The sequence below is a fragment of the Streptomyces sp. NPDC015139 genome (genome assembly GCF_043079785.1).
GTDB lineage: Bacteria > Actinomycetota > Actinomycetes > Streptomycetales > Streptomycetaceae > Streptomyces > Streptomyces albidocamelliae.
The window spans coordinates 54,819-110,653 of sequence record NZ_JBIBUW010000016.1 but is presented as its reverse complement, the minus strand read 5'-3'; the positions used below and the strand labels follow the sequence as shown (position 1 = coordinate 110,653).

Below are 55,835 nucleotides of genomic sequence, written 5' to 3'. Positions count from 1 at the left end.
AGCGCGGCCAACTGGTCCGCGGCGTCCTTGTCGAGTCCCTCCGCTGCCTTCACCAGCCCGTCCGAGGACAGCAACAACGCGCTTCGGGTGTGCGGCACCCGGTTCACCAGACCCGTCAACAGCCAGGAAAGGTCTTCGCTCGCCACGATCGTGTACTCCTGTTCGGCAGAAGGAAACGTTTCGCTGTACGGACCCTGGTCCTTCAGGGCGGCTGCGGCCATCAGGGCGTCTCCGCTTCCTCGGCTCTGCGCAGTCCGGTCTGGAATGCGGCCATGAGGCCGGGGTCGTGTTCGATGTCCTCGGCAGCACCGGCGCCGCCGACCGGTTGCGGCACTTCGGCGGCGTGGTCCTGGCGGCGGCGCTGAGGCAGCCGCGGGCGGTCGTCCGCGCCGTCGGAGGGGGCCGGGGCGGGCCCGGGTGCGGAATCTGACACGCTCGGATCCGCGACGACGGTCGTCTCCGTCGCCGGGAGGTCCACCGCCTCGGTCTCCGTCCGGTCGTGCGGCTCCGCCTCGGGGGCCGGGACGGTGTGGGGCGCCGGCGCGGAAGCTGTCGGCTGCGGACCGAGCAGTGCCTCGGGCAGCACCATGACGGCCTGTGTGCCGCCGTAGACGTTGCTCTGCAACTGCACGGCGATGTCGTGTCGCTTGGCCAGGACGGAGACCACGTACAGGCCGATCCGGCCGTCTTGCAGCAGTTCGCCGAGCGCAACCTTGTCGGGTGCGCTCAAGACGGTGTTCATCTGACCGCGCTCGGCCGGGGACATGCCCAGGCCCCGGTCCTCGACCTCGATCGCCACCCCCGCGGCGACGGGCTCCACCCGTACGTGCACGGTGGTCTGGGGCGGTGAGAAGACCGTCGCGTTCTCCAGCAGCTCGGCCAGCAGATGGACGACGTCTACCACGGCATGGCCGCTGACCGACCCCTCGACGGGCGGGACCAGCTTGACCCGGGCGTACTGGTCGATCTCGGCGACGGCGGAACGCAGTACGTCGGTCAGGCTGACGGGGCGGGTCCACTGGCGGTGGGTGTTCGCGCCGCCGAGCACGGCCAGGTTCTCGGCGTAGCGGCGGATCCGGGTGGACAGGTGGTCCACCCGGAACAGCCCCTTGAGCAGGTCAGGGTCCTCGACCTCGTTCTCCAGGTCGTCCAGCAGGCCGATCTCGCGGTGCACCAGGGACTCCAGACGGCGCGCCAGGTTGGCGAACACCTCAAACTGCACCAGCCGGGAGTGGTGTTCCGCGCCGATCGCGGAGGCGGCGGTCTCCTGCAGGGCTGCCTCCGCCTCGTGCCGGGCCACGGCGATCTCGAATCCGAGGCGGGAGAGTTCGTCCGGGCCGGTCTGCGGCGGGAGTTCCGGCCGGCCCCGCCCAGGGCGCTCCCCGGCCCGCAGCCGGCGGCACAGCGACTCCAGTTCGGCTCTGCCCTCGGCTGTGGCACGGGTCAACTCGGTCAGCTCGGCACGGTTTCGGTCGGCTGCGCGGGACAGCTCCGCCCATTGCTCGGTGACTGCTCGTGCTTCCACCGAAGCCCGCATGCCCGCGATCGCGGCCGCCATGGTCCCGATGAGCACAACGCCGCCGAACACAGCGCCCTGATACGCCTGGTCCAGTTGGCCATCGCCGACCAGCGCGGTGGCCACCGCGCCCGTCACGGCGACCACGCTCGGCGGCAGCACGGACGACAGCACCAGACGCCGCCTCAAGGACCCGGGCGGCGACTCGGCCGTCACACGGGGCCTCACAGGCGACGCCGGCCGGTCGTCCGGCGACATGGAAGGATCAGGCATAACTATTCCCGGACAGTACGATGATCAGGCCGAGCGCGCACGTTATCGCGCAGCAGGACCCCGGTGTCAGCCCCTGGCGCGTACAGAAATCGAACCGTTGTACTTTGAACGTTTTACGAAGCGCCCGTCCCGGACCTGCGCTGGCCCTCGTCGGGGTTTGGGTTTCTCGTCGTCGCCTACGGGAGGATGCCGAGGACGAGCTCGAGCATCCACTGCTGGGCGCCAGTGAGTTTGTCCCAGCCGAGGCGTTGTGCCCGTACCCACCGGCCGAGGTCCTCGCCCTGATGACTCTGCTGGCCGCGCCGGGGGGTGAGGTGGCGCTGACCGCGTCGCAGGCGGCGGCGAACGCCGGATCGTCTCCCCGCCATGCCCCGGCACCGCTGATACCGAGGATCAGCTCCGCCCGGCCCGGGGAGAGGCCGAGGGCCAGGAGGCGAAGGTAGTCGGCGCGCAGGGTGCGGCCGCGTTCCTCGAGGACGTCGGGATCCCGGCCCGCGAGAGCGATCGCCAGCCGCGTGTCGGTACGGGCCCTGGCCCACACCGCGCAGATCGACGCCGAGTTCCGTGGCCGCAACATCCAGGTCCCGGCCGTGCCGGAGCACGGTGACGAGCCGGTCGGCCTGGCGGCCGGTGCGCGGGACGGGTCGGTCACGCCCGCACCCTACGGGCGCGACGTGCCGGCTTTAGCCCCAGGGCCGACGGGTGGTCGAGAAGCCCCGGGCCACTCAGGGTTGCTGCCAAACGAGCGTATAACGCCAGAACAGCCGCCGTCGCAGCCGTGCGCCGGGGAGGAGAGTCCCGGTTTCACGGACGGTGTCGTCAAAGGCCATGTCTGCCGAGCGAGTAGGGGCCGTCATGGATGCCGGGCGCGGTGAGGAGCGGCCTTTGTTCTTCAGCCAGCCCATAGCGGCGTTGGATGGAATGGCGAGGGCTCCGAGTAAATAGTCCACAGGGGTCTGGGCGCGGGACAAGCCGACGATCACCAAGTTCCCTCCCGGCGCCAGATGACTTCGGAAACAGGCGAGTGCCCGGGCGAACGGCAGATGACGGACCGTGGCGACACACGTGATGACGTCGTAGGAGCCGGCAGGGAACTCGGCTACTGCATCCGCGACGGTGAAGGTTACAGGAAGCGATGGAGCAGTCAGCTTCTGAGCCTGGGCCGTGATCACCGGATCGGCATCGACTGCCGTCACGGCAACGGCGCGTCGGGCCAGGAGCCTTGCAAGGTCACCGCTGCCGGAGCCGATGTCGACAGCGCGAACGAAGCGTTTCGGCAGCTGCCGCAAGATCCAGCGGTGGTAGTGGGCGTTGTGATCCCAGGGATAGGCGGCATTGAATCGCTCAAGAGTCCGCAGGATACGAGGCGACAGGATCTTCGTCCGCTCAGTCCATCAAGTCCTGGTTCCTGGTTTGCCCGTGTGCGATGCGAAAACAGCCAATCGTGCGGGCGACTTGCCGACGCCTTGACGATCCGTTTCCTGAGCGTTCAACTGACTGTCTGTGTACGCGTTGTGTGTGCTCCCTAAGGTTCCTGAGCGTTGCGGAAGAAGGGACTCATGGACGCACTCCTAGCGGTCCGGGCGCGCGGGATCACCAAGTGCTTCGGCGAAGTCGTCGCACTCGACGGCGTCGACCTGGATGTCGGACAGGGCCGGATCCACGGTCTCGCCGGGCCCAACGGCGCCGGCAAGACGACCCTGTTGGGCCTCCTGCTGGGTCTGGCCGTCGCCGACGGCGGCCGTCTCGACATCCTCGGCACCACGGTCGGCCGGGCGCTCTCGGCCCCGGAGAGTGTCGCCGGCTTCGTGGACGGGCCAGGCCTCTACCCTTCGCTCACCGCCAGGCAGAACCTCGTGGCGCTGGCCGCCCTCCACGGCCGTGACACGCGGACGGGCATCGACGCCGCGCTCGAACAGGTCGGCCTCACCGATGTCGCCGACGACCGCACCCGTGGCTTCTCGCTCGGCATGCGCCAACGGCTCGGCCTGGCCGCCGCCCTGCTCACCAGGCCCCGGCTGCTCGTGCTTGACGAGCCCTCCAACGGCCTCGACCCGGCCGGCAAGAAGCAGGTGCACGGCGTCCTCGGCCGGCTGGCCGAGGACGGAACCGCCGTCGTGCTGTCGAGCCACCGCATGGACGACCTCGAGGCGCTGTGCTCGGACGTCACCATCCTCGCCACCGGCCGGGTCGTCTTCTCGGGTCCGCTGGGCAAGCTGGCCGCCGAGAACGGCGAACTCGACTACCGGATCCGCACGTCCGACCCGCGGACCGCACGCCGACTGGCCGCCGACGCGCCGGGGGTCGTCGTCGACGAGACCGGGACGCGGCCCGGCGACGAGGCCCTCGTCGTCCGCGCGCTGGTGCCCGCCCTCGACGAACTGGTGGCGCGGCTCGTGCGGGCGGGAGTCGCCGTGCGGGAGCTCGCCCCCGTGGTGTCGCCGCTGGAAGCCGCGTTCCTCGCCCTCACCGAGCAGCAGGAGGCCGACCGATGAACGCGACCGCCGTGGAGGACGACGTCGCACCCGCCCGCCGCGTCCCGGTTTCCCGCGGCTACCGCTTCGAACTGACCAAACTGGTCGCCCAGTGGCGGATCCGTCTGCTGGTCCTCGCCTGCTGGATCGCACCGGCGCTCTTCGTCGCCGGGGTGAGCCAACAGGGCACCCTCCCCTCCGACACCCTCTTCGGCCGCTGGATGCACGCCACGGGATGGGCCGGACCGCTGGTGGTGCTCGGTTTCGCGGGTACCTGGGCGCTTCCGCTGCTGACTTCGGTGGTCGCCGGGGACGTCTTCGCCTCCGAGGACCGGCTCGGCACCTGGCGCCATCTGCTCGTCGCGGTCCGCTCACCGCGGCGGATCTTCGTGGCGAAGGCACTCGCCAGCCTCACCGTCATCCTGCTTCTCGTGACCGGGCTGGCGTGTTCCAGCGTGGCCGGCGGGATCGCGGCGGTCGGCAACCAGCCCCTGGTCGGCCTCGACGGCCACCTGCTGGCACCGGGGGAGGCCGCGGGGAAGGTGCTCCTCGCCTGGGTCTGCGTGATCGCCCCCACCCTGGCCCTCGCCGCGATCGGTCTGCTCGGGTCGGTCACGCTGGGACGGTCCCCGATGGGCCTGCTGCTGCCCGCGCTCGTCGCGTTCGTCATGCAGCTCGCCCAGATGCTGCCGCTGCCCGTCGCCGTACGGATCGCACTGCCCAGTTACGCCTTCATCGCCTGGAACGGTCTGTTCACCGACCCGGCACAGCTCGGTCCGCTGCTGATCGGCGTCTCGGTCAGTCTGGTCTGGGCCGTGCTCGCGACCGTACTGGCCCATCTGCTCTTCCTGCGGCGCGACTTCACCAACCCGGGCTACGACGGCTCCGGGCGCCGTGCGGTGACCGCGGGCGTCCTGCCCCTCGCTGGGCTGACGGCCGTGACGGTCGCGGTCGTCTCCGTGACGACCGGGGCGGAGGGGTCCGGCATCGAGCAGGACAAGGTGCAGCGCTCGGTCGCCACGGCGTTCGCGCACCTCTACCGGCTGCAGACCGACGAGCTCAACCGCCCGGACGTCGCCGAAGCGCAGCTGAAGGCCACGGCGACGTGCGACAAGGGCAGTGTCAGGGTCGCCGCCGAGGGACCGGGCAACGACTGGCGGTGCGTCGTCTCCTGGCACCTCCCCGGTGTCGAGGCCGTGGGGTCGGCCATCTACCAGCTGGACGTCACCCCGGACGGTCGTTTCATGGCCGACGGCGACGGACCGAAGGAAGTGAACGGCTACTTCCTGGTCCGCACCCCGACCGGGGACGCACCCAACCCGCTGTGGCAGTTCGACGGCAACGTCGAGCTGCTCGCCACGTCGAAGGGATAACTCCATGCAGGTAACACGCCGTCGCCGGCGTGTCGGGAAGGACGACCTGCCCGGCCTTCTCGGTAGACGCATCGGTCGCCGGATACCTCTGGTGACAGCAGGCACCACGGCTCTCGCCCTCGTGGCGGCCGGTGTCGCCTTCGCCCAGACCCACCAATTCGGTACCGACCATGTCGGCCAGACGACCGACCGCGGTCAGGTCGTCTCCAGCGACCAGTACATCGCCCCCTACGGCGACCGCCTCGTGGTCGACAACGGCAAGATCATGTCGTCCTCGGTCAGCCCGGACGGCAGCCACCTCGCCGCCTCGGTCACCGACGGCGGCAGCGCGCTCGCCGTCGTCGACCTGAAGGACTGGAAGGTGCAGCAGCTCGTCGGCACCTCCGCGGCGTCGACCCCGCGACTGAGCAGCAACTCCGTCGGTCAGGAAGGCCCCACCTACTCGCCCGACGGCTCGCAGCTGTGGCTGGGCCAGACCGACGGCTACACCAGGTTCACCGTGAACCCGGACGGCAGCGTCGCCGACCCCAAGGCCGTGAGCATCCCGGCGGACGGCGCCAAGCACGCGCTGGTCGGCGAGGCCGTGTTCTCGCCCGACGGGTCCACCGTGTACTCCGCGGTCAACGGCCAGAACCGGGTGGTCGCCATCGACGCGGCGACCGGCGCCGTCGAACAGACCTGGGCCGTCGGCAACGCCCCGCGCGACATGGCCCTCGTCGGCTCCAAGCTGTACGTCGGCAACGAGGGCGGGCGCCCGGCGAAGCCCGGCGACACCACCATCAACTCGTACGGCACCCAGGTGCCCGCCGACCCGAAGACCGCCGCGACCACCACCGGCACGGTCAGTGTCATCGACGTGGCGCATCCGTCGGCCTCCGTCGAGAGTATCGACGTAGGACTGCACCCGACCGCCCTGTACGCCAAGAAGGGCGCGCTGTTCGTCACGAACACCGCCACCAACGACGTGTCGGTCGTCGACACCGCCACCGACGAGGTCGTACAGACCATCGCCACCCAGCCGTGGCCCGAGGCGTCGGTGGGCTACGAGCCCGACGGGGTCACCCTCACCGACGACGGCCATCTGCTGGTGACGCTCGGCCGCGCCAACGCGGTCGCCGTCTACCGGTACAAGTCCCCGCAGGAGCCCGTGAGTTATGTCGGGCTGCTCCCGACGGACTACTTCCCCGCGGAGATCGCCACCGTCGGCGACCAGGTGGTGGTCTCCAACACCCGCGGTGTCGACGCCCGCCGCCCCACCACCAGCGGTGGCCACGGCACGCACGACACCACGTCGAGCGTGCAGCGGTTCACGCTGCCGCGCGACAGCGTCGTCCGGTCCCAGACGGCCAAGGTCTTCCGGCAGAACGGCTGGACCCCGGGCTCGGTCAAGCTCACCAAGGGCCACAGCAAGGCCCGGCCGGTGCCGGTCCCGGCACGGCTCGGCGAGCCCTCGACGATCAAGCACGTCTTCCTGCTCGTCAAGGAGAACCGGACCTACGACCAGGTCTTCGGCGACGTCCCGGAGGGCAACGGCGACCCGTCGCTGGCGCAGTTCGGTGCGAACGTCACACCGAACCAGCACGCGCTGGCCGAGCAGTTCGGCCTGTACGACAACACCTACGACATCGGCACGAACTCGGCCGAGGGCCACAACTGGCTGATGCAGGCCGACGACCCGGAGTACACCGAGTCCTCCGCGGGCGAGTACGCGCGCAGCTACGACACCGAGGACGACGCCCTGGGCCACCAGCGGACCGGGTTCATCTGGACCGGTGCGCAGGCGGCCGGCAGGTCCGTGCGCGACTTCGGCGAGTTCCAGCAGTTCCTGACCAAGCCGTCGGGCGCGAGCTGGCAGAACCTGTACTGCGACGCCAAGAACATGGCGTCCACCGGGCAGGACACCGCCTACCCGCTGAACTCCTCCTCGCCGATCCCCTCCCTCAACGACGTGTCCGTGCACGGGTTCCCGAAGTTCGACACCAGTGTCCCGGACGTCTACCGGACCGAGATCTGGAAGCGCGACTTCGAGCGGAACGGGCCCGCGAACCTCAACATGTTCTGGCTCTCCAGCGACCACACCGGCGGTCCCGCGGGTGCGGCCGCCCAGGTCGCGGACAACGACCTGGCGGTCGGCCGGATCGTGGACGAGATCACGCACAGCGAGTACTGGAAGGACTCCGCGATCTTCGTCGTCGAGGACGACTCCCAGGCCGGCCTCGACCACGTCGACGGCCACCGCGCCCCGATCCAGATCATCAGCCCCTGGGCGCGGCACGGCGGTGTCGACAGCCGCTACTACACCCAGATCACCATGATCCGGACCATCGAGCAGATCCTCGGGATCCACCCGATGAACCAGAAGGACAGCGCGGCCAGCCCGATGCGCGGGGCGTTCACCCGGCACCCGGACTACACGCCGTTCGAGGCGCTGCCCAACCGGACCTCCCTGACCGACGGCCTGAAGACCCCGCCGTCCTGTGGCCTGGACACCCCGGCACCGCAGGACCCGCACGCGGCGGCCGTACCGTCGGCGAAGGTGCCGGCGGACAAGCAGGCTCTCGCGGCGAAGTGGGACAAGTGGAAGGCGAAGCAGCGGCTGACCGGACCCCACGCGGTGCCCGACTTCGCCAACCCCGCTCAGATGAATCACCTCACCTGGTACGAGACGCACGAGTGGAAGAAGCCGTACCCGGGCGAGCACAGGATCTACGCGCCGGACGACGTACCGGGCGCCTACCTCCCCTCGGCGGAGTCCGACGGCTGACCCCGTCCGACCGCCCCGGGGCCCCTGTCCGCCGTCACGGCCGGGCAGGGGTCCCGCCCGTTCCCGTTCCCGTCCCGGCGGCTCCGGCATACCCCTCCTGCGCCACCTGACCGAAAGACTGTTCCCTTTGGCGGGGTGTGCCAGGTAGGGTCGTGCTCTGAGCGATCTTGTACGGAGGTGCCCCGGATGCACGACAACACACGCACTCGCCGGGGCAGGCCACCTGGGAGCCGCGCGCCGGAGGGTGAACTCACCGTCCGCCAGCAGCAGATCGTCCGGTTCATCGCCGGTGCCGTCCGGAGCCAGGGCTATCCACCGTCCATGCGGGAGATCGGCGAGGCCGTACAGCTCGCCAGCACCTCCTCGGTCGCCCATCAGCTGATGGCCCTCGAACGCAAGGGCGTCCTCTACCGCGACCCGCACCGGCCCCGCGCCTACCGTGTACGGCCCTCCTGGGCCCCCGATCTCGACGCCCGGGGCCAGACGCCGGTCGACGTACCGCTCGTCGGCCGCATCGCCGCCGGCGCGCCCCTGCTCGCCGAGGAGATGGTGGAGGACGTCTACAGCATGCCCCGCCAGGTGGTGGGCGAGGGCGAGCTGTTCGCCCTGACGGTCTCCGGTGACTCCATGATCGAGGCCGCGATCTGCGACGGCGACATCGTGACCGTGCGACGGCAGGACAGCGCGGATCACGGGGACATCGTCGCCGCACTCCTGGACGACGAGGCCACGGTGAAGCAGCTGCGGCGCCGGGACGGGCGGGTGTGGCTCATGCCGCGCAATCCGGCGTACGAGCCGATCCCCGGCGACCAGGCACAGATCCTCGGCAAGGTCGTGGGCGTCCTGCGCGTGCTCTGAGGCCGGCCCCCGGGTCCGGACGTGACCCGGGGCGGCCGACCGCTGTCAGCCCGCGGTCGCGGCGAGGCGGGAGGCGAGGTCCCGGCCCGCGGCCTTGCAGGCGGGCGGGAAGGTGAGTTTCCGACCCTGCTCCTCCCCGTGCACGCCGAGCACGGTCTGCAGTCCGAGCCCCAGCAGCGCCTTCTTCAGCGGTGACCCTCATGAACACCCGGCGCAGGCAGCAACTGCTCCGGTCCGTCACCCCCCCCTGCTCGTCGAGGGCGAGCAGGTCGAGGCCACCTCCCTCACCGAGGTCGGCTCGGTAGCCGTGCAACGCCGCGTGCTGACCAGCGCGCCGCAGGGAGCGCGGCCGCGACCGGCTCGTCGGGTGACGGTTCGACAGCCGGTCGCCGAGCGACGGCCCTTGCCGGTTCCCCGGCCGAGGGAGCCTGTACTCCCTGGTAACTTCTGGTCATGATCATTTCGCTCCGCTTAGCCCGGCCCGCCTGCGCCGCGGTGACCTCCGCCCTCGCCCTGGCCGTGCTGCCCGCCGCGCCCGCCACCGCGGCCGACCCGGCGACTCCGCATCTCGACGCGGTGGAACGCACGCTGCGCGACGTCTCGCCCGGCCTCGAAGGAGACGTGTGGGAGCGGACGAGCGGCAACCGGCTCGACGCCCCGGACGACGACCGGACCGGATGGCTGCTCCAGACTCCCGGCTGCTGGGGCGACGACGCCTGCGAGAACCGCACCGGCACCGAGCGCCTGCTGGCCAGGATGACCCGGAACATCGCGCGGGCCACGCGGACCGTCGACATCTCCACCCTCGCGCCCTTCCCGGACGGCGCGTTCCAGGACGCCGTCGTCGCGGGCCTGAGGTCCGCCGTCGCGTCCGGCCACCACCTCAAGGTCCGGGTCCTCGTCGGTGCCGCGCCCGTCTACCACATGAACGTGCTGCCCTCGAAGTACCGGGACGACCTGCGCGGCAAGCTCGGCCCGGCCGCCGACGCCGTCACGCTCAACGTCGCGTCGATGACGACGTCCAAGACGGCCTTCTCGTGGAACCACTCCAAACTCCTGGTCGTCGACGGCCGGTCCGCCATCACCGGCGGCATCAACGACTGGAAGGGCGACTACCTCGACACCGATCATCCGGTCACCGACGTGGACCTCGCCCTGACCGGCCCCGGCGCCGGTACGGCCGGCCGCTACCTGGACCGGCTCTGGAAGTGGACCTGCGACAACAGGGGCAACGTCGCCGCCGTCTGGTACGCCGCCTCGGCCGACGCGGACTGCATGGCCGGCATGGAGCAGGACACCAACCCCCGTGCCGTCGGCCCCACGGGTGACGTACCGGTGATCGCCGTAGGCGGTCTCGGCGTCGGCATCCAGGACGCCGACCCAGCCTCCACCTGGCGTCCGGCCCTGCCGGGCGCGTCCGGCACCCGCTGCGGGATCGGTCTGCACGACAACACCAACGCCGACCGTGACTACGACACGGTCAACCCCGAGGAGAGCGCCCTGCGTTCGCTGATCTCCAGCGCGACCGACCACATAGAGATCTCGCAACAGGACCTCAACGCGACCTGCCCCCCGCTGCCCCGCTACGACACCCGTGTCTACGACGCCCTCGCCGCCAAGCTCGCGGCCGGCGTCAAGGTACGCATCGTCGTCAGCGACCCCGCCAACCGCGGCGCCGTGGGAAGCGGTGGCTATTCGCAGATCAAGTCCCTGTCCGAGATCAGTGACGTGCTGCGCGACCGGCTCGCCCGGGTCACCGGCGACGGCCGCAGCGCCACGGCGGCACTCTGCTCGAACCTCCAGCTCGCCTCCTTCCGCGGCTCGGCGAGCGCGAAGTGGGCGGACGGCCACCCGTACGCCCAGCACCACAAGCTCGTCTCGGTCGACGGCTCCGCGTTCTACATCGGCTCGAAGAACCTCTATGCGGCGTGGCTGCAGGACTTCGGCTACATCGTGGAGAGCCCCGATGCCGCCCGGCAGCTCGACTCCGAACTGCTGACCCCGCAGTGGACCCACTCCAAGGAGGCCGCCACCGTCGACTACGAACGGGGTCTGTGCCACCTCTGACCCGTCCGGCCGGGCGGCCGGCTTCTCCGGCGCGCGGTGGCTTCGCGGTCACCGCGTCGTCGGCCGCCGCGACGGCGCTCCCGAGCCCACCGAGAAGCGGCCCGTCTCCAGACCGGCGGCCAGCTCGGCGGTCGTCTGCTCCACGGTCTGGGCGGTGGAATCGAGCACGTGGCGTTCGAGTGCGCCGATGCCTTCGAACGCCTTGTGGAGGCCGGTGATCGGCTCCATCTCCTTCAAGTGGCGTCCCTCGCGCCGCGTGGCTCGGGAGAGCGTCACCTCCAGGCTCGGACGCAGGACGACATAGGACAGGTCGAGGCCCCGGCGGTCCGTTCGCGCACGGAAGGCATCGAGCATCCACGGCCCCAAGATGCCGTCGAGGACGACGTCGTAGCCTCCGTCCGCATAGGCGCATGCTGCGTCGAGCATGACCTTCTGCACGACATCGTTCTGCGATTCGGCCTCCGGGAGATAGGGCGGTACGAATCCGGAACGGATCCAGACGAAGAAGGTGTCGGTGTGCATATGGACGGTGGGGCGCCCCGCCGTGCCGGCCAAAGCCTCGGCCACGGTCGACTTTCCGGCTCCGGGCGGCCCACCGAGCAGGACGAGCCCACCGGTCGGGGAATCTCCACATGCGTCCTGCTTCGACAATTCGAGGCTCCTGGTGGCGTGTTGGGGATGCCGGGGGAGCCTAAGCGGAAGAAGTCGCGGAAATCCAAGCGGCGGCGCAAAGAATCTGCGTCAAGGAGCGGGTTGGGTGAGATGGGCCACGGCAGACCTAGGGCCGGGCCATGCGGCTTTGGGGAGGGCGTGTCCGGACGCGCGCGATCCGGCCCGCGGGATGTAGTTGAACGTGTTCAAAATTCCTGTCACCATGCGGTCTGTGGGCCGGACACTGGCGAGAGGACCCCGACATGACGAGTTCGCTTCTCACCCCGCGAGGCCGTGTGCGCACGCCTGCGGCGGACGGAGCCGTGGCCGCGGGGAGCACGGCCGCGACGCGGATCCTCGACTGGCGGCATCCGGAGGTCTCCGCGCTGCTTCGGAAGATCGACGTGCCGGGGGCCCCGGATCCCGCCCACCGGATCACGGCTCTGCGCCGGGCTCACCGATGGATCGCGGCGGCGGTGCGGCCGGTGTACTCGGTTCGGGACGAGCTGCCCGTGTCGGAGGTGCTGCGCCGCCGCCGGGGTTCGTGCAGCCAGCGGCTGGCGGTGCTGGAGTCCGTGGCGCGTGCGTCGGGAGTGTCCACGCGGGTGCGTGGTCTGCTGGTCGACGGGCGGTTCTGGTATCCGCGCTTTCCCCGGTTCCACCGGTTGGTTCCGGACCAAGTGGTCCTCGCGTGGCCGGAGTTCCGGCTGGACGGACCGTCGCGGGCCGGCCGTCGCGGCGCGCCCTGGCTGACGGTCTCGGAACTCTTCGGTGACCTGGACGAGTTGGGCGTCGCGGGGGGTGGCGGCTTCACCAACGCCGGTGCGGAGACGCTCTTCGAGGCGTTGTCCAGGACGGCCGTCGACTGGGACGGCACCACCGTCTGCCCGGCCGGCGGCGACGGGTGCGACCTCTCGGGGTACGTCCTGGCCGACCTCGGTCGCTTCGACTCCCGTGACGAGCTCTTCACCCGTCACGGGCAGACCCTCTGCGGGATGGCGAGGCTGTGCGCCGAGCCCGTCATGAGCCGCCGCTCCGCGGGCGCCTAGTGCGGCGTCGCGTACGGCCCACACCGGCTCTCGCGGGGGTGCGGCCGTGTGAACGGCCGGGGCGCGACGGTTCGCGCGCGGAAGGGTCTGGGCCGGCGCTCTGCCGGTACGCTGCTGGTCGTTCGAACGAACGGAAGTCGTTGCTTGACAGGTACGCGACAGCAGGGGGTGGCGCGGTGCCGAACGACCAGGGAGCCGACAGATACGCGGCACGGGAAATCGGCGGGCCGTCGAGCCACCGGGTGCACCGCCGTGACGTGCTGCGCCTGGGCACACTGCTCTCCGCCGGCGGCCTCGCGGCCATGCTGCCCGCGGGGGTGGCCAGGGCCGACACCCAGGCGGACGGCGCCAAGGTGACCAAGACCTACCAGGGCCACTCCCCGATGGGCTTCGACCAATGGGCGTACCTCGACATCGACGTCCCGGCCGGCGTGAACCGCATCTCGGTCACCTCGGCCTTCGAACCCTTCGTCCTCGTCCCGGGCGTCCTGTCCAACGTCCTCGACCTGGGGATCTTCGGCCCGTCGGGATTCCGCGGCTGGTCCGGCGGAGCCAGGCGGGACTTCACCCTCTCGGCGGCGGACGCCACCCCCGGCTACGTGCCCGGGCCGGTCGAAGCCGGGAAATGGACCGTCGCCCTCGGTCCCATCGTCTACAAGGCCACCGGCATGAAGTGGGAGGTCGGCGTCACCCTCGAATACGGCCCCCCGCTGCCGCAGACCCCCTACGACCTCCTGCCCGACTCGGTGCGCGGCCGGACCGCCGGCTGGTACCGCGGCGACCTGCACCTGCACAGCGTCCACTCGGACGGCGCGCGGACCGTCGACCGGATGGTCGTGGACGCCCGCGCAAGCGGGCTCGACTTCATCGCCACCTCGGACCACAACACCAGTTCCACCGGCGTGTCCTGGCACGGGAACATCCCCTCGGACCTCCTGGTGATCAACGCCGAGGAGGTCACCACCCGTCATGGCCACTGGCTCGCCGTGGGACTGCCGCAGGGGGAGTGGGTGGACTGGCGCTACGCACCGGGCGACCGGGGCGAACTCGACCGGCACGTCCAGCGGGTGCACAGCCTCGGCGGCCTCGTGGTGGCCGCCCATCCCACCACTCCCGGGCCCGGCTCCTTCTGGGAGTTCGGCCTGGACCACGTCGATGCCATGGAAGTGTGGAACGGCCCCTGGACCCTCGACGACGCGGCCAACGTCGCTCTCTGGCACGGCGCCCTGTCTACGGGCAAGCGCCTCCCGGGTCTGGGCAACAGCGACTCCCACGCCACGACCGACACCATCGGCCTGCCGCACAACGTCGTCCACGCCTCCGCGCTGTCCACCACCGCGATCCTGACCTCGCTGCGGCAGGGCAGGTCCTACGCCGCCGAGTCGGCGTCCGTCACCGTGGACTTCACGGCCAGTGGAGCCGGCCGCACCGCGGGGCCGGGTGAGGAACTCCCCCTGGGCTTCTTCGACGCGGTCGACGTCACCGCCTCCGTCTCCGGCGCACCCGACACCGTGGTCACCCTCTGCACCGAGTGGGGGATCATGGCATCGACCGCCATCGGGGCGGGCGGCACGGGACAACTGCGCTGGCGCGGCTGGGGCAAGGCCTCGCTGTTCGCCCGTGCCGAAGTGCGCCGCCTGCAGCCCGGCTCCAGCACCCTGGACCAGATGGTGGCCCTCACCAACCCCGTCTGGTTCTACGCCGCCAACCGGCCGCCGTACGCCGTGGAGAAGCGGGTCCTGTTCCAAGGCGCCCGGAAACCGGACGGGAATTGGACCGGCATGAGACCCCTGCGCGGTGTCGCGAACGAGTCCGCCTTCGCCGGGATCCAGGTCTCCGCCGCCGGGATGCCGGACGGGTCCGTGCAGGTCCTCGGGCTGCAAGCGGACAACAGCCTCTGGTGGGCGACTCTCGACGGCCCGTCCCTGTCCCGGCCGTGGCAGCGCCTCGACGGCCCCGGCGGGCAGAAGGACTTCGCCGCCCGCGAGGCGGCCGTCGGCGCCCTGCCCGACGGGACCAGTCAGATCGTCGCCACGAGCATGGACGGCACGCTGTACCACCAGCAGCGCCGCGCCGACGGCACCTCGGCGGGCTTCCGCCCGGTTCCCGGCTTCACCCCGGGCAGCACCTGGGGTGCCACCAAGGTCGCCCTGGCCGGCATGCCCGACGGCTCGACCCAGGTCCTGGCGTACCACACCGACGGGGCGATGTACCTGATCATCCGCCGCCGGGACGGGTCCTGGACGCCGTGGACGCGTCCGGCCGGGTTCGGGGGTGCGGCCACCTTCTCCGGTCCGGCCCTGGCCGTCACGGGTCTGCCGGACGGCTCTTCCCAAGTCGTGGCGATCGGCCTCGACGGGAACGTCTACCACCAGGTGCGCCACCCCGACGGGCGGTGGGACGGCTTCGCACCTCCGGCGGGCGTCGGCGCCGGCCGCATGGGTGCCAGCAGTGTCGACATCGCCGGTATGCGCGACGGATCGGCACAGGTGGTCGTCGTCGGCCGCGACGGTACGGTCTGGCACACCATCCGCAAGGACGACGTCTCCTGGTCCGGCTTCGCCCAGATCGCCGGCCCGAGCGGAGTCGACCCCTTCCCGGCCGGCCAGGTCCGCATCACCGCCCTGCCGGACGGCACCGCCCAGGTGCTGGGCATCAGTGCCGCGTAGGCGTCGCCTCCGTCGGAGCCCGCCGTGGCACGTGCAGGTCACGCAGCAGATCCGCCATCACCCCGGCCGGCAGTGACGGGTCGGCGGCGGCCGCCTCGGCCGCCACTGCTCGCCTGCCTGACGGACAGCCGGGCGAGGCAGGTGGCCGCCGCCCACCCCGCGCTGCCGCCATCGGTCTGGCGGATATCAGCCGGTCGAGCAGGTCGGGCGGCAGGGACGGGTTGCCGGCGAGGCCGTACAGAAGGTGGTTCACGAGCACATCCTGCTGGAGTCCCGCGTCCACAGGCTCGTGAATTCCGCGGGCTGGGGAGGCGGGCACCGCCCTCGGTGCCCGCCTCCCCCGCCCGTCCGGGCCGGCTCCGGAGACCGCGATCAGTGACCCAGCAGCAGCCCCGACGCCGAGACGTCGGCGCGGATGCCGTCCTTGCCCACCGTCACGCGCTGGAGGCGCAGGTCGCCCGCGGGCGGTTTCGGCAACTGGAACGCGAAGGAGAAGCGGTCCGCGATCTGCGGGCGGGTGAGCTTGGTCAGCGCCGTGAGCAGCGACAGATCCAGGCCCAGCCGTTCGAGGAGCCGGGGATGGGCCAGCGCCGCGTCCACCAGGTTGACGCGGGTCAGGCGGTGCAGGAAGCGCGGCGCACCGGTCAGTCGGTGCAGCCGGTCCTCGTCGTGCAGCGCCGCCCGCACCGCGCCGTCGGGGACGCCCAGGCGGTGCACGACCTCCGGGATCGACAGGAACGCCTTGATCTTCTCCGCCTCCCGGGTCAGCCGGCGTGCCGAGGCGCGGGTCAGGTGCAGCCCCTCGGTGGGCCCGGTGCCGGGGCGGTACGTCGCGAGATCGCCGATGTCGAGCCGCATTCCGTCCACGGAGGCCGCGATGCCGCGATCCCCGTCACGCCGGATACGCGTGTCGGCCCGTACCCGCAGATCGCGTCCGGCGATGCGCAGCGATCCCCGCGCCCGGACGCTGCCGGGCCCGTGGGCGGTGAAGGCCACCTGGGAGGCGCCGAGTTCACGGTTCATGTCGGCGAAGGAGAGGAGGACCCGGCCGTGCATCCGCCGAACGAGGGCGCCACGGACGGCGGTCGGCCCGTCACCGTCGATGCGGATGTCGTCGGCGTCGGCCGTCACCTGGGTGAGGGTGACCCGCTGGGCCGGGATGTCGGGCACGGTGACCTGGACCGAGTCCAGGCGCCGTGCGGCCAGCTGGGTGAGGAAGGGGAAGCCTCCGATCCGTACCTCCGGGGCGGCGGCGAGGTCCAGTTCGTCCTTGAGCCGTTCGGAGGCCTTGTGCTCCGCGTAGAGCAGGGCCCAGCGATCGGCCAGGGTGACGAGGCAGGCGAGGGTGAGGGTCCAGGCGAGGAGCCTCACGATCGTGGGCAGGCCGGTGGCGCGGTTGCGACGGCGGCTGCCCCGCCGGTGGTTGGGCGGCGCCCACGGCTCCTCGGAGTCGTCGTCCCGCCGGGTCCCGGTGGCGTCGTCGGCAAGGAGGTCGTCCAGCGGATCGTCCGCCAGTGACGCCAGTTCGTCGTACGGATTGCGGCTGGGTGGAACCCTTTCGGTGGCAGGGCCGTCCGACTGGGCAGGTGGATGCGTCTGTATGTGGGGGGTACGCATCGGTAGATTTGATCATATACCGCCACCCGCACCGCAAGTCCTTCACCAAATCAGGCGCGAAATAGGCCGGTTGGCGTTCGGTGCGGCCCTTCGCACATGCCCCGGGCGCAATGCCGGTGCCGGTGCCGGCTGCCGGTGTCGTCCCATCGGTGACCGGGTGGTCGAGGGGGATGTCGTCTCCGGGGTGGCCGATCGGGGGAGTGCCCGCGCGTACCGGCGACCCGACGATCGTGGCGTGAGCACTTCCCCCATCGGGTCCGGGACCCACCGGACCCGGGGAAGGATCTTCGACAGAAAGCTGTACGCGCATGATGGCAGCGTTGGCATCACGCTCCGGGCCCGCGGCCGTCGCTGCGGCCTCCTGGTCGGCTCATGACACCTGGCTGATGATCGTGGTGGGTCTCTCCGTCGTCCTGGTCGTCGTCCTCGTCAGCTGGGCGAAGCTGCACGCCTTCCTCGCCCTGACGCTGGGCGCCTTCGCCGTCACGGTGCTGTCGGGGCAGGGCGTCGCCCGGGCGGCCGCGGCCTTCACCACCGGCTTCGGCGCCACGGCGGGCCAGGTGGGCGTCCTCATCGTCCTGGGCGCGGTATTCGGGCGACTGCTGGCGGACTCCGGTGGCGTCGACCAACTGGTGTCGGCGCTCACGCGACGGGTGGGCCCGAAACGACTGCCCTGGGCCGTGACCGGCATCGCCTGCCTCGTCGGGCTGCCGATGTTCTTCGAGGTCGGGTTCGTGATGCTGGTGCCGCTCGTGCTGCAGATCGCGCGCCGTGCCGGCCAGCCGGTGCTGAGGATCGGCGTACCGGCGGTGGTCGGCCTGGCGACCGTGCACGCCCTGGTGCCGCCGCACCCCGGCGTCCTGGCGGCCATCACGGCCGTACACGCCGACACCGGCCTCACCCTGCTCTACGGCCTGGTCATCGCGATTCCCTGCGCCGTCGTGGCCGGCCCGCTGTTCACCGCCTACATCTGGCCCCGAGTGGCCGCCCACGTGCCGGAGGCCGCGCTCGCGGCCTTCACCGCCGATGCCCCGGCACCCGCCGCCGTGCCTCTCAGGCGAGTGGTCCGGCTCAGGGCGCCGGCCGTGGCACCCGTACCGGCCGCGGCGTCACCGGTCCCGGTGGCCGCCGCCGGCGGCCCGCCCGCGTCGGCGGCCGTCGGTCCCTGTCCGGCCGCCCCGGCCGCCCCGGCCGGCCCGCCCGAGCGGACGGCGCGCGAGCCTCGCGCCGAGGACCGGACGGCGCCGGGCGGCGGCCGACGCACACCACCTTTCGCGGTGACACTCTGTACCGTCCTCCTGCCCGTCGTGCTGATGATGCTCGAGGCCGCGTCCGGCACGTTCCACCTGGGGCACGGATTCGTGGCGCGGGCGATCGCCTTCACGGGCACCCCCGTGGTGGCGCTGCTCCTGGCCGTCCTGGTGGCGCTGGCCGTCTTCGGCTGGGCGGCGGGAGCCTCGAGACGGCGGGTGCACGAGACGCTGACGCGTGCCTTTCCGCCGATCGCCGGGGTGCTGGTGATCGTCTGCGCAGGCGGCGGATACTCCGCGGCGTTGCGCGGCGCCGGGATCGACACCGTGATCGGTGAGGCCGCCCGGGACCTCCACATCCCGCTGATCCTGCTGGCCTGGCTGGTGGCCGCCCTCATGCGCGCGGCGACCGGCTCGGGCACGGTGGCCACGGTCGCCGCGGGCGGCATCGTCGCGTCGATGGCACACGGCCTGAACGCCCCGCACGCGGCCCTGCTCGCCCTGGCGCTCGGCTCCGGTGCGGTCTTCCTCGGCCACGTCAACGACGCGTCGTTCTGGATGTTCAAGGAGTACTTCGGGCTTTCCGTCGGCGGCACGCTGCGCACCTGGACGGTTTCCCACATGCTGATCTCGCTGCTGTCGCTGGGCGGAATCCTTCTGCTGAATGCCTTCGCGGCGTGAGGGCCCGATCGACGCCGAGCGCGGGGCAGGTCACCGCCGACCTGTGCTAAGGTCTACGTGTTGCAGTTGTGGTACCCATGAACCTATGTGCGCCTGACGGGAATGCTTATCCTTCAGGCGCATTATTTGTTTTCCGGCGTTTCCGGATGGGGCCTCTGCCTACCAAAAGGAGAACGTCATGGCACAGGGAACCGTGAAGTGGTTCAACTCTGAAAAGGGTTTCGGCTTCATTCAGCAGGACGGCGGCGGCCCCGACGTCTTCGCCCACTACTCGAACATCGCGACCCAGGGCTTCCGTGAGCTCCAGGAGGGCCAGCGGGTCAGCTTCGACGTGACGCAGGGCCAGAAGGGCCCGCAGGCGGAGAACATCGTCCCCGCCTGATCGCCGGACGCGTAATCCGCTCACCGGGGTCCGCACCGACATGGTGCGGATCCCGGTTTGTGCTGTTTCCAGGAAGGCAGACAACCGCATGTCCCGCAGGCCCCAGAAGTCGAACCGGCGAGCCTCGTCACCCCCACCGTCCTCGTCGTCGCCGATGGAATTCCGGCTGCCGGAAAGCACGACGCCCGCGCTTCCCGCTGTCGAGGACTTCGCTGGTCTCGACATGCCCGCGGGGCTGCTGAAGACCCTCGCCGCGCAGGGCGTGACCACCCCTTTCCCCATCCAGGCCGCCACCCTGCCCAACTCGCTCGCCGGCCGTGACCTGCTGGGACGCGGACGGACCGGCTCCGGCAAGACCCTCGCCTTCGGGCTGGCGCTGCTGGCCCGCACGGCCGGCCTGCGCGCGGAGCCCAAGGCGCCCCTCGCCCTCGTGCTGGTGCCCACCCGCGAACTCGCCCAGCAGGTGACGGACGCGCTGACCCCCTACGCGACGGCGGTCAACCTCCGGCTGGCCACGGTGGTCGGCGGGCTGTCCATCACCAAGCAGGCCGGCACGCTGCGGCGCGGCGCCGAGGTGGTCGTGGCCACTCCGGGCCGCCTCAACGACCTCGTGGAACGCGGGGACTGCGTGCTCGACGCCGTACGCATCACCGTGCTGGACGAAGCCGACCAGATGACCGACATGGGCTTCCTGCCGCAGATCACCAGGCTGATCCAGCAGGTGCGGCCCGACGGCCAGCGCATGCTCTTCTCGGCGACCCTGGACCGCAACATCGACCGCCTGGTGCAGCGGTTCCTGACGGACCCCGTGGTGCACTCCGTGGACCCGTCCGCCGGCGCGGTGACCACGATGGAGCACCACGTGCTCCACATCCAGGACGAGACCGACAAGAAGGCCGTCACCACGCGCATCGCGGCCCGTGACGGCCGGGTCATCCTCTTCCTCGACACCAAGCGGTCCGCCGACCGGCTCGCCAAGCGGCTCCTGGCCGTCGGCGTGCGCGCCGCGGCGCTGCACGGCGGCCGCTCGCAGCCGCAGCGCACCCGCACCCTGGAGCAGTTCAAGAACGGCCAGGTCACCGCGTTGGTGGCGACGAACGTCGCGGCCCGTGGCATACACATCGACGACCTCGACCTCGTCGTGAACGTCGACCCGCCGACGGATCACAAGGACTACCTCCACCGGGGCGGCCGTACGGCCCGTGCCGGCGGCTCCGGCAGCGTGGTCACCCTGGTGCTCCCGGAGCAGAAGCGGGACGTCACGCGGCTCATGTCGGACGCGGGCATCCGCCCCCGGGCGGCCCGCGTCAAGTCGAGCGACACGGAACTCACCACCATCACCGGCGCCCGCGAGCCCTCCGGCGTGCCCGTGACCATCGAGATCCCCCAGCCGACCGCACCCGCGGCGTCCCGCCCGAACCGGAAGGCCGGCACCGAGCCCGGCGCCCGGTCCGGCCGTCGGCGCCGCAGCGGCGGCGGGGCCAAGGCGGCGACGGCCGCGGCCGCCGGGACGGGGGAGCGCGGAACGGACCGCCGGGCCGCCGCCGGGGCGGCAGCGGCCGGTGGCACCTCCGCGACCGGCCGGCGCCGTTCCCCCCGCAGGACGGGCGGCGGCGGGGCCACGGGCGGTGCCGCCGGCACGGTCGGCCGTGGCTCCGACCGCCGAGGCGGCCGCCGCACCTCCTCCTAGGGATGTGTCCGAGCGATCCGGTCCGCCCGCTCACGCAGCGGCGGACCGGACCGCTCGCCCGTTCCCGGTGACCTGCGCGGTCGGGGGGCCGTCAGCCCGGGAACCGTCCCGTGGAGCGCAGGTGCCAGCGTCGTTCCGCGTACGCCAGGTCGTCGCGCCACAGGCGTCCCGCGGCGCCGCGTACGAGAGGACGCAGAGCCGGGGCCGCGCGGCGCGCCATCGCGAACCCCCGGCGGTGGGACGTGGCGACGACGGCTTCGACGACGGCCGTCCGCGGGCGGCCCCGGCCGTCGGGACCGAGAGGGGTTGCATGGGTCTCGACGACCGAGCCCTGCCCCTCCCCGTCGGTGATGCGCATGACGACCGTGCGGGGCTCGGGCGCCGTGAACACGGCACGCACGGGAACGACCAGCCGGCCGGCGACCTTGAAGGAGACGTCGACGGTGAAGCCGTCCTCCGCGCCCCCCGGGTTCTCCGGCTGGTCCACCACCGTCAGGTCGACGAACGAGTAGGGGTGGAACCAGGCACCGTGCCAGGGGTCCAGCCGGTTCGCGACCACGTCCTCGGGTTCGCAGACGCCCGTGCCCACGTAGACCGCGCTGAGGGAACGGGCGAGGTCGGGACGCGGGGGCAGGACCGGAGCGTCCAGCGGTGGTTCGTCCCCTACGTCGTCGAGCCGCACCCACAGCAGGACCCCGTCGTCGTGCACCGGAAGCGGCTGCCACCCGGCGAACGGCGTGCCGTCCAGGCTCAGACCGTGCCAGTGGCACACGAGGGTGCCGCAGCGCACCGGACTGTCCTTCAGCGGCGCGCCCAGATGGGGGCAGATCCCGGGGCCCGCCACGGGACGGCCGTCGGCCGCACGCCAGAGGACCACCTCGCGTCCCGCCACCGTACGGGCGAGGGGACGGTCGTCCCGCAGACCGCGCGAGGCGCCGACGACGTACCAGTTGCCCGACGGGCGTGCCTGGGCGCGCTTGAGCGCGTCGGCGATCAACGCGGGCTTCGCTTCGCGCCACGTGGGGCGTTGCCGCTCCCAGGAGACGGGCTGCCGGCGCAGGGAGAGCGGGAGGCGGCTTCGCCGTACCGGCCGCATGGGGTTCACGCGACCTCCTGATGTGCGTGCGGTCGTACGGACTCCGTGGACACGGCGGTCGGCGGTACCGGCACCGCGCAGGCGGAGCGGTGGGTGCGGCGGGCGTCCTCGCGTGCGCGCAGCCGGGCCGCGATCACCCTCAAGAGCCCGTCGGCGGCGACCACCGCGCGTCGTCGGCGCGGCACCACGGCCCGGCGGTGCAGCACCGTGTACCCGTCCCGGGCGACGGCGTCGAGGATGCCGCTGTACAGGACGAACGCGGTACGAATGCACGGCCTGGACACGGGATCCAGCATGGCGAGACCCGGGAGCGCCTCGCGGTACACGCCCCGGGTCAGCGCCTCGAACTCCTTCAGCGCGGCGGTGACACGCGGATCGGTACGGCCGGTGTCCCGGCTCCAGTGGAGCAGCGCCCTGTCGACCCCGTGGGAGTCGAGCAGGTCGGCGGGCAGGTACACCCGGCCCCGGTCGAGGTCCTCGCCCACGTCCCGCAGGAAGTTGCTCAACTGGAAGGCCACGCCCAGGGCGGCCGCGTGCGGCGCGGCCTCCGCACGGGGCACGACGGTTCCCAGGACCGGGAGCATCTGGAGTCCGATGACGGCCGCGGAACCGTGCATGTAGCCGCGCAGGTCGGCGTACGTGGGGTAGTCGGTGACCACCAGGTCGGCGCTCATGGCGGCCATGAAGTCGCCGAAGTGCCGGTGGGGGATGTCGTAGCGGCGAGCGGTGTCGGCCAGGGCGAGCACGACCGGTTCGCGGCTGCGCCCGCTGCGCAGTCCGTCGGCGAGGCTCTCCCGCAGCGTGGCCAGCGCCGCCACCCGCCGGCCGGCGTCGAAGTCCGGGTCGAGGGAGTCCACGATGTCGTCCGCCCAGCGGGCGAAGCCGTACAGGGCGTGCACGGCGGGCCTGCGCTCGATCGGCAGGAGCCGGGTGGCGAGGAAGTACGTCTTGCCGTGGCGCGCGTTGAGTGCCCGGCATCGGCGGTAGGCCTCGCGCAGCGTCTCGTCCGTGATGCCTGCCGCCGAGAGTTCACGGGTGGTCATACGGCGGTCTCCTTCGTGCACGGCGACGAGGCGGGCGGCGGTGGCGGGTGCGGTGACGACCCCGGTGCGGGCCGCGAGGACGACGCGCGCGACGACGTGCGCGGGGAGGCGGAGCCGGGCCGGGCGACGCCGGTGATCCGTGCCGCGGCCAGCTTTCCCGACAGCAGCACGGTCGGTACGCCGACACCCGGGGTGGTGCCGCAGCCGGCCAGGACGGCGTTCTCCGTGCCGCGCACCAGGTTGCGCGGGCGGAACGGGCCGGTCTGCGCGAAGGTGTGGGCGGCCGAGAACGGGGTGCCGGCCGCATGGCCCTGCGCATGCCAGTCGGCCGGGGTGACGAGGCACTCCTCCTCGATGGCGGCCCCGATGCCGTCGAGGCCACGTCGCTCCAACTCCCGTAGGAGATGGGCACGGTAGCGAGGTGCGAGGTCCGTCCAGGCCCGTGCGCCGGGTCCCAGGTCGGTGTTGGGGCAGGGCGCGAGGATGTAGTGCAGGTGCCGGCCCGATGGCGCGAGCCCGGGATCGGTGGCGGTGGGCCGGGTGATGAGCAGCGAGGGATCGCTCATCAGGGTGCCCTGGCGGGTCAGTTCGTCGAAGGTGCTGCGCCAGGCCCGGCCGAAGGAGATGGTGTGGTGGGCGAGTCGGGGCCAGGTGCGGTCGGTGCCGAGGTGCAGCACCACGGCCGAGGGGGAGTGGCGCAGCCGCAGGGGGCGCCGGGGCCGATGGCCCAGCAGACCGTAGACGACGGGCAGGTCCGGAGTGAGGACGACGGCGTCGCACGGGATCCGCCCCTCGTCGGTGACGACCGCCGTGACCCGCTCTCCGGAGCGTTCGAGTCGTGTCACCCGTTGCCCGAAGCGCAGATCGGCGCCCGCGTCGGCGGCGGCGTCCGCCATGGCCCGCGGCAGCGCGTGCATGCCGCCCCGGGGGAAGTACACGCCGGCGACGGTGTCCATGTAGGCGATGACCGCGTACGCCGCCAGTGCCCGGGCCGGCGGCACCCCCGCGTACAGGGCCTGGAAGGAGAACACCCGGCGCAGCCGTTCGTCGCGCAGGAAGTGGCCGATGCGCGCGTCCAGCCTGCCGAACCCGCCGAGTGCCGCCAGTCGTGCGAGGTCGCCGTTGAGCAGGGCCAGCGGGGAGTCGAAGTTGGCGTCGATGAAGCGGCGGATCTGTACCCGGTAGAGCCGTTCCAGCCACGCCCGCAGTCGCCGGTAGCCCGCCGCTTCCGCGCTGCCCGCGAAGCGCTCCACCTCCGCGGCCATGGCCTCGCCCTCGGTGTGCACGTCCAGGGAGCTGCCGTCGGCGAACAGGGCACGGTAGGCCGGGTGCAGGGGGATCAGGTCGACCCGGTCGTACAGGCTGTCGCCGACCGCCGCGAAGGCCTCGTCGGCGAGTTCGGGCATGGTCAGCACGGTGGGACCGGTGTCCAGGCGGTAGCCCGCGAGGTCCAGCCGCCCGGCACGCCCGCCGGGCAGGGGGTCACGCTCGACCAGGGTGACGCGGCGGCCCGCGCCGAGCAGATGCAGGGCGGCCGACAGTCCGGAGAGTCCCGCGCCCACGACGACGACGTGATCGCTGCGGCCGGGCAGGACGCGGTTCATGCGCGGGAGTCCTCCGAGTGCGAGGCGACCAGGGACAGGGGCGTGCCGTGATGCGGTGCGGGGGCCGTGGCGCGGGTGGCCGGACCCGTCGTCGTGGACGCGGCCGGACCGTCGGGCGGCGACGCGTGCGGGCGGCCGGCCGAAGTGCTCGCCGCGGACGGGTGCGGGTCGGCGGTCGCGCCGTTCGACGGGGCTCCCTGCGCACGGGCGCCCGGACGGTTCGCCGGGGCTCCCTCGGGCCGGCCGGCCGGACCGAGCGGCGTGCCGCCCGCCGCGGCCAGGAGGAGATCCCTCAGCCGGCCCGCGCCCGCGGGGTCGAGGGGGACGGCGTCGAAACGGCGCAGGCCCTGAGCGACGAGTCGCTCGGCCTTCGCCTCGACGGTCGCCAGCGCCCCCGTGCGCCGCAGGATGTCGCGCACCTCCTCGAGGTCCGCCGGCGACAGATCGTGTTTGCCGAGCGCCCGCTCCAGCACCGTCAGGGCGAGGCGATCCCCGGCCGCTTCCGCCCGGGCCCGGGCCAGTGCCGTCAGACACGTCGACTTGCCCTCGCGGATGTCCCCGCCCGCCGGCCTGCCGGTCCCCTCGCCGTCCAAGAAGACGTCGCCGACGTCGTCCCGCAGTTGGAAGGCCATGCCGATACGGCGGCCGGCCGAGCACAGCGCGCCCGTCGTGGCCTCGTCGGCCCCCGCCAGCGCCGCACCCAGCGCCAACGGGCGCTCCACCGAGTACAACGCGCTCTTGAGGCAGGCGGAGCGCAGCGCCCGCGGCAGTGAGCGGGAGCCCGTGATCTGCCCCTTGAGGTCGAGGTACTGGCCCGCCACCATCTCCGTCCGCAGATCTCCCCAGAGCCGCCGCACCAGGTGCCCGGTACCGGCCGGCAGCGCCGTCCCGGCGACCAGGTCGTCGGCCCAGGCGAGAGCGAGATCCCCGGCGAGGACCGCCGCCGCCTCCCCGAACCGCCCGGCACGCTCCGGCGCGACGGCCGCGCCGTACTGGGCACCGATGTCGGCGTGCAGCGCCGGCCTGCCCCGGCGCCGGGGCGAACGGTCCATCACGTCGTCCTGGACGAGCGCGCAGGTCTGCAGGAGTTCCACCGCGGCTCCCAGCCGCAGGGCCGCCACGGCCGACGTGTCGTCACCGCCGCCGCAGGCGCGCATGGCCCACCACAGCAACTGCGAGCGGACACGCTTGCCACCCCGCTGGGTGAAGTGCGCGACCCTCAGGGCGAGGTCGTCCGCGAAGACCGGGTCCACGGCCCGGGACCGCTCCAGCCGTTCGGCCAGTTCCTGATCCAGGACGCGACTCACGGCCGCGCGCACATCCCGGTCGGCGGCACGGGCCCCCGCGAACCCGTCCCGCCCACCGCGTCGATCCGTATCCGGGCGGTCGGCGGACGGCCCGCCCCACGCGGCGTCGGACTCGGGAGACCCGTGGGAGCCTTCCGACCCACCGGGACCGCCGGAGCGTACCCGGACGGGCGAGCGAGCCAGGGCGACCAGTCGGAAGGCGGGCGGCGCCCCGGCCTCATGGTGGTCCGTCGCCTGTGTCGGACGCATCGCGGTTCCTTTCGTCCTGATCGCGGACAGCTCCGTTGAGCAGGCATTCGCTCCGCGACCCGTGAACGGATGCGGAAGGGGAGCCGAAGCACGGCGGGCGGACGGCGCATGACATTCCCTCCAGACTCGCCCGACTCGGCGACGATCGCCTGTCGCATTCGAGTGACCCGCATCCGAAGGGGCACACGGGCGGGAACATCGGCCAGGTGCGCGATCACAGAAGCGGGCCGCAACAGCAGAGGGAGGCAGCCGTCGTGGAGCGGACGGATGTGGCGATCGTCGGGGCGGGGGCGGCCGGCCTCTCCCTGGCACACCGTCTGTCGGGGCACCTGCCCGGCCGACGCATGCCCTCGGTGGTCCTGCTGGACGCCCCTCCCGGACCACTGCGCCCCCCGCGGCGGACGTGGTGCTTCTGGGAGAGCGGCATGAACCGCTTCGAAGCCGCCGTCACCGCCAGCTGGCGGTCCCTCCGGGTGCGCCCGTCGACCGGCGCGCCCGTCACCGGGGACATCTCCCCCTTGCGCTACAAGCTGATCCGGTCCACCGACTTCGAAGCCCTCGTCGACCGTGACCTGCGGCTCAGCCCCAACGTGCGGCGCCGGGAGGCGACCGTCGAAACGGTGGAGGACGTCAGCGGGGGAGCCCAGATCCGCTTCCGGACGGCCGACGGACGGCCGGGCGTCCTGCACGCCCGATGGGTGTTCGACTCGCGCCCCCTGCACAGCGTCCCGGCCGCCCGCACGACCCTGCTCCAGCACTTCCACGGCTGGTTCGTCCGCACGGACCAGCCCGTCTTCGACCGCGACACCGCGGAGCTGATGGACTTTCGCACCCCCCAGCCCGACCAGGGCCTCTCCTTCGGCTACGTGCTGCCCATGAGCCCCCGCGAAGCCCTGGTGGAGTACACCGAGTTCTCCCCGCGCGTCCTGACGGCGGAGGGCTACGAGGACGCCGTACGGCACTACGCCGAGGACGTCCTGCGGCTCGGCGAGATCGAGGTGGTCTCGACCGAGACCGGAGTCATCCCGATGACGGACGGCCCGGTCGCGCGACAGGTGGGGCAGTCCGTCTTCCGCATCGGCACCGCGGGCGGCGCCACCCGCCCGTCCACCGGGTACACCTTCGCCGGACTCCAGCGGCAGACACGGTCGATCGCGGCCGCCCTGCGACGGGGCCGCCGTCCCGTCCCGCCACCCGCCCACTCCGCACGCTCCCGGGCCATGGACGCCGTACTGCTGCGAGCCCTGGACAGCGGTCGGGTCGACGGCCCGGCGCTCTTCTCGCGGCTCTTCGCGAGCCTGCCCATGAACCGCCTCCTGCGTTTCCTCGACGGTCGAACCCGCCTGACCGAGGACCTGACCATCGGCCTGCGCACGCCGGTCGGTCCCATGCTCCGATCCGCGCTGGAACTGCCCGTCCTGCCCCGCCGCCCCTTCGACCAGCCCTGACCTCCTCCGCGCACCCCGCCTTCCTGGAGACCGTATGACCCTGCTGCACGACGAGAGCCTCGCCACGGCGTTCGACCATGCCGCCCGCAGCTACGACACGCTGGTGGCCGCCAACCCCGGATACCACGCGCACCTGCGCCGTTCGGTGCGCCGACTCGGCCTGCCCGGACACGGCGAAGGGCTGCGCGTGCTGGACCTCGGCTGCGGCACCGGTGCCTCGACCGCCGCGCTGCGGTCCGCGCTGCCGGCCGCCGACATCACCGCCGTCGACGCCTCCGCCGGCATGCTGGAACGCGCCGCGGCCAAGCCCTGGGCGGCCGATGTGTCCTTCGTGCACGCGCCGGCGGAGCGCCTGGCCCAGGCCGGTGTGCGGGGCCCCTTCGACGCCGTCTTCGCCGCCTACCTCTTCCGCAACCTCGCCGACCCCGACGCCGTACTGAGCACGGTGAGCGCGCTGTTGGCGCCGGGCGGACGGCTCGGAGTGCACGAGTACACGCTCAGCGGCCGGCCCGTCGACCGCGCGGTGTGGACAGCGGTCTGCCGGGGCATCGTCCAGCCCGTGGCGAGCGTGCTCGGAGACGGCGGGCTCTACCGTCATCTGTGGCGCAGCGTCGTCGAGTTCGACACCGCACACCGGTTCGCCGAACGGCTGCGTGCCGCGCACTTCGAACAGGTCAGGACGCTTCCGCTGCCGGGCTGGCAGACGGGCATCGCGCACACCTTCGTCGCCCGGCGCGCCGACTCGGTGCCGAGGGAGGCGCGATGAACCGCGCCGGTCGGGCCACGGGACGAGCGGCCGCCGCGCCCCCGGTACGCGGCCGGACGTGCGACGACCGCGTCGGCCGGACCCGCCGGGAGGCGCGATGAACGCCGCCCGCCGGCCCGACGGCTCCCGCCGCGGCCGCGATCGCCGCGCCCGCCTGCTGCCGGCACGTCCGGGCACCGCGCGCGTCACCGGCCCCCGCCCCACGACCGCCGTCGTGGGAGGGGGCATCGCCGGACTGGCCGCGGCCACGGCACTGGCCGAACGGGGGGTGGCGGTGACCCTGTACGAGCGTGAGCCCTACCTGGGCGGACGCGCCGGCGGATGGCCGATCGACCTCGCGGACGGCTCCTCCACCACCATGAGCCGCGGCTTCCACGCCTTCTTCCGCCAGTACTACAACCTCCGCGGTCTGCTGCGCCGCACCGACCCCCGGCTCGAACGCCTCACCGGGCTCCCGGACTACCCGCTGCGGCACAGCGACGGCATGCGCGACAGCTTCCGCCACGTCCCGCGCACCCCGCCGTGGTCCGCGCTCGGCTTCGTCGCACTCAGCCCGTCCTTCGGCCTGCGGGACCTGCGCGCGATGGACCCGGTCGCGGCCCTTCCCCTGCTGGACGTTCGCGTCCCCGAGGTGTACGCGCGCCTCGACCGCACCAGCGCCCACGACTTCCTCGAAGCCGTCCGCTTTCCCCCGACGGCCCGCCACCTGGCCTTCGAGGTCTTCTCCCGCAGCTTCTTCGCCGACCCGCGGCAGCTGTCGGCGGCGGAGATGGTCCTGATGTTCCACATCTACTTCCTCGGCTCCGCCGAGGGACTGCTGTTCGACGTCCCCCGCGCCCCGTTCCCGGCGGCCCTGTGGGAACCGCTGGCCGACTACGTGCGGCGGCACGGCGCCGACGTACGGACCGGCACACCCGTCGAGAACATCACGCCCACCCCGGACGGCGGCTACATGCTCACCGCCGCGGGCGGGGAACGGCGTCACGACACCGTCGTGCTCGCACTCGACACCTCGGGCCTGCGCTCCCTCATCGGCAGCTCGGAGGGTCTCGGCGACCGCCAGTGGCGCGAGAGCGTCCGACGCCTGCGCAACGCCCCGCCGTTCCTCGTCACCCGCCTCTGGCTGGACCGGCCCGTACGCCGTGACCGGCCCGGCTTCCTCGGCACCAGCGGGTACGGAGGCCTGGACAACATCAGCGTCCTGGAGCGCTACGAGGACGACGCGGCCCGATGGGCGGCGCGGACCGGTGGTTCGCTCGTCGAACTCCACGCGTACGCGGTACGGCCGGACGCCGCGCGCGACGTCGAGGAGAAGCGGCTGATCGAGCAGCTGCACCGCGTGTATCCGGAGACCCGCGAAGCCGGCACGGTCGACGTCCGCCACGAATGGCGGGAGGACTGCCCGCTGTTCCCCGTGGGCGGCTACCTCGACCGGCCGACCGTACGCACACCCGAACCCGGACTCGTCCTGGCGGGCGACCTCGTCCGCACGGACCTGCCGGTGGCCCTGATGGAACGCGCGGCCACGAGCGGGTTCCTCGCCGCGAACGCCCTGCTGGAACGGTGGGGAGTGCGGGGGCAGACACTCTGGACGGTACCGGACCGAGGACGAGGCCCCGCGCTGCGCGCGCTTGCCCGGTGGGGGAGCACCTGACCGGACCCGGCGTGGCCGGTTGGTCGCGGCCCACATCAACCCTGGGTTGCCACGTATCGTTGCGTTCCCGCGCCTCCCGTCACCTTCGGCGAGCGGCTCCGGCATCGGGAGCCGCAGTCCCGTGCCGCCGTCACCGCCCACCTCGACCGGCTCGTCCACCAGGGCATCGCCGCGACCGGGCAGGTCCTGTCCAGTGTCGGCGACCACGCCTCCGCCGGACGCGCCCTGGCTCGACACGCCGGCCGCGCTCGACTCGCCGTGACAGGTGACGGCGTCGCAGGCTGGTACCTACCTCTCGGGTTCACCGCGCCCTCGCGCCGCCGTCGTAAGGAGCACCCATGAACTCCCGCCTGGACGGACGCACCGCCGTCGTCACGGGGGCCAGCAAGGGCATCGGACTGGCCGCCGTCGGCGCCCTCGCCCGCGCCGGGGCCACGGTCGTCGCCGGCTCCCGCACCTCCACCCGCGAACTCGACGCCCTGGTCGAGCAGGGCACGGTCACCTGGGTGCCCGTGGACCTCGGCACGCCGACGGGGGCCCAGCAACTCGTCGAGGCGGCACAGGGCCGCGTCGACGTCCTGGTGAACAACGTGGGCGCCGCGCCGGCCCGCACCGGCGGCTTCCTGTCCGTGACCGACGACGACTGGCAGCACGTCCTCGACATCAACCTGCTCAGCACCGTACGGGTGACCCGTGCCGCCCTGCCGCTCATGGCGGAGGCCCGGCAGGGTTCGATCGTCACGGTCGCCTCCGTCAACGCGACCCTGCCCGACCCCATGGTGATCGACTACAGCGCTTCCAAGGCCGCGGTGGTGGCCTTCTCCAAGGCCCTGTCGAAGGAGGTCGGTCCGCAAGGCATTCGCGTCAACACCGTCAGTCCCGGTCCGGTGCAGACGGACCTCTGGCTGGCCGAGGGAGGTGTCGCGGAGACCATCTCCGCGGCCGCCGGCGTCAAGCCGCGCGACGTGGTCGCGCAGGCCGCCGCCTCGACCGTCACGGGCCGTTTCTCCAGCCCGGAGGAGGTCGCCGACGTGATCCTCTTCCTCGCCGGTGACCTCTCGCGCAACATCACCGGAAGTGACGTGATCATCGACGGTGGCTTCATCCCGACCTGGTGACCGGCCGCGCGGTGCGAAGATGCAGCGCCCTCGGCCCTCGCGTAGCGTGATGCGGGAACGAAGTCCCGCGAATGATCTCGCGCCCCCACGCGCGCATTCGCCGGTTGCGCGCGTCCGATCACTCAGCCACCACCGAGGTACGCGCGGTCGAGCGGAGGTACGGCAATGGGTAGCCCCGACATCCTGGCGTTCCTCGAGTCCTGAACGCAACGGCGTGAACGACAGCGACACTCCGCACGGCGCGACCGGCATGAACCGCGTCCTGGAGAGCCCGATCGTCGGGATGTCCCCCTGGATCGTCTTCTCCCTGGTGGTCGGACCGGGCCGGTTCGAGATCGCGGTCGCCCTGGCCCTGGCCTGCACCGTCGTTCTCGTCGCGGCCGGCAGGCTGATGAACCGGGGCAGCTCCTGGAAGATCCTCGAAGTGTCCGACCTGGTCTTCTTCGCCGGGCTCGCCGTCGTCGGCGCGCTGGCCGACCAGGGCACGCTGCGCTGGCTGGAGACGTACGCCGGAGAGGTGTCCAACATCGCCCTCGTGGTGATCGCGTTCGGATCGATGGCCGTGGGGATGCCGTTCACGCTCCAGTACGCCCGCGAACAGGTCGATCCCGCCCACTGGCACACACCCGAGTTCCTGCGCACCAACCACGTCATCACCGGCGTGTGGGGCCTGGCGTTCCTGGTGGCCGCCGTGTCGGGAGCCTACGGCGACATCGTCCTGCACGATCCGAACGACCTCTGGACCGGTTGGATCATCCAGATCCTGGCCATCGTGGCGGCCATCCGCTTCACCGACTGGTACCCGAAGGTGGTCCGTGCCCGGGTCCTGCGGGAGCGCGGGGAACCGGTCGCCGAGGAGCCCCGGCTCTCCGGCCTGCTGCTGCCCCTGGCCGGCCTGCTCGTGCCGGTGGGGATCGCCGTCCTCGTCTTCGAGAACACCTGGGGCGGTCTGTCCCTCATCGTGCTCGGCTCCGTACTCACCAGGACCCTGCGTGACTGAGCCGCGCACCCCGTGGGTGCGGGAGGGGCTGTAGCGTGACGGCGAAGCACGACCCCGGCCCGTGAAGTGTGGTGTGTTCCCGATGGCGTCCGCTCCCGGCAGGTTCATCCGGCAGATCCGGCTGGCCCCGGGCGTCGACGACCGCCGCTACCCTTTCAGCCTTCCCGCCGTGCGGCGGCTGGCGCGTTCCGGGGCGCTCACCCTGCCGCCGGGGGTCACGTTCCTGGTGGGGGAGAACGGTGCCGGCAAGTCGACGCTGATCGAAGGGATCGCCGTGGCCGCCGGGTTCAACCCGGAGGGCGGCAGCCGCAACTTCAGGTTCGCCACCCGCGCCACCGAATCCGAGCTGGGTGAGCACCTGATCCTGGCCTGGGACGTCCGCAAGCCGCGTACCGACTTCTTCCTGCGGGCGGAGTCCTACTACAACGTGGCCAGCGAGATCGAACGGCTCGACGCGGCCGGAGGACGGCCGCTGCTGCCGGCCTACGGCGGAGTGTCCCCGCACGAGCGCTCCCATGGAGAGGCGTTCCTCGATCTGGCCACCCACCGCTTCGGACCCTCGGGACTGTATCTGCTGGACGAGCCGGAGGCCGCCCTCTCCGTCCAGAGCTGCCTCGCCCTTCTGGCGCGTATGCACGAACTCGCCGCGCAGGGCAGCCAGCTCCTGGTGGCCACCCACTCGCCGGTGCTCCTCGCCCTCCCGGGCGCGACCATCCTGGAGATCTCCGACGACGGCGGACTGGAGCGGGTCGCTTTCGAGCAGGCTCTCCCCGTCCGTCTGACCCGCGAGTTCCTCGAAGCACCGGGCCGGTTCCTGAAGAACCTGCTGGGCACGGGCGGGGCCGACGCGAGCCGGCACAGCTGGTACTGAACGCCCAGGCAGGAGCCGCAGCGGCCGCGGTTCACGGTCCGGGCCGGCGGCCCCAGGCGGTGATCAGGCCGGGGGAGAGGTCGGCGAGCGAGGGCGAGGAGAGGTAGTCCAGCGCGTCGTCCAGTTCGCTGGCTGTCAGCGCGCCGCCCTGTTCGAGGGCGTCGCGCATGCTCAGCCAGGTGTTCTTCCAGAACGCGGTGATGGGGGCGTCGACGGTCAGCGGGGGCAGGACGACCTCGGCGCCGACGTCGGCCAGCCCCAGCCGGCTCAGGATGTGGGGATAGTCCGTCATCCAGGTGACGTCGGTTCCGATCGTGTCCCGCAGCACCTGCCACATCGCCTCCATAACTCGTCGGTAGGCGGTGTGGGGCGAGTCGGCCGTGGTCAGGTCGAGGGCGTCACCGACGACCAGCCAGCCGCCCGGGGCCACCCAGCCGGCCAGGCGCGCCAGCACCTCCGCGTGCTGGGGCAGGTGCATCAGGACGAATCGGCAGTGGACCAGGTCGAACCGGCCCGGGTCCAGCGCCGGGTCGGTGATGTCCCCGGCCATCGTCCGCAGCACGCTGTCCTGGGCGGGGCGCACGAATCGGGGGTCGCGGTCGAGGGCCAGCACCTCGTCGGCACCGGCCTCCTCGGCCAGCCAGCGGCTGATCGTCCCGGTGCCGGCGCCCACGTCGAGGCAGCGCCACCCGGGGCCGACGCCCAGGGCGGCCAGGCGTGCCCGGCTCACCGCGTCGTAGGCCAGGGCGCCGTAGTCGATACGCTCGGCCTCCCCGGCCCGGTCAGGGGGGAAGAGGTCTTCGCCGTAGTGCCCGCCCTCCACTGCAACTCCTTCCCACCCCTCGTCGGAAGGGGCCCCGTGTGCCTGCGGCGGAGCCGCGATGCACCAGTGTCGGCGTGAGTTCCGAGGGGCGGGCGGGCGACGGGCGGCGGTGTCCCCCGGATGGCGGCGAACTCGAACGCGGGCAGGGAAAGTTCCGTGCGGGACCAGGACAACCTTCGGCCGATCCCGATCGTCATTCGATCATGTCGCAGATTCTCACCGGCCGTCGCTCCAGCGCGAAGTTCGACTCGGACGGCGTCCGCATCACCCGCTCCGGCCAACAGGTCGACATACCGCTTCCCGCGATCGAGGCCGTCCGGGCCGCGGAGGCCCGGACCGTCGAGATCGTGCTCACCGACGGTACGGTCCACCGCGTCGAGGGAGACAACCCGACGGCCACCACCGCCTTCGTCGATGCCCTGAGCGCCGTACTGCCCGAGAAACGGGACCCGTCCAGCCGCGCCGTGGTCACCGACACCAGCGCGCCGCGCGACCCGGGCCTCTACGTCATCGGGGGCCTGCTCGCCCTTCTGTCGCTCGGCTACATCGGGTACGCGGTGTGGGTGGCCCGCTCGCACGGAGCGCGGGTGGTCGGAGTGATCATCGGTCTGCTGCCCCTCCTGTTCGGCGCCGCCATGCTGTTCACGGGCGTGCAGGAGGCCTTCCGCCGGATCGTGCTGGCCCGGCGCGGCATCACCGTTCTCGCCGAGGCCGTCGGCAGGGAGGGCAAGAAGAACGTCGTGTACCGGTACACGACCGTCGAGGGCGACGACCGTACGTACTCCTGCAAGCGGAACCGGCAGCGCATCCACGTGCTGTACGACCCGCAGGCGTCCTGGCGGGCCATACACGCGGACTGGCTGCCGTTCGTGCTGGGCCGGGTCGTCGTGCTGATCCTCGGGTCCTTGTTCTGGCTGTTCGTCGGCGTCGTGATGATCTTCGGAGTGCTGTGGTGACCCGCGGCCGATCACGGCCCGGTGGCCCGGTGGCCCGGTGGCCTAGAGGCCGCCGCGGTACGCGCTGCGCAGGAGGTCGACCACGCCGAGGACGACCGCGGTGTCCGTACGCCCGCAGCTGCCGTCGATCAGTCCGGCGACCGCCGCGGCCAGCCGCTCGGCGTCGAACTCCGCCCCGCCTCGCGCCATGTTCAGCACCCTGTTGAGCTGCTCCAGGCGTACGGCGGTCTTCAGCCCGTCACCTGCCTTCCACGGTTCGGCCAGCACCAGGGTATGAGCTGCCGCACTTGGTCGGCACCGAGCGTGGTGCAGGCGGTGCGCACCGCGTCGATGAAGCGGGGCACCCCCCACAGCACCAGGGTCAACTCCTGCAGAGCCGTGGTGAGCGTCGCCTTCCGCGTGACGGCGACGGAGCTGTTGCGGACGTCGAGGACGGACGGGAGGAAGACGCTGAACGAGCCGCGCATACGGTTGACCGAGTGTGCCTTGAACACCAGCCGGTAGTTGGTGAGGAAGGCGCGGCCGCCGATGGCTTCCTTGCCGTCCATGCCGACCAGCCACATCAGGTCGTCGAAGGCGAACCGGGAGAGTCCCGACTCCCGCACGTCGATCACCGCGTTGGCGTTCTTCTGCAGGACGACGTGTTCCCCGGGGAACAGGTCCTCGGGCGCCAAGGACAGGAACGACAAGGTCTTCCTCCGTCTTCGTTTCGTTGTGCCGTCGGCCGGTGCGAACGCCTCCCCGCGACCGGCACTAGCTCCGTCTGCGCGTCACCAGCGCGACGACCGTGCCGATCCCCGCCGCCAGCAGCCCGAGCCCGCCGAAGACGAGCGGCAGCAGCCAGAGAGAGGCGAACCCGTTGATCCGCGCGTCCTCGGGGGCGTCCGCGCGGTAGAGCACCTCGACCCGCTCACCCACCTCGTACGAGGGCGGGTTGGCCCCCGTGGAGCTGCGGAACCGCGTCGGCGTGCCTTGCGCCGGTGTGAACTCGACCACCGGGTACGCCGCGGGCCGGTCGTCGCTCCGGTTCCGCCGGGAGGAACTGCTGTGGTCCTTCCGCCAGTCCAGGTCGACCACCGTTCCCTGGGCGCGCTTCGCGTCGCTCAACAGCGAGATCGACTGCACCGCGAGGACAAGTCCGATGACCAGGAACACCGACCCGAACGCGATCGTCCCGAAGACGATCCACCGGCGGGCCTTTCGCCCGCGCGCCTGCACCCGCACAACGTCCCTCTCACTCGTTCGGAGTGAGAGGGACGCTATCCCAGTGGTCCCGGTGGCCGTACTCCCACCCCGGGACATGTGTGGCCCCGCACCTGCCCTAGGGCTCGGTGGGCGGGCGCGTCGTCGACCGGTAGGAGTCCCAGTCGGCCCGGCCGCCCTCGCCCAACACGCTCACATCGGCCGCGAGTTCGGTGCGGGAGCGGGTGCGCAGTTCGCGTCGCGCGACCCGGGCGACCACGGCCGGGAAGAACGGCCGCAGGGGCTGGCACCAACGCAGCCACGGCGGTGCGTAGATGTAGGGGGCGCGCCGGGCGATGCCGGCGGTCAGCCACTCGGCCACCTGCTCCGGTGCGTGGACGCGGCGGGCGAAGCCGGGCTGGTGGCGGCGCAGGGCCTTGAGCACGGGATGCTCGTCGATGCCGGCGACCATGTCGGTGCCGGTCCAGTGGAGGTAGGCGACACCGACGGCGATCCGGTCGGGCTCGACCTCGCCGCGCAGGGCCTGGGCGAAGGATTCCGCGCCGGCCTTGGAGGCGCAGTAGGCACTCATCATGGGAGCGGAGCCGAAGGCGGCGGTGGAGGCGATCTGGAGGAAGTAGCCGTGCCTGGCCGCGAGTTGGGGGAGGAATGCCCGGGCCGTGTTTGCGGATCCGACGAGATTGACGTCGACGACCCGCTCCCACAGCTCCGCCGGAGTGTCGGCGAACGGGCCGCCCGCGGCGATGCCGGCGTTGGCCACGACCACGTCGGCCGGGCCCAGTTCGTCGGCCACCCGCCGGGCGGCGGCCGCCAGCGCGGCGCGGTCGGTGACATCGGCCTCCACACACATGCTCCGGTTCGGCAGGGAGTCCGCCGTCCGGCGGAGGGTCTCCTCCTCGCGTCCCAGCAGAGCGAGGCGCATGCCGGCGTCGGACAGCTGCCGCGCCAGAGCCGCACCGACCCCGCGCGCGGCTCCGGTCACGACCGCGACCCGCCCACGCAGGGGTGCGCGGGCTGCGGAGCGGTGCCCGCCCACGCCGAAGATGTCGCGCATGTGTCGTCCTCATCCACCAGTTCGCCGGATCACGCAGCCGTCAGTCGACGTATGCCTCACGAACGGCACGCCCTAACGGCGGGCGGGGCCGGTTTCGCGCCCGGCACGGCGTGTCCGGGCCCCGCCCGACGGTCGGACGCCGCGAGCGCCGCGGGTGCACCGTCGGGCGAAAGGCCCGGCCGTTCGGCCGGGGGAGTGGTGTCGCCTGAGTAGGTGTACTCAGGCAAGGCCGGCCGGGAACCGGCAGAATGCCCGCCATGATGTCTGGAGAGCCGGCCGGAGGGGCACCTCGGGGCCTGGGCGGGGGAGAGCACATGACGTACCGGCGCGCGGTGATACCGGCACTGGTCGGGGGACTGCTGATCACACTGCTGTTGTGGTGGGCGGGGGCCAGCACGCGAGCACTGCAACTGCCCGGAACCGGTACCGTGTTCGACGCCCAGTCCGCGAGCGAACTGCGACGCTGGCTGGCGCCCTGGGCGTACCCGTCCCGGGACATGCCGCCGTCCGGCGGGTCCACGGAGACGACCTGGACCGCAAGCACCCAGTACGCCGATCTGTACCGCACCGCCATGCAGATCAGGTACGTGGCGGTCTTCGCGTTCTTCCTGGCGGGCGCGCTGCTTCTGCTCCGCAGGATTCCGCCGACGCGGGGCCGTACGCCGGCCACGCTGCTCGCGCTGTGGGCCTGGGGGCCGGTGGCCGGAACGCTGGCGGTGACGGTCTCCGCGCCCTGGCTGATCGCCTCCATGGGACGCGGCAGCTTCCGGGTCCTGCCGCAGCTGGCGAGTGTGACCGCATCGAGCGGGCCGGTCGTGGTGTTCGCCGCGTTGCTGGCCTCCGTGCTCACCGTGGTCGCAGCGCGGCTCACCGCCAAGGGCACCGATCCCGTGCCCCGGCGGAGTGCCCCGCCGCGCGCCGCTCGTCTGGCGGCGAGCGCCGGGACCGCGGTGATCGCGTTCTCGCTGGTGATCCTGTCGTACGAGTCGGTGGCGGCCCGGATCCAGACCTCGGCCGGCGGCTCGGGGCTGCTGTCCGAGCCCGGAGACCTGCTGCGACAGTGGCTGCTGCTGGGCGGCTGGACGGGCCCGTCGACCACGCCGCTCGGCCACTGGCTGCTGTACCGGGCGGCGGACGTGGTCATGCTGGCGGTGGTGTGGTGGGCGCTGCGGGTGCTGCCCGGCCTGCTCACCCGCACCACGGCCCCCGCGATGGCGGTCGGCGCGGTCTGCGCCACCGTGCTCGGCCTGCTGGCGAGCCAGCTCCTGCACATGGCGATGGACGACACCGTCACCGTGTGGGGTCCCGTGTATCTGTTCTCGAAGCTCGGTGAGAACGTGCCGGCCGCCCTCACCTTCGGTGGCGCGGCCGGACTCGTGGCGTTCGGCGTCCTGCGGCTGGCGGGTGGCGCGCTACCGGTGGCCGCCGGGCAGCACCCCGGCGGTGAGACCAGGACCGTGGCGGAGGACGTCCACCGGTGAGCCGGGACCGGGGCCCGGGCCCGCGGGCCGGCCGCTCACCGTGGTTCGTCAGTGCGGCCGAAGCCCCGTAGTTCGTCAGTGCGGACGAAGCCCCGCGAAGACCACCTCGAAGATCCGCTCCTGTCCGGCGGGGTCCGCTCCGAGCTGCTCCATCGCCCTGCCGATGCCGGCCAGCAGGGCGAGCAGCTCCGGCAGGCTCAGCTCCGGGCGGACCGCCCCGGCCCGCTGGGCTCCGGTCAGCAGTTCGCCCAGCCGATCCCGGATCGCCGCACTCGACTCCCGCAGAGCCGATCGGACGTCCACCCCGGCCGCGGCCAGCGCCTCCACGAAGTCGCTCTTGCCCACGGACTGTTCGACGAGCAGACGGAAGCAGTCGAAGAACGCCTCCGCGGGTGCGGACCCGGTGGTCAGCCGCTCGGTGCGGGCCGCCATCGTCTCCAGCCGGCGCACCATCACCGCTTCCAGCAGTGCTTCCTTGGTCGGGAAGTGCCGGAAGAGGGTGCCGACTCCGACCCCGGCGGCCCGGGCGATCTCCTCGGTCGGCACGCCAACGCCCCGGGTGGTGAACACCTCGGTGGCGACGTCCAGCAGGCGGGCCCGGTTGCGGGCGGCGTCGGCCCGCATCGGGCGCGGGGGCCGTTGAGCGTCGCCCATCGTTCCCACCTCTTCTCGTCGGCTTCAACAGCGCGCTGATCGGCTTCAACCGCAGGCTGGACAAACGGAGTTGGCAGTCCGTATCGTCGAAAACGGAGTAGCCAGTCCGATTCCAGAGACGGTTTGCCGACCCGGGGGTTTGTCATGTCCGAAACGCGGTCACCGCGCGAAGTGTTCCACAAGCTGCTCGAGGGCATCACCGACGGACGGTTCTCCGAGCTGGCCGAGCTGTACGCCGAGAACGTCGTGGTGGAGACCGTCTTCGAGCCTGTCGGGCCGCGCCGCTTCGAGGGGCGAGCCGTGCTCATGGAGCGGTTCGCCATGGTGGCCGCGCACTCGCCTCTCGAACTGTCCGCGACGAACGTGGTGGTGCGGGAGACCGACGACCCCGAGGTGGTCGTCGCCGAGTGGGACTACCGGGTCCACCACCGGGTGACCGGGCGGACCTTCGAGGCCGCCAACATCCAGGTGCTGCGCGTCCGTGACGGTCTGATCGTCGAAAGCCGCGACTACCACGACCACTTGGCCCTCATCGTGGGCGGTGACGGCCTGTCGGAGCTGGTGACGGCGCTGGACGGCAAGCGGCGCGCGTGACGCACCTGGCCAGGCTCGCCCGGGTGCGCGCCGGCTGCCGGGTGTGCGCCCGCCGGACCGGCTATACGCGGTCCGGCAAGGCGGTGACGGGCCCGTCGGTCAGGGCGTGAACACCTCGTCGAGGTGGTCGATCGCTCCGTCGTCGCCCAGGTGGTACTTGAAGACCAGCCCGCTGTCGGGGTGCGCTTCGAGCCAGTCGAGGAATTCCTGGACCCCGATGTGCTGATTCTCCGTGCCGGCGACGATGGGGTCGGTGGCGGTGACGTAGGCGGCCTGGTCCATGGGCAGGTAGACCTCCTTGCCCACGGTCTCGAACGGCGCGCCGTCGGAATCGGCGGGAGCACAGCCCCAGTTGCCGTACTTGACGATCAGGCCGAGGGAACCGCCCTCGGGGGTGTAGCGGTAGACCGCGATCTCGTCGGGGGAGATGGGCATCTTGTGGTCGCATCCGCTGGTGCCGTCCGCGGCACTCGGGGCGGCCGGCTCGGCGGGTGCCGGAGTGGCGGCCGCGGACGGCGACTTGGCGCTGCCCGGCGCCTTGGTCGGTGTCGCGGCGGGCTTCGCGCCGGCCGTGGTGGAGCCGGTCTTCGTACCGTCCGCCGCCGGCTCGGCCGTCGCGGTGGGGCCGCCGGCCGAAGAGGTGTCCGTGCCGCCGTCTCCATCGCAGGCCGTGAGCGTCAACGCCAGGACGGCGATGGCGGACGCGCTCACCACGGTCCGATGGAGAACGGCGATGGGTCTCCGGCGGACGTTCTGTCTGTTTCTGGCCACGGTGGCCCCCTTCTGCTCCTGCTGGTCGCAGCCTCTGTCAGGCTGATGCCTGTCGCAGAGACGGATGATTTCAGGCCAGGACCAGTTGCGGCGGACGGGGGGTCGTTGCCGACTCGTGACGAGCCTGCGCACGCGGGGGACGCCTTCGTGGTCGCGGTGCGGGCCGGGAGCGCTACCGGGGGTCCACCCACAGCGCCGAGGCGTGGGCGCAGAGGTCGCCCGCCGCCGTGGTCAGGGCGACGCCCATCCGATGCTTGCGCCCCTCCTCCGAGACGACCCACGCGTACGAGATCAGCCGCGCCGACACCGGCACCGGCCGGAGCAGTTGCGCGGTGAGTGACGCCGTCACCGCCCCCTCCCGCATGCTGCCGAGCAGTCGGCCCGCAGCGTTCCCGGGGCAGTCGAGCGCCCCCCACACCAGTTCCGGCCGCAGCTCCCCCTCGGCGCCGGCGAGCGCCGGTCCGGCGGTCCAGGCGGTGGCCACGAGATCCCGTCCCGGTACCACTCCGCAGTGCTGGCGCAGCCCGGTGTCGGGCGTACGGTCGAGTCCGCATCCGAAGCAGTCCACGGCGCCTGCCGGCGGAGCCGCGCGGTACGCCTCGGCCGCCGCGTACGCCTCGTCCCAGGAGGGCGGTTCGGGGATGTCGAGGCGCACCTCGTCGGGCGTCGCGACCGCGAGCAGGCCGTCCGCGCCGGTCAGTACGGCGCCGCCGTCGTCGGTCCCGGTGAGTTCCACCGGCACCTCCACCGGCGTCGGCCGCCGGAAGTCCACCCGTACGGTCTTGGCCGGCGCGCGCCCGGCGAGGACTCCCGCCACGTACCCGCCGTACGCCACCCCCGGATAGCCCCGCAACCGGCCCGGCACCGTGATCGTCCCGATGTCGGTCATGCGCCCGCCTCCCCCTCGTCGGACGGCGCCGTCCGGCCGGCCTCGTCATGGGCGAGCAGGGACAGGAGCGAGGCGACGGTCAGTCCCAGCCCGGCCTCCGCCGGGTGGCGGAGGATCTTGCCGGGGTCGATCCGGTAGGTGTTGGACCGGCCCTCGCGGGTGTGGGAGAGGTACCCGTCCTGCTCCAGATCGCTGATGATCTTCTGCACCGCGCGGTCGGTGAGCCGGCAGTGCGCGGCGATGTCGCGGATGCGCGCGTTGTGGTCGTCCGCGATGGCCGCGAGTACGCGGGCATGGTTGGTCAGAAAGGTCCATCCGCTGTGTGGCTCGGGCACTCCGTCCATGCCGCCAAGTCTAAGGGTCCGCGGTTCACGCATTCAAAAACACGTACTTTATTTCGCGCATTGGGTGACGTATTTTGGCTCCCGGGGAATCTGGCCACCAGATGTCGGAGGGAGCCATGCAGAAGCCGGCCGAGTACCACAAGTCCCTCATAACGCGAGGTTGTCTCCCGCGAGACGGAGGAAGCGGCCCCGGTCCCCTGCCACCGGGCCGGCTGGTCGTCTCGTACACTTCCGTCGGGCCACGGACACGTGCGACGGTCCGCGGCGAGCTCGACCTGAACGCCGGGCGCCAGCTGCACCCAGCGCTGCACCGGGCGCTGACCGGTTCGGCCGAGGGCCTCGACCTGGACCTCAGCAGACTCGACTTCTGCGACTGTGCGGGTCTGAACGTCCTGCTGGACCTGCGGCGGCAAGCCCTCCGGCAGCACAAGACCCTCACCGTCTCCGCCGCCGGCCCCGCGGTCGGAAGGCTGCTCGACCTCATCGGGGCGCGTGAGCTGCTCACCGACCCGGGTGCGCGCTCCGGCCGGCCGTGAGGCACCGCCCGCCCGCCGGAGGCACGCCGTTCAGCCGTCGCCCGCACCGCTTCGTGGAGGGATGCGCAGGGCGAGGAGCGCGACGTCGTCGTGGCCCGGCGGGCGGACACGGCGCAGGAGCTGGTCGGTGAAGGACGGCAGGCGGCGGTGGGCGAGGGCGGCGGCGTGTTGCCGCAGTCGGCGCAGGCCCTCGTCGAGGGGCTCGCCGGGCGCTTCGATGAGACCGTCGGTGTACAGCAGCAGGGTCGAGCCGGGTGGCAGCACGGTGGTGGCGTCCGGGCGGGGCAGGTGGACCCCGGTGCCCAGCAGCAGGCCGTGGCCGTCGGTGAGGTAGTCCGCCAGCCCGTCGTGGGTGACGAGCAGCGGTGGGGGGTGGCCCGCGTTGGTCCAGGACAGTCGCCAGTGTCCGTCGGCGGTCTGGGCGAGGCGGGCGAAGATCAGGGTGGCCATGGCCACGTCGGTGATGTGGTGGATCGCCTCGTCGAGCCGCTCGGTGACCCGGCTGGGCGTGTCCTGCTGGGACCAGGCGTAGGCACGCAGCATGTTGCGCACCTGAGCCATGCCCGCCGCGGCCTCCAGATCGTGGCCGACGACGTCTCCGATGGCCAGCGCGGTGGCCCCGTCGGACAGGGTGAAGGCGTCGTACCAGTCGCCACCGACCTGTGAGGCGTCCGGAGCGGGCAGATAGCGGACGGTCAACTGGAGCCCGGGCACGCGCGGCATCTGGGGCAGCAGGTGCTTCTGCAGCGTCTCGGCGACCGCTCGCTGGCGTTGGTAGAGGCGGGCGTTGTCCAGCGCGAGGGCGGCCCGGCGGGCGATGTCCTCCAGCAGGGACAGGTCGGCGACGGTGAAGTGTCCCGGCCTCCGGGCGCGGCCCAGCGTCAGGGCACCCAGGACGTCCCGGGTGCTGCGGATGGGCGCGATGGCCGCCGAGTGGATGCCGGTGGCCTCGAACAGCCGGCGCTGTTCGACCGCGATGCCGGAGTCCGGGGCGCCCCGGTAGGTCTCGGGTCCGGCCAGGGTGGAGGCGACCCCGCGCAGGGCACGGGACAGCGGCATCGGCGACTCCTCCGGAATCGGCGGCATCGGTCCCTGGAGGTCCTCGTGCCGCACCAGAACGTCACCGTCCGCCTGCACCACCGAGGTCCGCCACACCTCGTCGGCCTCGGTGATCAGATCGATGACGACCCAGTCCGCCAGGCGGGGCAGGACCAGTGCCACCAGTCGGCGCAGCGCCTCGTCGACGTCGAGAGTGGAGGTCAGTCGCGTGGTGGTCTCGGCGAGCAGGGACAGCCGTTCCAGGTCGGTCAGCGATTCGGCGGCTTGGTCCGCGCCCGGTCCGGTGCCGTGCGCCTTGTCGAGGCCGTGGAAGACCACGAGCGCGCCGGTTCCGTGATCGCCCATGGCGTACGGGGTGATCATCCAGGAGATGGGCAGCAGAGACCCGTCGCCATGGGCGAAGTAGTCCTCGTCGGCCTGTGCCGGACGTCCGGCGTGGAACGCCTGCCGCATACTGCACTGCGTCGCGGGCAGCGACTGCCCCGAAGGGCCGCGGTGCAGCAGGTCATGGGCGTCCTGGCCGATCAGTTCGTCGGTGCGTCGGCCGAGCAGCCGTGCGGCGCTGGTGTTGGCGGCGACGATACGGCCCTGGTCGTCCACGGCGTAGGCGGCGACGCCGATGGCCTCCAGGGTGATCTGGCCGGCGGGTATCGCCTCGGACCGAACCTCGGGAACATCCGCCTCGTCCTGCCCCGTCATGCCCTCGCCTCCTGGATGTCGAGCCCGTGACCTCGGCGCCGTGTCCGCCGGGCGCCCGGCTCTGTCCTCCCACGCCTTCACCCCTCGTATGCCCAGCCGTCGCGAAAGAACCAGCCGTGCCGTCCGGCGATCTTGGTGGACGGGCGGTCCGGGCTGGTCTCAGACGAGTGCGGGCCGTCGCCCGACGCGGCGGCGCTGCGAAAACGGGTTCCCCGTCGGATGCATCCGGCGTTCAGGTCGTCACGGAACTACGGGTGAGGGGACGGGGCGACCTACCCGTCCGAGCGCCCGCTGCCATGAGGGATGCACGGGAGGCGGCGCGCTCCTGGGCCCCCTTGCACGGCGGTGTGGGGGGCCCGGTCCGACACCGGGCTCTCCCCGTCAGTGGGCGGCGCCGGTGAGCGCGAGGAACTCGCCGCGGGACCGCGCGTCGGAGCGGAGGATTCCGAGGAGGGTGGAGGTCATGGTGCTGGACCCGGTGGCCCGGACACCGCGCAAGGTCATGCAGGAGTGCTCGGCCTCGATGACCACGCCGACACCCTTCGGCTCCAGATGGGTCTGCAACCAGTCGGCCACCTGCTTGGTCAGGCGTTCCTGGACCTGGGGGCGGCAGGCGAAATGCTCGACGACGCGGGCCAGCTTGGACAGCCCCAGGATGCGGGTGCCGGGCAGGTAGCCGACGTGGGCGGTACCGACGATCGGCAGGAGATGGTGCTCGCAGACGGTTCGGACCGGGATACGGCGGGCCAGGACGAGCTCGTCGTAGCCCTCGTCGTTGGGGAACGTCGTCAGGTCGAAGGAGCGGGGTGCGAACAGTTCGGCGTACGCGCGGGCCATCCGCCCCGGCGTGCCCCGCAGGCTCTCGGAGGCGGTGGAGATGCCGAGGGCGTCGAGGAACCGGCCGGCGGCCGCCTCGGCGGCCGCGATGTCGATCCCGGCGGTCTCGTGGACGACGCGCAGGGCGGGCCGTGCGGTGGCCTTCTCCTGGTCGTCGAGCGGGACTGTCCGGGCGGTGGCGGGGTGGAGGTGCTCGGTCATGTCAGCTGCCTCCCACGCCCAGGGCGGTGAGCAGGACCAGGAGGAGGGTGGCGACGGCGAACAGGCCGTGTGCCACCACGACCGGCACCGGGAAGTGCCGTTCGGCGGGGACGGCGTCATCCGCGTTTGCGGCCGCCGCGGTGACGTGCGGCCCCGCGCCGGTGGCCGGTGCACGGTGGACGGGAATCCAGCGCGCCAGCATCACGAAGCCGAGGAGCGCCACCGGCAGCAGCAGGACGAAGGCGGTCCAGGCGAGGGCGGCCTCGTCGGCCACGACGTAGACGATCCACACCACCAGTCCGATCGCGGCCAGGGCGAAGTGGCCCAGGACGGCCGGGGCGGGCAGACGACTGGTGCCGGTCCGCTGCTGCCGGATCCCGCCGCGCTGGACCCAGGTTCCGAGCATGTAGAAGCCGCCGAGGGCGGTGACCACCCAGGCGATCAGTGCTGCGATGTCCATGAGGTGCTCCCAGAAGGAAGTGGGGGTCGGACACGGCCGGCGGGCACCGGCCGCAGGAGGGGAGCCGGCCGGCTCACACGCTGGAACGGGTGCTCGTCCGGCCGGGGTCGGGGGTGAAGCCCTCGGCCTGGGTGCGCTCGTCGGCCACGCGGACGCCGTAGCGGTACGCGAGCTTGCCGCCCAGGAAACCCGAGACGCCGAGCGCCGCCACGCTGAGTGCCGACAGGACCAGCTGCCCGGCCCCGACCCCTCCTCCGTCGGCGTGGGCGCCGTACCGCCACAGGAAGTTGCCGGCGTAGGCGGCGGTCACCAGCAGGTTCAGCGTCATGTGCACCAAGCCGGTACGGAACGCGGGGGTGCCGGCGGGGATCGCGAACAGGTCGAGGAAACCGACGGTGGCCGCGAGCAGGGCACCGATCACCCCGACCGCGATCAACCACTGCGAGGAGTGGGTCAGGAATTCCGGACGGTGCACGACGTGCGACGCGATGTCGAACACCAGGCTGGTCACCCAGGCCCCGATCGGCACGGTCACCAGGATCGGGTGGAACGGGTGGCCGTAGGGCCCGGCGAGCAGCGCACTGACCGGGCGCTTCGAAGGAAGCCGTGTTTCGTCGGCCATCGCAACCTCCTACGTAGTTTCACCAACAAATCTTGGTCTTATTACGGAGAGGCGTCAAGACGCGCACGGCACGAGGCTGGGGCAGGGCTTGTGCCCAGGCCGGTGGGAGTTACCGTGGTCCTGTGGCTTCCGATCCGACTGTGCGGGCCGACGCGGCCGAGAGCGCCATCGACTCCGTCAGCGTCCTGAGCGAGGACTCGCGGCGACGCATGTTCGCCTTCATCCGGCGCGCTCGCCGCGCTGTCACCCGTGACGAGGCCGCCGCCAGCGTCGGCATCTCCCGCAAGCTCGCCGCCTTCCACCTCGACAAGCTCGTCGACGCGGGCCTGCTGCGCGCGCGGTACGAGTCGCCCGGCGGGATCCGCAAGGTCGGCCGGCAGCCGAAGGTGTACGAGCCCACCGGCGCGCAGATCACGGTGAGCATCCCCGACCGGCGCCACGAACTCCTGGCGGACCTTCTCCTGGAGGCCGTGCTGACCGAGGGCGCGGACGAGAAGGCGGAGCAGGCCGCGGTACGGACCGCCGGGCGGCGTGGCCATGAGCTGGGCGCGGCCGCACGGGAGGAGACCCGCCCGGGCCGTCTGGGCCCGGAGCGTGGGCTGACCGCCTGCGAGGGCCTGCTCGACGCGTACGGCTACGAGCCCGTCCGGGAGACCCCCACCCGGCTGCGGCTGCGCAACTGCCCCTTCCACCCACTGGCCGCGAAGGCTCCGGCCCTGGTCTGCGGGATGAACCAGGCCTTCCTCAGCGGGTACCTCGACGGCCTCGAGGTCAGCGGGGTCGAGGCCGTCCTCGCCCCGACCCCGGGGGAGTGCTGCGTACGGCTGGGACCGAACGACACCGCCCCCGACGACACCGCCCACGGCGACCCGGGGGCCGACGACCGCTGACGCCACGCGGGCCGCGTTCTTTTCCCGGGCGGGCGGCGGGAAGTGGGCGGTGGGCGGTGGGCGCCGTCCCGGCCCTGCGGCCTGCCCTCCCCCCGGCGCCATCGGTTCGGCCGGGGCGGGTCAGTGCCCGGCAGCCGCCTCGATGAGTGCGTTCGCCGCCGTCTCGATGCCCGCGGGCGTGGACCAGCGGCCCAGCGTCAGCCTCAACGCCCCTAGCGCGCTGGCCGGTTCGAGTCCCATGGCGGTCAGCACCGGCGACGGGGTGTGGGTGCCGCTGTGGCAGGCCGAACCCGTCGAGGCCGCGACGCCGTGCGCGGCGGCCAGGAGTTCGTGTCCGAGCACGCCGTCGATGCGGACGTTCAGGGTGTTCGGCAGGCGCGCCTTCTCGGGGCCGTTGAGATGGACGCGGCCGGGCAGTGCCGTCCTCAGCCGCTGATGGAGGTCGTCGCGCAGGGTCGCGATCCGGTCCGGTGTGCCGTCGTCGAGCTCATGGGCCGCGACACGGGCGGCGGCGCCGAGGGCGACCGCCAGGGCGACGTTCTCCGTGCCGGCCCGCAGCCCCTGCTCCTGCGGGCCGCCGTGGACCACGGGCTCCAGCCGCACGCCGTCGCGCACATAGAGCGCGGCCACGCCCTTCGGCGCGTACATCTTGTGCCCCACGACGGTGAGGAGGTCCACGCCCAGCTCGCCGACGTCGAGCGGGATCTTCCCCGCCGCCTGGGCCGCGTCGCAGTGGAAGAGAGCCCCGCGTTCGTGCGCGAGGGCGGCGAGTTCGGTGACCGGCTGGAGGGCGCCCGTTTCATTGTTGGCGGCCATGACCGACACCAGCACCGTCGCCTCGGTGAGCGCGGAGGCCAGCGCGGCCGGGTCGACCTGCCCGTCGCCGTCGACCGGCAGCACGGTGACGCGCGCTCCGTGCAGGCGCTCCAGGGACCGGCAGCTCTCCAGCACGGCCGGGTGCTCGGTGGCCTGCGTGATCACATGCGGCCGTGAGCGGCCGGAGGCCAGCACCGCGCCGCGCACTGCGAGCAGGTCGGCCTCCGAACCGGAGCCGGTGAAGACCATCTCGCCGGTGCGGGCCCCGATGAGGGCGGCGACCCGGGCCCGGGCCTCACCCAGCGCGCGCCGGGGCTCGGCGCCGTAGGGGTGGCTGCTGGAGGGGTTGCCGAAGAAGCCGGTCAGGTACGGGATCATCGCCTGGACGACCCGTGGGTCGACGGGCGTGGTGGCGTTGTAGTCCAGGTAGACGGGTCCGTCGGGCGGCCCGGGGAACGGCGGCGGCACGGCGGCGGCGTCGCCCCGGCCGGTCATGCCGTCGTCGAGGCGGACCGCAGGTGTGCTGGTGCCCTCCACCGTCGTCCTCCGTGGATCCATGGAACAGCGTAGGTGAGGGTGGCGCGCTGCGGCCACGGCTCCCTCACACCATTACGGATCTTGGAGGACTGCTCGTGGATTTCCCTGCCGACGGGCTGAGCGTGTCCCGCCCCGGCGAGGCGGGCCCGCCCCGGGGGCGGACCCGTCCATGAGCGCAACACCCGGATGGCGCCCGGGTGTTGCGCTCACACTCCGACAGGGGTCACGGACGCCAGTCCGCCTCCAGGTCGTGGGAGTCGGTCTTGGTGAGCTGGGTCAGGCCGGTGCCGTCGGCCCGCACCAGATAGAGGTGTTCGGGGTCCGCGTCGTCGCCACCGCCCCGGGTGAAGACCAGACGCTTGCCGTCCGGCGACCACGAGGGGTTCTTGTCGTTGCGGCGGGACGCGGTGATGCGGTGCAGCCCGGTGCCGTCGGGGCGGACGAGGTAGAGACGGGCGAAGCCGGAGGAGTCCACGCGGCTGAACGCGATGCGGTTGCCATGAGACCAGTCGGGCGTCCAGTCGTGGGAGCCGGACCCGGTGACCGGTGTCTGCGCCAGGGTGGACAGCCGGATCCGCATCACCCTGCTGTGCCCGCTGGCGTCCGCACGGTTGAACGCCAGGTACGTGCCGCCCGGCGACCACGTCGGGTGGAGATCGTCCGCCGCCGTGTGGGTGAGCCGAACGGCCGGTGAGCCGTCGATGTCGGCCACGTAGATCTCGCGCTGGGTGCCGACCGGCTTGGCGTAGGCGATGCGCTTGCCGTCCGGGGACCACGCCGGGTCGGAGGCGCCCTTGGTGCCGGGAACGGCCTTCAGCCCGCCGCCCGTGGTCTTCATCGTCCAGATGCCGTCGACGGCGCCCCCGGATCCGTAGCGGACGAAGGCCACCCGCTTCCCGTCCGGGGACCAGCTGGGCATCACGTCGCTGACGGTGGCGGTGTGGGTGAGCGCGACGGGCGCTCCGCCACCGGGGGAGATCGCGTACAGGTCCTCGACCGGCGCGGTCGCGGTGTAGCGGGCGAAGACGATCGAGTGGTCCGTCGCCGCCCCCGCGTCCGCCGCCCCGCCGAGGGTCAGCGGTACGGCCATGGCGAGCGCCGTGGCCGCGACCGTCGCCCGCACGCGCCGCCTCGTGCCGCTCGCGCCGGATCCACCGGCGCTCCGAATCCTTCCGACGGGTCTTCCGTCGCGCTGCTGTCGGTACGTCAAGGTGTCCACCCCGTTTCCTCCCGGCGGCCCCCCGCGGGCCGCTCCGGGCGGTAAAGATCCCACCGGGCGGAGCGGCAGGGAAGCGACGGCGCCCGGTGGTACGCGCCCTGTGACATGTTCCGTACGCCGCTGTCACACGGGACGGGCGCGGCGGCCGTGGACCGGGCCCGACCAGGTCCACGGAGGGTAGTCCGGACGCCGCTCACGCGTCCGCGAGGAGTGGATCGAAGAGGGCTGAGCGGTGCCGGCCCGACATGAACGCGAGGAAGTCGTTGATGAACGCGCTCCGGCCGTAGGTGCCGTCGGCGGTGTCCATGTCGTGGTGGAACGCGGTGCGGAACAGAGTGCGGTACTCGTCCGCGTCGATGGTGCCGTTGCCGTCCTTGTCGGTGGCGGCGAAGAGGACCTCCGCGACCTTGATCAGTGCCGGTCCGGCCAGCCGGGGCACCGCGGCCGCGTACTCGCCGGCGCTGACACGGCCGTCGCCGTCGGTGTCGAGAGCCGCCTGCAGTTCGCGCCACCAGTCGGCACAGGCGTCGTAGAGCCGCGTCTCCTCGGGTTCGTCCAGGTCCAGACGGGTGGACAACTCCCGCGCCATGGCGGCGAGGTCGGGCCAGTCCAGGTAGCCGTCCCCGGTCTGGTCCAGCACCGCGCGGAAGAACTCCTCCGCGCCGCGCCGAGTGGCCGTCGCCCGGGTGGGCTCCGGATCCGGCAGCGGAGTCATGAGCCGGATGAGGGCTCCGGCCCGCTTCATCCTCTTCCGCAGGGCGGTGATCGTCCGTGCCCGCGGGTCGTCGCTGTCGGGGGAAAGGGCCAGCAGGTCGGCGACGGCGTCCGCGCGGATCCAGCCGTCGGGGAGGAAGCGGGCCAGGCCGGCGGTCAGATAGGCGCCCTGCATCAGGGTCTGGGCGCCGGGCACCTCGGGCAGGCCCGCGCGCCTGCGGAACGGCTCCGGGAGGGAGGCCACGGTGATCGCGCCGATGAGCGGCCCGGCGACGGCCCGGCCGGTGGCCCACAGGGTGGGCAGACCGGTCAGCAGCGGAGGCGCCGGGAGGTGGTCGAACAGTTTGTACAGGATGATGCGCATGGCCTCGGTGTTCTCCAGCTCCTGCGCGACCACCCGGTCGTAGTAGATCCAGAACTCGCTGACGGTGGGCGGCAGCAGCCCGGCGTCGTCGCCCAACGCGGCCAGGTAGGCCCGGAATTCGGCGTACAACCGCTCCACGACGTCCTCGCCGAGGGGCTGCCCGCTCAGCCGGCACATGGTGACGGCACTGTCGAACAGGGTCGCCACCACCCAGGCCCGCACTTCCGGGTCCATGGCGTCGTAGGGCCTGTTCTGCGCGTCGGTCCCGTTCAGCCGCGCGTGCAGACGGTTGAGGCGCGCCGCCTCCCGCGCCCGCACCTGCTCGTCGGCGCCGAACATGCGCTGCAGGCTCGTGAGGGTGTTGCGCAACCGCCGCCAGGGGTGGGCGACGAACGTGGAGTTGTCGATCAGCGCGCCGCCGATCTGCGGGTGCGCGGCCTCCAGCACGGTCGCCCGGACCATGGCCAACGCCCAACGCGGGTCGCCGAAGAACTCGTTGAACCAGGACCCCTCGCCGAACAACGACTCCTGGCCTTCCTCGACGCCCGGACGGGCGGAGGCGCCGTCAGGCCCACTGGCGTCCGCGTCGGTGCGAACCGGGCGGCCGTCGGCTTCGGTGCTCATGATCAGAGTTCTCCGTTCTGCGTCGGCAGCACGTCACCGAAACGGCGGTCGCGCTGCTGGTAGCTGTGCAGGCACTCCAGGAAGTGCGGCGCGCGGAAGTCGGGCCACAGCACGGGCGGGAAGACCCACTCGGCGTACGCGACCTGCCAGAGCATGAAGTTCGAGATGCGCTGTTCCCCCGAGGTCCTGATGACCAGGTCCACATCGGGTGTGTCGGGGAAGGACAGGTGCGCGGCGAAACTCTCCTCGGTCACCTCCTCCGGCGAGAGCCCGGCGCGGATCAGCGACCGTGCGGCCTCGACGATGTCCCGGCGCCCGCCGTGGTCGAACGCGACGGTCAGGGTCATGCCCGGGTTGTCTCCGGTCAGGGTCGTCAGGTCGGCGAAGTCCTCGGCCAGCGCCCGGGGGATCCGGGGGGTCCGTCACACCGAGGAACCGGCAGCGGATCCGGCGGGCGTGCAGCAGCGGCGCGTGCTTGCGGACGACCCGGCGCACCAGCCGCATGAGGAAGTCGACCTCGGTGCTCGGGCGGCGCCAGTTCTCGGTGGAGAACGCGTACAGGCTCAGCCACTCGACCCCCGCGGCCCTCGCCGCCTCGATGACGTCGATCACCGTGGTCTCCGCCGCATGATGACCCGAGGTACGCGGCAGTGACCGCTGCGTCGCCCACCGTCCGTTGCCGTCCATCACGCACGCGACGTGACGCGGAACCCGGCGGGGCCGCCCGGCGGACTCCGGACTAGGCAGAGGCGGAGGGCTGCCGTCACTGTGCCGAAACGCACCGTTCGCGCCCTCTGTCACGCTGACGACCTCACCCCTCACGGCCGACCGTCCCGCCGCATGGACGGGGAACGGATCACTTCGAGCAGCGTGTCAGTTGCCGATCCGACGGACCGTGGGAGTTGACCCCGTTCACCCCTGGAACAGCAGTCCGGGCCGGTGCCCTCACCCCGCCGCCCGGGCCACGCGGAACGATCCGGCCGCATTCGGCGATCATGATCCGTGTGACACGGGGTAGGCACGGCCGGTGAATCGTGAACCATTCGAAGAACGGAGGCACTGTGCCGACACCGAACCCGCTCGAACCGACCGGTCCCGTCGCCGCCGACAGGCTCGCCGTCGCGTGGCCGGGCTGGATGCGTGAGCACGCCGCGGCCTGGGTCGAAGTCCCGCTGCGCATCGCGCTCATCGTGGTCGTCCTTGCCGTCGTCCGCTCGGTCGCCAAGCGGGCGATCACCCGTGTCGTCCAGCACATCCTGGAGCCCTCGGGCGGCGACGGCGAGGCACGGCGGCCGCGTTCGGACCGTGGGGTCGCCGTCCTCCATCGCGACCGCTCCCGTGCCCGGCAGCGACGTGAGCAACGGGCCCGCACCATCGGCTCCGTGCTCAGCAGCGCGGTGACCATCGTGCTGTTCCTGATCGGGACGGCCATGATCCTCGACCAGGTCGGCATCGCCCTGGGGCCCCTCCTGGCCAGCGCCGGCGTGGTCGGCCTGGCGATCGGCTTCGGTGCGCAGAGCCTCGTCGCCGACTACCTGTCGGGGCTGCTCATCATGATCGAGGACCAGTACGGGGTCGGTGACTCGGTCGATCTGGGCGAAGCCGTGGGAGAGGTCGAACACGTCGGTATGCGGTTGACCCATGTGCGTGACCTCAACGGCGGTCTGTGGCACATCCGCAACGGCGAGATCCTGCGCGTCCGCAACGACAGCCAGGACTGGGCCCGCGCCGTCCTGGACGTCGCCGTGGCCTACAACGCCAACCTCGACGACGTCTACCGCGTGCTGGAGGAGGCGGGACGCGCCGTGCGCCAGGACCCCGCCTTCACCGACCTGCTGCTCGAGGACCCCACCGTGTGGGGCGTGCAGTCACTGGACGCCGACGGGGTGGTCGTCCGTATCGCGGCCAGGACCGTCCCCCTGCAGCAGTGGGCCGTCACCCGCGAACTGCGCCGCCGGGCCAAGGACGCCCTCGACGCCGCCGAGATCGACATCCCGTTCCCGCAGCGCACCATCTGGCTGCGCACCGACGACTCCGCGGACGAGGGCGTGTCGCCCACGCGCTGACAGCGCGCCCGTTCCCGCATATCCCCTGAGCGAGGTGGCCGTCGGTGCCCGGTCGTCGGCGGCCCGCAGGGTCCCACCCCCTCGCCGCTCGCGGACAGGGAGAGGTCAGCTCCGACCGTCTTCCGTCCACGGGCGGAGCTTCTCCGGATTGCGGACCGCCCAGATGCGGGTGATGCGGTCGCCGGCGAGGTCGAAGGCCGCCACGGTCATGGTGACGCCCGAGCGCTGGGCGACCAGGCCGGGCCGGCCGTTGACCGTCCGCTCCAGGAGCGTCAGCCCGGGGGCGACGGTGGCGATGTGGATCAGGTACTGGGCGATGCGGTCGCTGCCCTCGACCGGGCGGCGGACGGCGCCGACCATCCCGCCGCCGTCGGCGGCCATCGTGGCGTCCGGGTCGAGGAGGCCCACCAGGGCCTCCATGTCGCGTGCCTCCCACGCCTGCTTGAAGAGCCGCACGAGACCGGCCTGCCCGGCCTTCGGGACCGCCGGTGCCTGTGCGGCGCGAACACGGCGGCGGGCGGAGGACGCCAGCTGCCGGCAGGCCGCGGGGGTACGGCCGACGATCTCGGCGATCTCGGCGAAGGAGTACCGGAAGACGTCGTGGAGGACGAACGCCACACGTTCGGCCGGCGTCATCGACTCCAGCACGACGAGGAAGGCCATGTCGACCGACTCGTCCAGGGTGATCCGGTCCGCCGGGTCGGCCCCGTCGCCGCCCGCCGGCCCGCTGATCCACTCCGTACGGTCGGGCAGCGGCTCGGGTATCCACTCGCCGACGTAGCGCTCGCGCCGGACCCGCGCCGAGCCGAGCAGGTCCAGGCAGATACGGCCGGCCACCGTCGTCAGCCAGGCGCCGGGCGACCGGACGGCCTCCTGCTGCTGCCGTGACATCGCGTACCAGCGGGCGTAGGCCTCCTGCACCGCGTCCTCGGCCTCGGTGAGTGAACCGAGCAGCCGATAGGCGACGTTGACCAACTGGCGCCGCTCCCCGACGGCCGTCCCGGGCCCGGATCCGTCGTGCCCCTGCTCGGGTGGGGTGCTCATGTCGCCTCACATTTTCCGGGCCTGCGTCGTCGGACCACCGAGACACTACCGATCACCGCCGTGAGGCAGAGAAGGGGACCACGCCATGGCCATCACCCGGACTACGGCGCAACAGCGCGGCCTTACGTTCCTTCAGGTCGCGATCGCCCTGCAGACCTTGTGCATCTTCTTCCAGGCGGTCACCGCCGGAGTGCTGCTCTCCTCGTCCCACGGAGAGGTGCTGCACGGTGTCGGAGCACGCGTGATGTACGGCGCGTCGATGCTGTACGTGCTCGCCGCGGTCCTGGCGTGGAAGCCGGGCGGAGGGTCGCCGCGACCCGTCCTGCACGCCTCCGGCTTCCTCGTACTCGCCTCCGTGCAGGTGGTGTTGGGCATAGCGCACGTGCCGTTGCTCCATGTGCCGCTGGGAGTCACGATGTTCGCCCTGAGCGTGCTGGCGCTCGGGCAGGCGCTCGCCGCCCGGTTGCCGGGGCGCGCGGGGGACAGGCCGTAGCCGCCCGAGCGACGGACGGGCCAGGCATACGGCGGTGACCTCGGGATACCTGCCCCTCATGAGGATTCCGGCGGGTTTGTACGACGCTGATCGGTCGCTGGCCAAACAGGCTGCCGCACACATTCCCCCTGATGTCGGCAGGGTGTTGTCGGCGGTGGAGGAAGCCGCCGAGAGCACGAAGCTGTGGTGGGGCGCCGCCGTCGCGATGGCATGGCTGGGCGGGCGGCGCGGCCGCAGGGCGGCGGTGACCGGCCTGACCGCCCTGCTCCTCGGCCAGCTCGTCGCGAACGGCCTGGGCAAACGGCTGGCCGACCGGCCTCGGCCGCCGAAGGAATGGTTCCCCCACGACGAGGTGGACGACCGCCCCGACTCGTCGTCGTTCCCGTCCGGTCACACCGCGGCCGCCGTGGCCTTC

General features: G+C 72.2%; 51 protein-coding genes and 1 pseudogene (2 of these 52 cut by a window edge). 24 read left to right on the top strand and 28 right to left on the bottom strand.

All coding sequences use genetic code 11. The features are described 5' to 3' along the window. From ACF08B_RS33175 to ACF08B_RS33165, 3 genes are all read right to left on the bottom strand, one after another. A protein-coding gene (locus ACF08B_RS33175; RefSeq protein ID WP_106960650.1) for a roadblock/LC7 domain-containing protein crosses the window boundary here: on the bottom strand, positions 1 to 146 show its 5' end (the start). 247 nt of this gene lie to the left of the window's left edge; the window shows 146 of its 393 coding nt (coding positions 1-146); it begins with the start codon at positions 144 to 146; its stop codon lies beyond the left edge, outside the window. A 74-nt stretch (positions 147 to 220) separates the two neighbouring features. Then, positions 221 to 1,690: an ATP-binding protein gene (locus ACF08B_RS33170; RefSeq protein ID WP_392320771.1), complete on the bottom strand. Its 1,470-nt coding sequence runs from the start codon at positions 1,688 to 1,690 to the stop codon at positions 221 to 223. A gap of 824 nt (positions 1,691 to 2,514) precedes the next feature. Continuing rightward, positions 2,515 to 3,165, bottom strand: a complete 651-nt coding sequence (locus tag ACF08B_RS33165) for a class I SAM-dependent methyltransferase (protein WP_392320796.1) — start codon at positions 3,163 to 3,165, stop codon at positions 2,515 to 2,517. Positions 3,166 to 3,348: 183 nt separating this feature from the next. Here ACF08B_RS33165 and ACF08B_RS33160 point away from each other — a divergent pair, with 183 nt between their 5' ends. The 5 genes from ACF08B_RS33160 (at position 3,349) to ACF08B_RS33140 (ending at position 11,325) form a co-directional block, all read left to right on the top strand. Further along, positions 3,349 to 4,284 (top strand): ABC transporter ATP-binding protein, encoded by a 936-nt coding sequence (locus tag ACF08B_RS33160; RefSeq protein WP_392320770.1) that lies wholly within the window; start codon positions 3,349 to 3,351, stop codon positions 4,282 to 4,284. After that, entirely contained in the window at positions 4,281 to 5,636 is a 1,356-nt protein-coding gene (locus ACF08B_RS33155; protein ID WP_392320769.1) for an ABC transporter permease, read from the top strand. Before ACF08B_RS33160 ends, ACF08B_RS33155 begins: the two co-directional genes overlap by 4 nt. A gap of 4 nt (positions 5,637 to 5,640) precedes the next feature. Next, on the top strand, positions 5,641 to 8,400 hold the full coding sequence (locus tag ACF08B_RS33150; protein WP_392320768.1) for an alkaline phosphatase family protein: 2,760 nt from the start codon (positions 5,641 to 5,643) through the stop codon (positions 8,398 to 8,400). A gap of 186 nt (positions 8,401 to 8,586) precedes the next feature. Beyond that, positions 8,587 to 9,258: a transcriptional repressor LexA gene (gene lexA / locus ACF08B_RS33145; RefSeq protein ID WP_392320767.1), complete on the top strand. Its 672-nt coding sequence runs from the start codon at positions 8,587 to 8,589 to the stop codon at positions 9,256 to 9,258. A gap of 453 nt (positions 9,259 to 9,711) precedes the next feature. Beyond that, a complete protein-coding gene (locus ACF08B_RS33140; protein ID WP_392320766.1) occupies positions 9,712 to 11,325 on the top strand; it encodes a phospholipase D-like domain-containing protein in 1,614 nt (537 codons plus the stop codon). 48 nt (positions 11,326 to 11,373) lie between these two features. Here ACF08B_RS33140 and ACF08B_RS33135 read toward each other — a convergent pair whose 3' ends face one another. Further along, positions 11,374 to 11,976, bottom strand: coding sequence for an AAA family ATPase (locus tag ACF08B_RS33135; RefSeq protein ID WP_392320765.1), 603 nt, complete (start codon positions 11,974 to 11,976; stop codon positions 11,374 to 11,376). 263 nt (positions 11,977 to 12,239) lie between these two features. On the opposite strand from ACF08B_RS33135, the gene ACF08B_RS33130 reads away from it, so the two are divergent. Both ACF08B_RS33130 and ACF08B_RS33125 read left to right on the top strand, forming a co-directional pair. Next, entirely contained in the window at positions 12,240 to 13,025 is a 786-nt protein-coding gene (locus ACF08B_RS33130; protein ID WP_392320764.1) for a transglutaminase domain-containing protein, read from the top strand. Positions 13,026 to 13,201: 176 nt separating this feature from the next. Continuing rightward, positions 13,202 to 15,694, top strand: coding sequence for a CehA/McbA family metallohydrolase (locus ACF08B_RS33125; RefSeq protein ID WP_392320763.1), 2,493 nt, complete (start codon positions 13,202 to 13,204; stop codon positions 15,692 to 15,694). On the opposite strand, the gene ACF08B_RS33120 is transcribed toward ACF08B_RS33125, so the two are convergent. Both ACF08B_RS33120 and ACF08B_RS33115 read right to left on the bottom strand, forming a co-directional pair. Further along, entirely contained in the window at positions 15,681 to 15,947 is a 267-nt protein-coding gene (locus ACF08B_RS33120; RefSeq protein WP_392320762.1) for a hypothetical protein, read from the bottom strand. The two genes, ACF08B_RS33125 and ACF08B_RS33120, sit on opposite strands and share 14 nt — an antisense overlap. Positions 15,948 to 16,066: 119 nt before the next feature. Then, positions 16,067 to 17,311, bottom strand: coding sequence for a DUF2993 domain-containing protein (locus ACF08B_RS33115; RefSeq protein WP_392320761.1), 1,245 nt, complete (start codon positions 17,309 to 17,311; stop codon positions 16,067 to 16,069). A gap of 320 nt (positions 17,312 to 17,631) precedes the next feature. On the opposite strand from ACF08B_RS33115, the gene ACF08B_RS33110 reads away from it, so the two are divergent. The 3 genes from ACF08B_RS33110 to ACF08B_RS33100 all read left to right on the top strand — a co-directional run bounded on the left by ACF08B_RS33110 (position 17,632) and on the right by ACF08B_RS33100 (position 21,314). Next, positions 17,632 to 19,242: an SLC13 family permease gene (locus ACF08B_RS33110; protein WP_392320760.1), complete on the top strand. Its 1,611-nt coding sequence runs from the start codon at positions 17,632 to 17,634 to the stop codon at positions 19,240 to 19,242. Positions 19,243 to 19,420: 178 nt separating this feature from the next. After that, entirely contained in the window at positions 19,421 to 19,624 is a 204-nt protein-coding gene (locus tag ACF08B_RS33105) for a cold-shock protein (protein ID WP_030575165.1), read from the top strand. Between the two features lie 88 nt (positions 19,625 to 19,712). Further along, entirely contained in the window at positions 19,713 to 21,314 is a 1,602-nt protein-coding gene (locus tag ACF08B_RS33100) for a DEAD/DEAH box helicase (protein WP_392320759.1), read from the top strand. Between the two features lie 91 nt (positions 21,315 to 21,405). On the opposite strand, the gene ACF08B_RS33095 is transcribed toward ACF08B_RS33100, so the two are convergent. From ACF08B_RS33095 to ACF08B_RS33080, 4 genes are read right to left on the bottom strand one after another with little or no spacing between them, the layout of a single operon-like run. Beyond that, on the bottom strand, positions 21,406 to 22,410 hold the full coding sequence (locus tag ACF08B_RS33095; protein WP_392320795.1) for a DUF5914 domain-containing protein: 1,005 nt from the start codon (positions 22,408 to 22,410) through the stop codon (positions 21,406 to 21,408). 5 nt (positions 22,411 to 22,415) lie between these two features. Beyond that, complete coding sequence (locus tag ACF08B_RS33090; protein WP_392320758.1) at positions 22,416 to 23,453, bottom strand: phytoene/squalene synthase family protein; 1,038 nt, start codon at positions 23,451 to 23,453, stop codon at positions 22,416 to 22,418. Beyond that, complete coding sequence (gene crtI, locus ACF08B_RS33085; RefSeq protein WP_392320757.1) at positions 23,450 to 25,057, bottom strand: phytoene desaturase family protein; 1,608 nt, start codon at positions 25,055 to 25,057, stop codon at positions 23,450 to 23,452. Before crtI ends, ACF08B_RS33090 begins: the two co-directional genes overlap by 4 nt. After that, the gene (locus ACF08B_RS33080) at positions 25,054 to 26,364 is read right to left on the bottom strand and encodes a polyprenyl synthetase family protein (protein ID WP_392320756.1); all 1,311 of its coding nucleotides are present in this window, start codon (positions 26,362 to 26,364) and stop codon (positions 25,054 to 25,056) included. The genes crtI and ACF08B_RS33080 overlap by 4 nt, the downstream gene beginning before the upstream one ends. Before the next feature lie 503 nt (positions 26,365 to 26,867). Between ACF08B_RS33080 and ACF08B_RS33075 the strand changes: the two genes are divergently transcribed. From ACF08B_RS33075 to ACF08B_RS33050, 6 genes are all read left to right on the top strand, one after another. Further along, positions 26,868 to 28,061: a lycopene cyclase family protein gene (locus ACF08B_RS33075; protein ID WP_392320755.1), complete on the top strand. Its 1,194-nt coding sequence runs from the start codon at positions 26,868 to 26,870 to the stop codon at positions 28,059 to 28,061. A gap of 34 nt (positions 28,062 to 28,095) precedes the next feature. Then, positions 28,096 to 28,827 (top strand): methyltransferase domain-containing protein, encoded by a 732-nt coding sequence (locus ACF08B_RS33070; RefSeq protein ID WP_392320754.1) that lies wholly within the window; start codon positions 28,096 to 28,098, stop codon positions 28,825 to 28,827. Positions 28,828 to 28,924: 97 nt separating this feature from the next. Continuing rightward, positions 28,925 to 30,481 carry an FAD-dependent oxidoreductase gene (locus tag ACF08B_RS33065; RefSeq protein ID WP_392320753.1) on the top strand — a complete coding sequence of 519 codons (1,557 nt, stop codon included), beginning with the start codon at positions 28,925 to 28,927 and terminating at the stop codon, positions 30,479 to 30,481. Between the two features lie 338 nt (positions 30,482 to 30,819). Next, positions 30,820 to 31,599, top strand: a complete 780-nt coding sequence (locus ACF08B_RS33060; RefSeq protein WP_392320752.1) for an SDR family NAD(P)-dependent oxidoreductase — start codon at positions 30,820 to 30,822, stop codon at positions 31,597 to 31,599. A 214-nt stretch (positions 31,600 to 31,813) separates the two neighbouring features. After that, positions 31,814 to 32,599 (top strand): hypothetical protein, encoded by a 786-nt coding sequence (locus ACF08B_RS33055; protein WP_392320751.1) that lies wholly within the window; start codon positions 31,814 to 31,816, stop codon positions 32,597 to 32,599. Between the two features lie 82 nt (positions 32,600 to 32,681). Next, positions 32,682 to 33,470, top strand: coding sequence for an AAA family ATPase (locus ACF08B_RS33050; RefSeq protein ID WP_392320750.1), 789 nt, complete (start codon positions 32,682 to 32,684; stop codon positions 33,468 to 33,470). Between the two features lie 31 nt (positions 33,471 to 33,501). On the opposite strand, the gene ACF08B_RS33045 is transcribed toward ACF08B_RS33050, so the two are convergent. Continuing rightward, complete coding sequence (locus ACF08B_RS33045) at positions 33,502 to 34,293, bottom strand: class I SAM-dependent methyltransferase (RefSeq protein ID WP_392320749.1); 792 nt, start codon at positions 34,291 to 34,293, stop codon at positions 33,502 to 33,504. A gap of 203 nt (positions 34,294 to 34,496) precedes the next feature. Between ACF08B_RS33045 and ACF08B_RS33040 the strand changes: the two genes are divergently transcribed. Further along, positions 34,497 to 35,249 (top strand): DUF3592 domain-containing protein, encoded by a 753-nt coding sequence (locus ACF08B_RS33040; protein WP_392320748.1) that lies wholly within the window; start codon positions 34,497 to 34,499, stop codon positions 35,247 to 35,249. A gap of 42 nt (positions 35,250 to 35,291) precedes the next feature. Here the strand turns inward: ACF08B_RS33040 and ACF08B_RS33035 are convergent, their stop codons facing one another. The 4 genes from ACF08B_RS33035 to ACF08B_RS33020 form a co-directional block, all read right to left on the bottom strand. Beyond that, complete coding sequence (locus ACF08B_RS33035; protein WP_392320747.1) at positions 35,292 to 35,516, bottom strand: hypothetical protein; 225 nt, start codon at positions 35,514 to 35,516, stop codon at positions 35,292 to 35,294. After that, a complete protein-coding gene (locus tag ACF08B_RS33030; RefSeq protein WP_392320746.1) occupies positions 35,480 to 35,938 on the bottom strand; it encodes a hypothetical protein in 459 nt (152 codons plus the stop codon). Before ACF08B_RS33030 ends, ACF08B_RS33035 begins: the two co-directional genes overlap by 37 nt. Positions 35,939 to 36,002: 64 nt before the next feature. Then, entirely contained in the window at positions 36,003 to 36,467 is a 465-nt protein-coding gene (locus ACF08B_RS33025; RefSeq protein ID WP_392320745.1) for a DUF3592 domain-containing protein, read from the bottom strand. Between the two features lie 103 nt (positions 36,468 to 36,570). Further along, the gene (locus ACF08B_RS33020) at positions 36,571 to 37,506 is read right to left on the bottom strand and encodes an SDR family oxidoreductase (protein WP_392320744.1); all 936 of its coding nucleotides are present in this window, start codon (positions 37,504 to 37,506) and stop codon (positions 36,571 to 36,573) included. Between the two features lie 314 nt (positions 37,507 to 37,820). Here ACF08B_RS33020 and ACF08B_RS33015 point away from each other — a divergent pair, with 314 nt between their 5' ends. Then, positions 37,821 to 38,987, top strand: a complete 1,167-nt coding sequence (locus ACF08B_RS33015) for a hypothetical protein (RefSeq protein WP_392320743.1) — start codon at positions 37,821 to 37,823, stop codon at positions 38,985 to 38,987. A 75-nt stretch (positions 38,988 to 39,062) separates the two neighbouring features. Here the strand turns inward: ACF08B_RS33015 and ACF08B_RS33010 are convergent, their stop codons facing one another. After that, on the bottom strand, positions 39,063 to 39,641 hold the full coding sequence (locus ACF08B_RS33010; RefSeq protein ID WP_392320742.1) for a TetR/AcrR family transcriptional regulator: 579 nt from the start codon (positions 39,639 to 39,641) through the stop codon (positions 39,063 to 39,065). A 144-nt stretch (positions 39,642 to 39,785) separates the two neighbouring features. On the opposite strand from ACF08B_RS33010, the gene ACF08B_RS33005 reads away from it, so the two are divergent. Further along, positions 39,786 to 40,235: a nuclear transport factor 2 family protein gene (locus ACF08B_RS33005; protein ID WP_392320741.1), complete on the top strand. Its 450-nt coding sequence runs from the start codon at positions 39,786 to 39,788 to the stop codon at positions 40,233 to 40,235. 99 nt (positions 40,236 to 40,334) lie between these two features. Here ACF08B_RS33005 and ACF08B_RS33000 read toward each other — a convergent pair whose 3' ends face one another. The 3 genes from ACF08B_RS33000 to ACF08B_RS32990 form a co-directional block, all read right to left on the bottom strand. Continuing rightward, positions 40,335 to 41,006, bottom strand: coding sequence for a hypothetical protein (locus ACF08B_RS33000; protein WP_392320740.1), 672 nt, complete (start codon positions 41,004 to 41,006; stop codon positions 40,335 to 40,337). Positions 41,007 to 41,178: 172 nt separating this feature from the next. Continuing rightward, positions 41,179 to 41,895: a PaaI family thioesterase gene (locus tag ACF08B_RS32995; RefSeq protein ID WP_392320739.1), complete on the bottom strand. Its 717-nt coding sequence runs from the start codon at positions 41,893 to 41,895 to the stop codon at positions 41,179 to 41,181. Then, the gene (locus tag ACF08B_RS32990) at positions 41,892 to 42,239 is read right to left on the bottom strand and encodes a helix-turn-helix transcriptional regulator (RefSeq protein WP_392320738.1); all 348 of its coding nucleotides are present in this window, start codon (positions 42,237 to 42,239) and stop codon (positions 41,892 to 41,894) included. Before ACF08B_RS32990 ends, ACF08B_RS32995 begins: the two co-directional genes overlap by 4 nt. A gap of 116 nt (positions 42,240 to 42,355) precedes the next feature. Between ACF08B_RS32990 and ACF08B_RS32985 the strand changes: the two genes are divergently transcribed. Next, positions 42,356 to 42,775: an STAS domain-containing protein gene (locus tag ACF08B_RS32985; RefSeq protein ID WP_392320737.1), complete on the top strand. Its 420-nt coding sequence runs from the start codon at positions 42,356 to 42,358 to the stop codon at positions 42,773 to 42,775. A 30-nt stretch (positions 42,776 to 42,805) separates the two neighbouring features. Here the strand turns inward: ACF08B_RS32985 and ACF08B_RS32980 are convergent, their stop codons facing one another. The 4 genes from ACF08B_RS32980 to ACF08B_RS32965 form a co-directional block, all read right to left on the bottom strand. Further along, positions 42,806 to 44,533, bottom strand: coding sequence for a SpoIIE family protein phosphatase (locus tag ACF08B_RS32980; protein ID WP_392320736.1), 1,728 nt, complete (start codon positions 44,531 to 44,533; stop codon positions 42,806 to 42,808). A gap of 381 nt (positions 44,534 to 44,914) precedes the next feature. After that, positions 44,915 to 45,571: a GTP cyclohydrolase I FolE gene (folE, locus tag ACF08B_RS32975; RefSeq protein WP_392320735.1), complete on the bottom strand. Its 657-nt coding sequence runs from the start codon at positions 45,569 to 45,571 to the stop codon at positions 44,915 to 44,917. A gap of 1 nt (position 45,572) precedes the next feature. Beyond that, positions 45,573 to 46,031, bottom strand: coding sequence for a hypothetical protein (locus ACF08B_RS32970; protein WP_392320734.1), 459 nt, complete (start codon positions 46,029 to 46,031; stop codon positions 45,573 to 45,575). A gap of 73 nt (positions 46,032 to 46,104) precedes the next feature. Further along, on the bottom strand, positions 46,105 to 46,653 hold the full coding sequence (locus ACF08B_RS32965) for a DUF2231 domain-containing protein (protein WP_392320733.1): 549 nt from the start codon (positions 46,651 to 46,653) through the stop codon (positions 46,105 to 46,107). A 122-nt stretch (positions 46,654 to 46,775) separates the two neighbouring features. On the opposite strand from ACF08B_RS32965, the gene ACF08B_RS32960 reads away from it, so the two are divergent. After that, positions 46,776 to 47,543 carry a helix-turn-helix transcriptional regulator gene (locus ACF08B_RS32960; RefSeq protein ID WP_392320732.1) on the top strand — a complete coding sequence of 256 codons (768 nt, stop codon included), beginning with the start codon at positions 46,776 to 46,778 and terminating at the stop codon, positions 47,541 to 47,543. Positions 47,544 to 47,663: 120 nt separating this feature from the next. Here ACF08B_RS32960 and ACF08B_RS32955 read toward each other — a convergent pair whose 3' ends face one another. The 4 genes and pseudogenes from ACF08B_RS32955 to uppS form a co-directional block, all read right to left on the bottom strand. Beyond that, positions 47,664 to 48,917 carry a cysteine desulfurase family protein gene (locus ACF08B_RS32955; protein ID WP_392320731.1) on the bottom strand — a complete coding sequence of 418 codons (1,254 nt, stop codon included), beginning with the start codon at positions 48,915 to 48,917 and terminating at the stop codon, positions 47,664 to 47,666. A 202-nt stretch (positions 48,918 to 49,119) separates the two neighbouring features. Then, positions 49,120 to 50,019, bottom strand: coding sequence for a hypothetical protein (locus ACF08B_RS32950; protein WP_392320730.1), 900 nt, complete (start codon positions 50,017 to 50,019; stop codon positions 49,120 to 49,122). A gap of 289 nt (positions 50,020 to 50,308) precedes the next feature. Then, a complete protein-coding gene (locus ACF08B_RS32945; RefSeq protein ID WP_392320729.1) occupies positions 50,309 to 51,817 on the bottom strand; it encodes an oxygenase MpaB family protein in 1,509 nt (502 codons plus the stop codon). A 2-nt stretch (positions 51,818 to 51,819) separates the two neighbouring features. Then, positions 51,820 to 52,504, bottom strand: a pseudogene (gene uppS, locus ACF08B_RS32940) (polyprenyl diphosphate synthase). 374 nt (positions 52,505 to 52,878) lie between these two features. Here uppS and ACF08B_RS32935 point away from each other — a divergent pair. Continuing rightward, entirely contained in the window at positions 52,879 to 53,883 is a 1,005-nt protein-coding gene (locus tag ACF08B_RS32935) for a mechanosensitive ion channel family protein (RefSeq protein WP_392320728.1), read from the top strand. 105 nt (positions 53,884 to 53,988) lie between these two features. Here the strand turns inward: ACF08B_RS32935 and sigJ are convergent, their stop codons facing one another. After that, the gene (gene sigJ / locus ACF08B_RS32930; protein WP_392320727.1) at positions 53,989 to 54,927 is read right to left on the bottom strand and encodes an RNA polymerase sigma factor SigJ; all 939 of its coding nucleotides are present in this window, start codon (positions 54,925 to 54,927) and stop codon (positions 53,989 to 53,991) included. 85 nt (positions 54,928 to 55,012) lie between these two features. On the opposite strand from sigJ, the gene ACF08B_RS32925 reads away from it, so the two are divergent. Both ACF08B_RS32925 and ACF08B_RS32920 read left to right on the top strand, forming a co-directional pair. Continuing rightward, positions 55,013 to 55,420, top strand: coding sequence for a hypothetical protein (locus ACF08B_RS32925; RefSeq protein ID WP_392320726.1), 408 nt, complete (start codon positions 55,013 to 55,015; stop codon positions 55,418 to 55,420). 154 nt (positions 55,421 to 55,574) lie between these two features. Next, a protein-coding gene (locus tag ACF08B_RS32920; RefSeq protein ID WP_392320725.1) for a phosphatase PAP2 family protein crosses the window boundary here: on the top strand, positions 55,575 to 55,835 show its 5' portion. Its footprint extends 192 nt past the window's final position; 261 of the gene's 453 nt are visible here — the first part of the coding sequence; its start codon is at positions 55,575 to 55,577; its stop codon lies beyond the right edge, outside the window.

What these genes read in the sequence shown, in the direction of transcription:
- ACF08B_RS33050 (WP_392320750.1), top strand. Translation starts at nt 32,682, where the DNA reads ATGGCGTCCGCTCCCGGCAGGTTCATCCGGCAGATCCGGCTGGCCCCG.
- lexA (WP_392320767.1), top strand. Translation starts at nt 8,587, where the DNA reads ATGCACGACAACACACGCACTCGCCGGGGCAGGCCACCTGGGAGCCGC.
- ACF08B_RS32990 (WP_392320738.1), bottom strand. Translation starts at nt 42,239, where the DNA reads ATGGACGGAGTGCCCGAGCCACACAGCGGATGGACCTTTCTGACCAAC.
- ACF08B_RS33100 (WP_392320759.1), top strand. Translation starts at nt 19,713, where the DNA reads ATGTCCCGCAGGCCCCAGAAGTCGAACCGGCGAGCCTCGTCACCCCCA.
- ACF08B_RS32945 (WP_392320729.1), bottom strand. Translation starts at nt 51,817, where the DNA reads ATGAGCACCGAAGCCGACGGCCGCCCGGTTCGCACCGACGCGGACGCC.
- ACF08B_RS32925 (WP_392320726.1), top strand. Translation starts at nt 55,013, where the DNA reads ATGGCCATCACCCGGACTACGGCGCAACAGCGCGGCCTTACGTTCCTT.
- ACF08B_RS32995 (WP_392320739.1), bottom strand. Translation starts at nt 41,895, where the DNA reads ATGACCGACATCGGGACGATCACGGTGCCGGGCCGGTTGCGGGGCTAT.
- crtI (WP_392320757.1), bottom strand. Translation starts at nt 25,057, where the DNA reads ATGAACCGCGTCCTGCCCGGCCGCAGCGATCACGTCGTCGTCGTGGGC.
- ACF08B_RS33040 (WP_392320748.1), top strand. Translation starts at nt 34,497, where the DNA reads ATGTCGCAGATTCTCACCGGCCGTCGCTCCAGCGCGAAGTTCGACTCG.
- ACF08B_RS32985 (WP_392320737.1), top strand. Translation starts at nt 42,356, where the DNA reads ATGCAGAAGCCGGCCGAGTACCACAAGTCCCTCATAACGCGAGGTTGT.
- ACF08B_RS33005 (WP_392320741.1), top strand. Translation starts at nt 39,786, where the DNA reads ATGTCCGAAACGCGGTCACCGCGCGAAGTGTTCCACAAGCTGCTCGAG.
- ACF08B_RS32980 (WP_392320736.1), bottom strand. Translation starts at nt 44,533, where the DNA reads ATGACGGGGCAGGACGAGGCGGATGTTCCCGAGGTTCGGTCCGAGGCG.
- ACF08B_RS33015 (WP_392320743.1), top strand. Translation starts at nt 37,821, where the DNA reads ATGACGTACCGGCGCGCGGTGATACCGGCACTGGTCGGGGGACTGCTG.
- ACF08B_RS33150 (WP_392320768.1), top strand. Translation starts at nt 5,641, where the DNA reads ATGCAGGTAACACGCCGTCGCCGGCGTGTCGGGAAGGACGACCTGCCC.
- ACF08B_RS33115 (WP_392320761.1), bottom strand. Translation starts at nt 17,311, where the DNA reads ATGCGTACCCCCCACATACAGACGCATCCACCTGCCCAGTCGGACGGC.
- ACF08B_RS33070 (WP_392320754.1), top strand. Translation starts at nt 28,096, where the DNA reads ATGACCCTGCTGCACGACGAGAGCCTCGCCACGGCGTTCGACCATGCC.
- ACF08B_RS33160 (WP_392320770.1), top strand. Translation starts at nt 3,349, where the DNA reads ATGGACGCACTCCTAGCGGTCCGGGCGCGCGGGATCACCAAGTGCTTC.
- ACF08B_RS33095 (WP_392320795.1), bottom strand. Translation starts at nt 22,410, where the DNA reads ATGCGGCCGGTACGGCGAAGCCGCCTCCCGCTCTCCCTGCGCCGGCAG.
- ACF08B_RS33010 (WP_392320742.1), bottom strand. Translation starts at nt 39,641, where the DNA reads ATGGGCGACGCTCAACGGCCCCCGCGCCCGATGCGGGCCGACGCCGCC.
- sigJ (WP_392320727.1), bottom strand. Translation starts at nt 54,927, where the DNA reads ATGAGCACCCCACCCGAGCAGGGGCACGACGGATCCGGGCCCGGGACG.
- ACF08B_RS33060 (WP_392320752.1), top strand. Translation starts at nt 30,820, where the DNA reads ATGAACTCCCGCCTGGACGGACGCACCGCCGTCGTCACGGGGGCCAGC.
- ACF08B_RS33020 (WP_392320744.1), bottom strand. Translation starts at nt 37,506, where the DNA reads ATGCGCGACATCTTCGGCGTGGGCGGGCACCGCTCCGCAGCCCGCGCA.
- ACF08B_RS33130 (WP_392320764.1), top strand. Translation starts at nt 12,240, where the DNA reads ATGACGAGTTCGCTTCTCACCCCGCGAGGCCGTGTGCGCACGCCTGCG.
- ACF08B_RS32965 (WP_392320733.1), bottom strand. Translation starts at nt 46,653, where the DNA reads ATGGCCGACGAAACACGGCTTCCTTCGAAGCGCCCGGTCAGTGCGCTG.
- ACF08B_RS32955 (WP_392320731.1), bottom strand. Translation starts at nt 48,917, where the DNA reads ATGGATCCACGGAGGACGACGGTGGAGGGCACCAGCACACCTGCGGTC.
- folE (WP_392320735.1), bottom strand. Translation starts at nt 45,571, where the DNA reads ATGACCGAGCACCTCCACCCCGCCACCGCCCGGACAGTCCCGCTCGAC.
- ACF08B_RS32970 (WP_392320734.1), bottom strand. Translation starts at nt 46,031, where the DNA reads ATGGACATCGCAGCACTGATCGCCTGGGTGGTCACCGCCCTCGGCGGC.
- ACF08B_RS33105 (WP_030575165.1), top strand. Translation starts at nt 19,421, where the DNA reads ATGGCACAGGGAACCGTGAAGTGGTTCAACTCTGAAAAGGGTTTCGGC.
- ACF08B_RS33140 (WP_392320766.1), top strand. Translation starts at nt 9,712, where the DNA reads ATGATCATTTCGCTCCGCTTAGCCCGGCCCGCCTGCGCCGCGGTGACC.
- ACF08B_RS33155 (WP_392320769.1), top strand. Translation starts at nt 4,281, where the DNA reads ATGAACGCGACCGCCGTGGAGGACGACGTCGCACCCGCCCGCCGCGTC.
- ACF08B_RS33090 (WP_392320758.1), bottom strand. Translation starts at nt 23,453, where the DNA reads ATGACCACCCGTGAACTCTCGGCGGCAGGCATCACGGACGAGACGCTG.
- ACF08B_RS33065 (WP_392320753.1), top strand. Translation starts at nt 28,925, where the DNA reads ATGAACGCCGCCCGCCGGCCCGACGGCTCCCGCCGCGGCCGCGATCGC.